The sequence below is a fragment of the Sandaracinobacteroides sp. A072 genome (genome assembly GCF_052616365.1).
In genome coordinates this window covers 781,630-836,946 of record NZ_JBQXGU010000001.1, presented here as the reverse complement: position 1 = coordinate 836,946, position 55,317 = coordinate 781,630, and the positions used below count along the sequence as shown (strand labels likewise).

At 66.7% G+C, this 55,317-nt stretch carries 53 protein-coding genes and 1 tRNA gene (2 of these 54 cut by a window edge); 32 read left to right on the top strand and 22 right to left on the bottom strand.

Going from position 1 to position 55,317, the window contains the following annotated elements; all coding sequences use genetic code 11:
* Positions 1-8, bottom strand: partial view of a class I SAM-dependent methyltransferase gene (locus tag ACUJ46_RS04080; RefSeq protein WP_445389160.1) — the 5' portion only. It extends 712 nt beyond the left edge of the window; only the first 8 of its 720 coding nucleotides appear in the window; the start codon lies at positions 6-8; its stop codon lies off the left edge, out of view.
* 202 nt (positions 9-210) lie between these two features.
* Between ACUJ46_RS04080 and ACUJ46_RS04075 the strand changes: the two genes are divergently transcribed.
* Together ACUJ46_RS04075 and ACUJ46_RS04070 are read left to right on the top strand one after the other, a co-directional pair.
* Positions 211-1,455, top strand: coding sequence for a Y-family DNA polymerase (locus ACUJ46_RS04075; RefSeq protein ID WP_445389159.1), 1,245 nt, complete (start codon positions 211-213; stop codon positions 1,453-1,455).
* Positions 1,455-1,706, top strand: a complete 252-nt coding sequence (locus tag ACUJ46_RS04070; RefSeq protein ID WP_445389158.1) for a hypothetical protein — start codon at positions 1,455-1,457, stop codon at positions 1,704-1,706. Before ACUJ46_RS04075 ends, ACUJ46_RS04070 begins: the two co-directional genes overlap by 1 nt.
* A 72-nt stretch (positions 1,707-1,778) precedes the next feature.
* Here the strand turns inward: ACUJ46_RS04070 and ACUJ46_RS04065 are convergent, their stop codons facing one another.
* The gene (locus ACUJ46_RS04065; RefSeq protein WP_445389157.1) at positions 1,779-2,201 is read right to left on the bottom strand and encodes an Rrf2 family transcriptional regulator; all 423 of its coding nucleotides are present in this window, start codon (positions 2,199-2,201) and stop codon (positions 1,779-1,781) included.
* 76 nt (positions 2,202-2,277) lie between these two features.
* Here ACUJ46_RS04065 and ACUJ46_RS04060 point away from each other — a divergent pair, with 76 nt between their 5' ends.
* The 3 genes from ACUJ46_RS04060 to ACUJ46_RS04050 all read left to right on the top strand — a co-directional run bounded on the left by ACUJ46_RS04060 (position 2,278) and on the right by ACUJ46_RS04050 (position 4,803).
* Positions 2,278-2,706, top strand: coding sequence for a group III truncated hemoglobin (locus tag ACUJ46_RS04060; protein WP_445389156.1), 429 nt, complete (start codon positions 2,278-2,280; stop codon positions 2,704-2,706).
* A 37-nt stretch (positions 2,707-2,743) separates the two neighbouring features.
* Positions 2,744-3,955 carry an NO-inducible flavohemoprotein gene (gene hmpA, locus ACUJ46_RS04055; RefSeq protein ID WP_445389155.1) on the top strand — a complete coding sequence of 404 codons (1,212 nt, stop codon included), beginning with the start codon at positions 2,744-2,746 and terminating at the stop codon, positions 3,953-3,955.
* A 164-nt stretch (positions 3,956-4,119) separates the two neighbouring features.
* Positions 4,120-4,803, top strand: coding sequence for an HPP family protein (locus ACUJ46_RS04050; RefSeq protein ID WP_445389154.1), 684 nt, complete (start codon positions 4,120-4,122; stop codon positions 4,801-4,803).
* Between the two features lie 25 nt (positions 4,804-4,828).
* On the opposite strand, the gene wrbA is transcribed toward ACUJ46_RS04050, so the two are convergent.
* Positions 4,829-5,428 (bottom strand): NAD(P)H:quinone oxidoreductase, encoded by a 600-nt coding sequence (gene wrbA, locus ACUJ46_RS04045; protein WP_445389153.1) that lies wholly within the window; start codon positions 5,426-5,428, stop codon positions 4,829-4,831.
* A 29-nt stretch (positions 5,429-5,457) separates the two neighbouring features.
* The gene (locus ACUJ46_RS04040) at positions 5,458-6,159 is read right to left on the bottom strand and encodes a pirin family protein (RefSeq protein ID WP_445389152.1); all 702 of its coding nucleotides are present in this window, start codon (positions 6,157-6,159) and stop codon (positions 5,458-5,460) included.
* Positions 6,160-6,276: 117 nt separating this feature from the next.
* On the opposite strand from ACUJ46_RS04040, the gene ACUJ46_RS04035 reads away from it, so the two are divergent.
* Together ACUJ46_RS04035 and ACUJ46_RS04030 are read left to right on the top strand one after the other, a co-directional pair.
* Positions 6,277-7,170, top strand: coding sequence for a LysR family transcriptional regulator (locus tag ACUJ46_RS04035; protein ID WP_445389151.1), 894 nt, complete (start codon positions 6,277-6,279; stop codon positions 7,168-7,170).
* A 70-nt stretch (positions 7,171-7,240) separates the two neighbouring features.
* Positions 7,241-8,746: an ATP-binding protein gene (locus ACUJ46_RS04030; protein WP_445389150.1), complete on the top strand. Its 1,506-nt coding sequence runs from the start codon at positions 7,241-7,243 to the stop codon at positions 8,744-8,746.
* 36 nt (positions 8,747-8,782) lie between these two features.
* Here the strand turns inward: ACUJ46_RS04030 and ACUJ46_RS04025 are convergent, their stop codons facing one another.
* The 6 genes from ACUJ46_RS04025 to ACUJ46_RS04000 are packed head-to-tail and all read right to left on the bottom strand — an operon-like array spanning position 8,783 to position 15,468.
* Positions 8,783-9,820, bottom strand: coding sequence for an alcohol dehydrogenase family protein (locus ACUJ46_RS04025; RefSeq protein ID WP_445389149.1), 1,038 nt, complete (start codon positions 9,818-9,820; stop codon positions 8,783-8,785).
* Positions 9,817-10,869 (bottom strand): amidohydrolase family protein, encoded by a 1,053-nt coding sequence (locus ACUJ46_RS04020; RefSeq protein WP_445389148.1) that lies wholly within the window; start codon positions 10,867-10,869, stop codon positions 9,817-9,819. The genes ACUJ46_RS04025 and ACUJ46_RS04020 overlap by 4 nt, the downstream gene beginning before the upstream one ends.
* Positions 10,866-12,413, bottom strand: a complete 1,548-nt coding sequence (locus ACUJ46_RS04015; RefSeq protein ID WP_445389147.1) for an acyl-CoA synthetase — start codon at positions 12,411-12,413, stop codon at positions 10,866-10,868. The genes ACUJ46_RS04020 and ACUJ46_RS04015 overlap by 4 nt, the downstream gene beginning before the upstream one ends.
* Positions 12,414-12,426: 13 nt before the next feature.
* Positions 12,427-13,653, bottom strand: a complete 1,227-nt coding sequence (locus ACUJ46_RS04010) for an acyl-CoA dehydrogenase family protein (RefSeq protein ID WP_445389146.1) — start codon at positions 13,651-13,653, stop codon at positions 12,427-12,429.
* 19 nt (positions 13,654-13,672) lie between these two features.
* Complete coding sequence (locus tag ACUJ46_RS04005; RefSeq protein ID WP_445389145.1) at positions 13,673-14,410, bottom strand: SDR family NAD(P)-dependent oxidoreductase; 738 nt, start codon at positions 14,408-14,410, stop codon at positions 13,673-13,675.
* Positions 14,411-14,424: 14 nt separating this feature from the next.
* Entirely contained in the window at positions 14,425-15,468 is a 1,044-nt protein-coding gene (locus tag ACUJ46_RS04000; protein ID WP_445389144.1) for a phosphotransferase family protein, read from the bottom strand.
* 74 nt (positions 15,469-15,542) lie between these two features.
* Here ACUJ46_RS04000 and ACUJ46_RS03995 point away from each other — a divergent pair, with 74 nt between their 5' ends.
* Positions 15,543-16,211: a TetR/AcrR family transcriptional regulator gene (locus ACUJ46_RS03995; protein ID WP_445389143.1), complete on the top strand. Its 669-nt coding sequence runs from the start codon at positions 15,543-15,545 to the stop codon at positions 16,209-16,211.
* Here the strand turns inward: ACUJ46_RS03995 and ACUJ46_RS03990 are convergent.
* Positions 16,181-16,813: an NAD-dependent epimerase/dehydratase family protein gene (locus ACUJ46_RS03990; RefSeq protein ID WP_445389142.1), complete on the bottom strand. Its 633-nt coding sequence runs from the start codon at positions 16,811-16,813 to the stop codon at positions 16,181-16,183. The two genes, ACUJ46_RS03995 and ACUJ46_RS03990, sit on opposite strands and share 31 nt — an antisense overlap.
* A gap of 167 nt (positions 16,814-16,980) precedes the next feature.
* On the opposite strand from ACUJ46_RS03990, the gene ACUJ46_RS03985 reads away from it, so the two are divergent.
* The 3 genes from ACUJ46_RS03985 to ACUJ46_RS03975 all read left to right on the top strand — a co-directional run bounded on the left by ACUJ46_RS03985 (position 16,981) and on the right by ACUJ46_RS03975 (position 20,400).
* The gene (locus tag ACUJ46_RS03985; RefSeq protein ID WP_445389141.1) at positions 16,981-17,949 is read left to right on the top strand and encodes an NAD(P)H-dependent flavin oxidoreductase; all 969 of its coding nucleotides are present in this window, start codon (positions 16,981-16,983) and stop codon (positions 17,947-17,949) included.
* 118 nt (positions 17,950-18,067) lie between these two features.
* Positions 18,068-18,580, top strand: a complete 513-nt coding sequence (locus ACUJ46_RS03980) for a DUF1269 domain-containing protein (protein ID WP_445389140.1) — start codon at positions 18,068-18,070, stop codon at positions 18,578-18,580.
* Entirely contained in the window at positions 18,577-20,400 is a 1,824-nt protein-coding gene (locus ACUJ46_RS03975) for an SLC13 family permease (protein WP_445389139.1), read from the top strand. The genes ACUJ46_RS03980 and ACUJ46_RS03975 overlap by 4 nt, the downstream gene beginning before the upstream one ends.
* Here ACUJ46_RS03975 and ACUJ46_RS03970 read toward each other — a convergent pair.
* Entirely contained in the window at positions 20,384-22,672 is a 2,289-nt protein-coding gene (locus tag ACUJ46_RS03970) for a S9 family peptidase (protein ID WP_445389138.1), read from the bottom strand. The genes ACUJ46_RS03975 and ACUJ46_RS03970 overlap by 17 nt on opposite strands.
* A gap of 412 nt (positions 22,673-23,084) precedes the next feature.
* Here ACUJ46_RS03970 and ACUJ46_RS03965 point away from each other — a divergent pair, with 412 nt between their 5' ends.
* The 4 genes from ACUJ46_RS03965 (at position 23,085) to ACUJ46_RS03950 (ending at position 25,311) form a co-directional block, all read left to right on the top strand.
* Positions 23,085-23,291, top strand: a complete 207-nt coding sequence (locus ACUJ46_RS03965; RefSeq protein WP_445389137.1) for a hypothetical protein — start codon at positions 23,085-23,087, stop codon at positions 23,289-23,291.
* On the top strand, positions 23,288-23,587 hold the full coding sequence (locus ACUJ46_RS03960) for a type II toxin-antitoxin system RelE/ParE family toxin (RefSeq protein ID WP_445389136.1): 300 nt from the start codon (positions 23,288-23,290) through the stop codon (positions 23,585-23,587). The genes ACUJ46_RS03965 and ACUJ46_RS03960 overlap by 4 nt, the downstream gene beginning before the upstream one ends.
* Before the next feature lie 124 nt (positions 23,588-23,711).
* Positions 23,712-24,752: a hypothetical protein gene (locus ACUJ46_RS03955; protein WP_445389135.1), complete on the top strand. Its 1,041-nt coding sequence runs from the start codon at positions 23,712-23,714 to the stop codon at positions 24,750-24,752.
* 25 nt (positions 24,753-24,777) lie between these two features.
* Complete coding sequence (locus ACUJ46_RS03950) at positions 24,778-25,311, top strand: hypothetical protein (RefSeq protein ID WP_445389134.1); 534 nt, start codon at positions 24,778-24,780, stop codon at positions 25,309-25,311.
* A 115-nt stretch (positions 25,312-25,426) separates the two neighbouring features.
* Here ACUJ46_RS03950 and ACUJ46_RS03945 read toward each other — a convergent pair whose 3' ends face one another.
* On the bottom strand, positions 25,427-26,476 hold the full coding sequence (locus ACUJ46_RS03945; RefSeq protein WP_445389133.1) for a ribonucleotide-diphosphate reductase subunit beta: 1,050 nt from the start codon (positions 26,474-26,476) through the stop codon (positions 25,427-25,429).
* Positions 26,477-26,746: 270 nt separating this feature from the next.
* A complete protein-coding gene (locus ACUJ46_RS03940) occupies positions 26,747-28,597 on the bottom strand; it encodes a ribonucleoside-diphosphate reductase subunit alpha (RefSeq protein WP_445389132.1) in 1,851 nt (616 codons plus the stop codon).
* A 426-nt stretch (positions 28,598-29,023) separates the two neighbouring features.
* Here ACUJ46_RS03940 and ACUJ46_RS03935 point away from each other — a divergent pair, with 426 nt between their 5' ends.
* Complete coding sequence (locus ACUJ46_RS03935) at positions 29,024-30,538, top strand: fumarate hydratase (RefSeq protein ID WP_445389131.1); 1,515 nt, start codon at positions 29,024-29,026, stop codon at positions 30,536-30,538.
* Between the two features lie 70 nt (positions 30,539-30,608).
* Here the strand turns inward: ACUJ46_RS03935 and ACUJ46_RS03930 are convergent, their stop codons facing one another.
* Positions 30,609-31,514 carry a tyrosine-type recombinase/integrase gene (locus ACUJ46_RS03930; protein ID WP_445389130.1) on the bottom strand — a complete coding sequence of 302 codons (906 nt, stop codon included), beginning with the start codon at positions 31,512-31,514 and terminating at the stop codon, positions 30,609-30,611.
* A 5-nt stretch (positions 31,515-31,519) separates the two neighbouring features.
* On the bottom strand, positions 31,520-32,173 hold the full coding sequence (gene fsa, locus ACUJ46_RS03925; protein ID WP_445389129.1) for a fructose-6-phosphate aldolase: 654 nt from the start codon (positions 32,171-32,173) through the stop codon (positions 31,520-31,522).
* Between the two features lie 59 nt (positions 32,174-32,232).
* Between fsa and ACUJ46_RS03920 the strand changes: the two genes are divergently transcribed.
* A complete protein-coding gene (locus ACUJ46_RS03920; protein ID WP_445389128.1) occupies positions 32,233-34,410 on the top strand; it encodes a primosomal protein N' in 2,178 nt (725 codons plus the stop codon).
* Here ACUJ46_RS03920 and thpR read toward each other — a convergent pair.
* Positions 34,376-34,954 carry an RNA 2',3'-cyclic phosphodiesterase gene (thpR, locus tag ACUJ46_RS03915; RefSeq protein ID WP_445389127.1) on the bottom strand — a complete coding sequence of 193 codons (579 nt, stop codon included), beginning with the start codon at positions 34,952-34,954 and terminating at the stop codon, positions 34,376-34,378. The genes ACUJ46_RS03920 and thpR overlap by 35 nt on opposite strands.
* Positions 34,951-35,673, bottom strand: coding sequence for an arylesterase (locus ACUJ46_RS03910; RefSeq protein ID WP_445389126.1), 723 nt, complete (start codon positions 35,671-35,673; stop codon positions 34,951-34,953). The genes thpR and ACUJ46_RS03910 overlap by 4 nt, the downstream gene beginning before the upstream one ends.
* 10 nt (positions 35,674-35,683) lie before the next feature.
* Here ACUJ46_RS03910 and ACUJ46_RS03905 point away from each other — a divergent pair, with 10 nt between their 5' ends.
* The 10 genes from ACUJ46_RS03905 (at position 35,684) to ACUJ46_RS03860 (ending at position 45,416) form a co-directional block, all read left to right on the top strand.
* Positions 35,684-36,433: an ABC transporter ATP-binding protein gene (locus ACUJ46_RS03905; RefSeq protein WP_445389125.1), complete on the top strand. Its 750-nt coding sequence runs from the start codon at positions 35,684-35,686 to the stop codon at positions 36,431-36,433.
* On the top strand, positions 36,430-39,003 hold the full coding sequence (locus ACUJ46_RS03900) for an ABC transporter permease (protein WP_445389124.1): 2,574 nt from the start codon (positions 36,430-36,432) through the stop codon (positions 39,001-39,003). Before ACUJ46_RS03905 ends, ACUJ46_RS03900 begins: the two co-directional genes overlap by 4 nt.
* Positions 39,004-39,140: 137 nt before the next feature.
* Positions 39,141-39,902 (top strand): Bax inhibitor-1/YccA family protein, encoded by a 762-nt coding sequence (locus tag ACUJ46_RS03895; protein WP_445389123.1) that lies wholly within the window; start codon positions 39,141-39,143, stop codon positions 39,900-39,902.
* Positions 39,903-40,006: 104 nt separating this feature from the next.
* The gene (locus ACUJ46_RS03890; RefSeq protein ID WP_445389122.1) at positions 40,007-40,489 is read left to right on the top strand and encodes a glutathione peroxidase; all 483 of its coding nucleotides are present in this window, start codon (positions 40,007-40,009) and stop codon (positions 40,487-40,489) included.
* A 4-nt stretch (positions 40,490-40,493) separates the two neighbouring features.
* Complete coding sequence (cmk, locus tag ACUJ46_RS03885) at positions 40,494-41,129, top strand: (d)CMP kinase (RefSeq protein WP_445389121.1); 636 nt, start codon at positions 40,494-40,496, stop codon at positions 41,127-41,129.
* 173 nt (positions 41,130-41,302) lie between these two features.
* Entirely contained in the window at positions 41,303-43,012 is a 1,710-nt protein-coding gene (gene rpsA, locus ACUJ46_RS03880) for a 30S ribosomal protein S1 (RefSeq protein ID WP_445389120.1), read from the top strand.
* Positions 43,013-43,155: 143 nt separating this feature from the next.
* Positions 43,156-43,437, top strand: a complete 282-nt coding sequence (locus ACUJ46_RS03875) for an integration host factor subunit beta (RefSeq protein ID WP_445389119.1) — start codon at positions 43,156-43,158, stop codon at positions 43,435-43,437.
* 198 nt (positions 43,438-43,635) lie between these two features.
* Positions 43,636-43,722, top strand: a tRNA-Leu gene (locus ACUJ46_RS03870).
* Between the two features lie 132 nt (positions 43,723-43,854).
* Complete coding sequence (locus ACUJ46_RS03865) at positions 43,855-44,733, top strand: universal stress protein (RefSeq protein WP_445389118.1); 879 nt, start codon at positions 43,855-43,857, stop codon at positions 44,731-44,733.
* Positions 44,734-44,774: 41 nt separating this feature from the next.
* Complete coding sequence (locus ACUJ46_RS03860) at positions 44,775-45,416, top strand: YjbE family putative metal transport protein (protein ID WP_445389117.1); 642 nt, start codon at positions 44,775-44,777, stop codon at positions 45,414-45,416.
* Positions 45,417-45,460: 44 nt separating this feature from the next.
* Here the strand turns inward: ACUJ46_RS03860 and ACUJ46_RS03855 are convergent, their stop codons facing one another.
* Positions 45,461-46,429 (bottom strand): quinone oxidoreductase family protein, encoded by a 969-nt coding sequence (locus tag ACUJ46_RS03855; RefSeq protein WP_445389116.1) that lies wholly within the window; start codon positions 46,427-46,429, stop codon positions 45,461-45,463.
* Positions 46,426-47,349: a glycerophosphodiester phosphodiesterase family protein gene (locus ACUJ46_RS03850; protein ID WP_445389115.1), complete on the bottom strand. Its 924-nt coding sequence runs from the start codon at positions 47,347-47,349 to the stop codon at positions 46,426-46,428. The genes ACUJ46_RS03855 and ACUJ46_RS03850 overlap by 4 nt, the downstream gene beginning before the upstream one ends.
* A gap of 130 nt (positions 47,350-47,479) precedes the next feature.
* Between ACUJ46_RS03850 and ACUJ46_RS03845 the strand changes: the two genes are divergently transcribed.
* The 5 genes from ACUJ46_RS03845 (at position 47,480) to ACUJ46_RS03825 (ending at position 53,826) form a co-directional block, all read left to right on the top strand.
* Positions 47,480-49,093: a GMC family oxidoreductase gene (locus tag ACUJ46_RS03845; protein ID WP_445389114.1), complete on the top strand. Its 1,614-nt coding sequence runs from the start codon at positions 47,480-47,482 to the stop codon at positions 49,091-49,093.
* Positions 49,090-50,232 carry an epoxide hydrolase family protein gene (locus ACUJ46_RS03840; protein WP_445389113.1) on the top strand — a complete coding sequence of 381 codons (1,143 nt, stop codon included), beginning with the start codon at positions 49,090-49,092 and terminating at the stop codon, positions 50,230-50,232. The genes ACUJ46_RS03845 and ACUJ46_RS03840 overlap by 4 nt, the downstream gene beginning before the upstream one ends.
* A gap of 92 nt (positions 50,233-50,324) precedes the next feature.
* Complete coding sequence (locus ACUJ46_RS03835) at positions 50,325-51,221, top strand: DMT family transporter (RefSeq protein ID WP_445389112.1); 897 nt, start codon at positions 50,325-50,327, stop codon at positions 51,219-51,221.
* Between the two features lie 134 nt (positions 51,222-51,355).
* Positions 51,356-53,422 carry a S9 family peptidase gene (locus ACUJ46_RS03830; RefSeq protein ID WP_445389111.1) on the top strand — a complete coding sequence of 689 codons (2,067 nt, stop codon included), beginning with the start codon at positions 51,356-51,358 and terminating at the stop codon, positions 53,420-53,422.
* Positions 53,419-53,826, top strand: a complete 408-nt coding sequence (locus tag ACUJ46_RS03825) for an acyl-CoA thioesterase (protein WP_445389110.1) — start codon at positions 53,419-53,421, stop codon at positions 53,824-53,826. The genes ACUJ46_RS03830 and ACUJ46_RS03825 overlap by 4 nt, the downstream gene beginning before the upstream one ends.
* A 49-nt stretch (positions 53,827-53,875) precedes the next feature.
* Here ACUJ46_RS03825 and ACUJ46_RS03820 read toward each other — a convergent pair whose 3' ends face one another.
* Both ACUJ46_RS03820 and ACUJ46_RS03815 read right to left on the bottom strand, forming a co-directional pair.
* Positions 53,876-54,643 (bottom strand): tetratricopeptide repeat protein, encoded by a 768-nt coding sequence (locus ACUJ46_RS03820; RefSeq protein WP_445389109.1) that lies wholly within the window; start codon positions 54,641-54,643, stop codon positions 53,876-53,878.
* Positions 54,640-55,317, bottom strand: partial view of an alpha/beta fold hydrolase gene (locus tag ACUJ46_RS03815; protein WP_445389108.1) — the 3' portion only. It continues 72 nt past the right edge of the window; the window shows 678 of its 750 coding nt (coding positions 73-750); its start codon lies beyond the right edge, outside the window; it ends in the stop codon at positions 54,640-54,642. The genes ACUJ46_RS03820 and ACUJ46_RS03815 overlap by 4 nt, the downstream gene beginning before the upstream one ends.

The following is a 55,317-nucleotide window of genomic DNA, read 5'->3' as shown; positions in this document are numbered from 1 at the left end:
GTCGACATCGGCGTGCCCTCCCCTCCCCGTTGTCGATAGCCTCTCATCCCCGGTTCCGGAACAGAATAGCATGCGGCACCCGCGATGCCCCTGGATGCGCTGCTCCATGCCAGCGCCTGTCACCCTTGCCCCGGCCTGAGTGAACCAGCGGATTGGTGGGCGCATTCGTTCGCTTTATGTTCTTATTTCGTTCCAGCGATTCGATCGGCCATGCACAAACCCGACAGCATCGAACATCTCTATCTCGACTTCGACGGCTTCTTCGCCTCCGTCGAGCAGCAGCTCGACCCGCGACTCCGGGGGCGGCCTGTCGGCGTGGTGCCCTATGAAGGCGGCAAGACATGCATCATCGCCGCCTCGCGCGAAGCCAAGGCCGCGGGCGTGAAGAGCATCATGGACGTGGCCGAAGCGCGGCGCATCTGCCCGGATCTCCTGCTCGTGCCGCAGCAGCCGGCCATGTACCGCCGCGCCCACAATGCGCTGGTCGCCGAAATCGAAAGCGTCGTTCCTGTCGATGCAGTGAAATCGATCGACGAACTCTCCTGCCGGCTCGACGAGGCGCAGCGGGCCGACCCGGAGGGCGTCTCGGTTGCGATCAAGGCCGCCATCGCCCGCAACGTCGGCCCCTTCATCACCTGCTCCATAGGCTTTGCCGCCAACCGCCATCTCGCCAAGATCGCCTGCAAGGTGAACAAGCCCGACGGGCTCACCATCTGGCACCCCGGGACCATGCCCGGGCCGCTGTTCGCCATCCCGCTGGAGGATATTCCCGGCGTCGGAAGGCGCATGGCGGCGCGCCTTGCGCTGGCCGGAATCCACAGCACGCGGCAGCTTTACGAAACCCAGCCCAAGCAGATGCGCGCCCTGTGGCGGAACGTGACCGGGGAACGGCTGTGGTATGCGCTCCATGGCTACAGCATCACGGCGCCCGCCAGCGGGCGCGGCATGTTCGGCCATGCCCGCGTGCTGCCGCCCGACCAGCGCCGCCTTGCCGATGCCGAGCTGATCTCGCGGCTGCTGCTCACCAAGGCCGCGCGGCGGATGCGCCGGGCCGGCTATGCCTGCTCGGGCCTGTGGCTGTGGGTCCGGTCCTTCGACAGCGGCTGGAGCGGCGAACAGCGCCTGCCGACCGTGCATGACGATGCCGCGCTGCTGCAGGGCCTGTCGCGGCTGTGGCATCGACTGCGCGCCGAGCGGCCCGGCTCGCTGCGGGTGATGCGGGTGGGCGTCACCCTTTTCCACCTGTCTGCTGCCAGCGCGCGGCAGCTTGACTGGATCATCGACGATGATGCCGAACGGCAACGCTGGGAACGCATTGGCGCCTCCATGGATGCGCTCAACAGCCGCTTTTCGTCCACGGTGGTCAGCATCGGGCCGTGGCAACCACCAAAGGGCGGCAATGTCGGCGGCAAGATCGCCTTCACCCGCATTCCTTCCGCCGAAGATTTCTGGTGATGAACTGGAAGACCGACCTCAGGGCATCGGATCTCGATGCCGACATGCGACTGGAACTGACCTGCCGGCTGTGCGGCGCGGTGCGCAGCCTGCCGGCCGAAGCCATCCTCGCACGCCGCGGCGGCGCCATGCTCTACCTCGACCAGGTCGAGGCCCGCGCCCGCTGCCGGCAACGCGGCTGCAATGGCCCGATGCGCCTCGCCCTGCTCCGCACCGGTGACGCCAGCGGCTTCGTCGGCGGCATCGCCTGAAGGCCCCGGCACAGTCCGGCCATGCCCGCGAACACCAGCGGGAGCCGCGCATGGCCGGCATGGCGATGAAGATCAGCTGGCGGGATGCAGAAGGCGCGTGAAATCCGGCTTCCGGGCGAGCACATCCGCGAGGCTATACGTGTCGAGAACGGCCAGAAACTGGTCCACCGCCTCCTTCAGCACACAGCTGAGACCGCAGGCGGGCGCGATCAGGCATGCACCGCAGCCGACAAGGTCGAAATCCGCCTCGGTGTGGCGCACCACGGCCCCGATGTTGATCTCGCCGACCGGCCGCGCGAGCCGGATGCCGCCCGCCCTGCCGCGCACGGCATCGACATAACCTGCGCGCGCAAGGTCGCTCACCACCTTCATGAGGTGATTCCGGGAGATCCCGTAGGCAAGGGCCATGTCCTGGATCGAGCTGAGCGCGCCATCCCGCGCACCCAGATAAAGAAGCACGCGCATGGCATAATCGGTGTAGCGGGTCAGGCGCATACGCGGTTCTCCTGAAAAGATGATTTCCATTTGCATGTTTTTGCCCGCCGGCATAGGCATGGCCCTATAGATGCATATGAGACGCATGTTTGGAGATGCGATGAACACCCTGCACCTCTCGGAACCGGGGCTGAACCAGCTTGTGGACGCCTTTTACGCACGCGTTCGCGCCGATGATGTGCTCGGCCCCGTCTTCAATGGCGCCATCGATGACTGGCCAGCGCATCTCGCCAAGCTGAAGGCCTTCTGGTCTTCCGTCATGCTCACCTCCGGCCGCTACAAGGGCCAGCCGGTGCCCGCGCACATGAAGCACCGGCATGCCATCACGCCTGACATGTTCGACCGCTGGCTCGCCCTGTGGCGGCAGGTGACAGACGAACTGATGGAGCCCGCGGCGGCCCGCGCCCTTCAGGACAAGGCCAGGCGGATCGCCGGGAGCCTGCAACTGGCCATGTATTTCCGCCTGCCCTCCGCCGTTCCGCGCGGCGGGATGCATATGAACTGACACCTACTGCCCTCATCTTTCAGACTGGAGACCAGGCATGTCGAAGACCCTCGACGAACGGACGATCGCACTCGTGAAGGCCACTGTGCCGGCGCTGGAGGCCCATGGCCTCGACATCGTGCGGGAAATGTATGACCGCATGTTCCGGAACCATGAGATCCGCGATCTCTTCAACCAGTCCCACCACGGGGATTCCGGATCCCAGCCCAAGGCGCTGACGGGCGCGATCCTGGCCTACGCCAGCAACATCGACAATCTGTCCGCCCTGGCCCCGGCCGTCGAGCGCATCGCCCAGAAGCATGCCGGCCTGCAGATCCTGCCGGACCATTACCCGCATGTGGGCGAGGCCCTGCTCGGCGCCATCGAGGCCATATTGGGCGAGGCCGCGACCCCCGAAATCCTGACTGCCTGGGGCGAGGCCTACTGGTTTCTCGCCAACATCCTGATCGCCCGCGAGAATCGCATCTACGAGGCACAGAAGGACAGCGAAGGCGGCTGGAACGGCTGGAGGGACTTCCATGTCGCGGAGAAGATCCGCGAAAGCAGCGTGATCACATCCTTTCTGCTTCGCCCGGCCGATGGCGGCCCGGTCATGCGCCACAAGCCCGGCCAGTATCTGACCTTCTGGTTCGATATCCCCGGCCATGCGCCCGTGAAGCGCAACTATTCGATTTCGGGCGCAGCCGATGGCAAGGGCTATCGCATATCCGTGAAACGCGAGCCGCAGGGGCTGGCATCCGGCTGGCTGCACGACAGCGCTCAGCCCGGCACGATCCTGAAGGTAGCAGCACCGGCCGGCGAATTCTTCCTTCCGCAGCACCCCGAAAACCCCGTCGTCCTGCTGTCCGGCGGTGTCGGCCTGACGCCCATGGTCGCGATGCTGGAAGACATGGCGGCGCGCGGGCTGGATGTGCCGGTGCACTATATCCACGGCACCCACAACCGCGACACCCATGCCATGCGCGACCATGTGCGCGGGATCGCGGCGGCCAACCCCGGCTTCAGCTGCGTCGATTTCCACCAGACGCCGCTTCCCGGCGAACAGCCCGGCGTGGATTATGACCATGCAGGCATCATCACCGATGCGTGGCTGCTTTCGAACACGCCGGTCGCCAGAGCGGATTATTACATCTGCGGTCCGCGCCCCTTCCTGCGGGCGGCTGTTTCGGCCCTGTCGCTTGCCGGCGTGCCGGCATCGCGCATCCACTATGAGTTCTTCGGACCGGCAGACGAGCTTCTGGCCGCCTGACCGCCGGAAAACCGGGGCACCAGGGTCCGGAAAAGATCTTCTTGTTCGACGCGCCCCCTTCCCTGCTGCAGGGAAGGGGCGTGCCGGCCCTCCTGCCGGCTTTTCCACTCTCCATCGGAAAGCTCGCATCACCCGTGCTGAAAGACCTGGTTACCAGAGCCGCTATGCTTGAACCCCAGAAGGCTCTGGGCAAGCTTGGCTGGATGCGCGGCGCACTGGGCGCCGCCTTTGCAACCCTGGGCGCCGGCGCCATCACGCTGATCGCCCTGGGCGATGTCGCGCCGGGCCTGCCATGGCTCGTGGCCCCACTGGGGGCATCGGCCGTCCTTGTCTTTTCCGTTCCGGCAAGCCCGCTTGCACAGCCATGGCCGCTGGTGGGCGGTACAGTCCTGTCCGGGCTGATCGGCATCGGCATCGGCCAGCTGACGGGGCATCCCCTGCTGGCGGCCGGCATTGCCGTCGGCCTTGCCATCATGCTGATGTCGCTGACCCGGTCCCTGCACCCGCCGGGCGGGGCCTGCGCGCTGCTCTGCGCACTGGGCGCCGCCGGTCCCGAGGCCTGGGGCTATGCGCATCTGGCAGCTGTGGTGCTGAACATGCTTGCCCTTGCTGCTGCGGCCTGGGCCTACAACAGCCTGACCGGCCATGCCTGGCCCCACCGGGCCGAACCGCTGCCACCCCTGCCCGCCGATGCGGTGGTCCATTATGAGCGCGCGGAGCTCGAAGCGCTGCTCGCCGAATGGGACGAGGTCGTCGACATCGATGTCGACGACCTCGACGCCCTGTTTCGCGCCTTCAGCCGCAGGCTGGCCGAAAATGGCAGGCGGCCGAACTTCGGTCAGGGCTGACCGGACAACACTGGACAGGCAGGCTTCAGCCGAACAGTTTCGCGGCCGTGTTCGCCACGCGGCGTCCAAGGTAGCGGGCGCCATCCAGTTCGATCTGGCTGGGCATGCGCTTGCCGTCTCCGCCGGCGATCGTCGTGGCGCCATAGGGCGCGCCACCCTCGACACTGTCGTTCGCCATCTGCGGCGCATAGCCATAATCAAGGCCGACAATCGTCATCCCGAAGTGCAGCAGATTCGTCAGGATCGAGAACAGCGTGGTTTCCTGCCCGCCATGCTGGGTGGCCGTGGAGGTGAAGGCAGCGCCCACCTTGCCGTTGAGCGCGCCGCGCGCCCACAGGCCGCCGGCCTGATCGAGGAAAGCCGCCATCTGCGAGGAAATGCGCCCGAAACGGGTGCCGCAGCCCACCACGATGGCGTCATAGGCCTCGAGTTCGGCGATCGTGGCAACCGGCGCTTCCTGATCGAGCTTGTAGCCGCTGTTGCGCGCAATCTCTTCCGGCACGGTTTCCGGCACGCGCCGGATATCGACCGTCGCGCCGGTTTCACGCGCGCCTTCGGCAACGGCCTTCGCCATCGTCTCGATATGGCCGTAGGTCGAATGGTAGAGAATGAGAATCTTCGTCATCTGTTTTCCTTTTCCGATATGTGTTTGGTTCATCCGGCCGTGATCACGATCACGACTTCGCTGTCTTCGATGGCGATCACGTCAATGGCTGCTTCATCCCTGATGGCGACGCCATCGCGGGCCTCGACGGTCACGCCATTGACCATGAGCCGGCCTGTTGCGGGCACGAGATAGGCACGCTCCCCCGGCGCAAGGCCAAGGCTGTCGCCCTGCCCTGCGCCAAGGCTTGCCGCGAGCACGCGGGCATCGGCGCGGATCGGCAAGGCGTCCTCATCGCCCGGCAGGCCGGATGCCAGCGCCACGAACCGGCCGGCGCGCGCGCCCTTCGGGAAGGGTTGCGTTCCCCAGGACGGGGCTTCCCCCTGCCGGCGCGGCAGGATCCAGATCTGGAAGAGTGTCGTCTCCTCCGCCTCCAGATTATATTCCGCGTGCACGATACCCGTTCCGGCGGACATCACCTGCACGTCGCCGGCCTCGGTCCGCCCGCGGTTGCCGAGGCTGTCCTGATGGGTGATGGCGCCGGTGCGGACATAGGTGATGATTTCCATGTCGCGGTGCGGGTGCGGCGGAAACCCGCTTTTCGGCGCGATGCGGTCATCGTTCCAGACCCTGAGCGCGCCCCAGCCCATGCGGGCGGGGTCATGATAGCCGGCGAAGCTGAAATGATGCCGCGCATCGAGCCAGCCGTGATCGGCGGCGCCCAGGCTTGCGAAGGGGCGGATTTCGATCATCTGTCCAGCTCCTGCGTCCTGATGTTGCAAATCTGTTGCGTCATGCCACTCTTGTAGACGCGCCTGTCTTTTGCAAAAACCTGCATAATATCGTTCAATCTGTTCGAAGGAGTTGTAATGTCAGGCACCGGCGTTCCCACCTTCGACCAGCTGCGCATCTTCGAGGCCGTGGCGGATACGGGCAGCTTCGCCGCCGCCGGGCGCCGGCTGAACCGGGCCACTTCGGTGATCAGCTACGGCATCGCGAATCTGGAGGCGCAGCTTGGGGTCATGCTGTTCAACCGACAGGGCCGTCGCCGGCCGCAGCTGACAACGGCCGGGCGCGCGGTTCTGGCCGAAGCCCGCGCCATCGGCTTCGGCATGGACAGGCTGCGCGCCCGGGTGGCCGGCCTGCAGCAGGGCATCGAGGCGGAAGTGGGCCTTGCCGTCGATGTGTTCCTGCCCACCGCACGGCTGGCAGGCGTGCTGCGCGCCTTTTCACAGGCGTTTCCAACAGTGGCTCTTAGCCTGCATGTCGAAGCGCTGGGCGCCGTGGCCGATCTCGTGCTGACGCGGCGGGCCGTCATCGGGGTGGCTGGCAGCTTCGCCGCGCGCCTTCCGGGGCTGGATTCGGTGGCGCTCTACACGGTGCCGCTGATCCCGGTGGCGGCGCCGGGCCACCCGCTGGCGCAGGGGCCGCCTGCCCCCGGCATGGGGCGCGATCATGTGCAGCTGGTGCTTTCAGACCGGTCGGACCTGACGCGCGGGCAGGATTTCGCCGTGCTCAGCCCGCACACATGGCGCGTGGCCGACCTGGGGGCAAAGCATGCCCTGCTGAAGGAGGGGATCGGCTGGGGCAACATGCCGACCCACATGGTGGAAGCGGATATCGCAGCCGGCCGGCTGGTGCGCCTTGCCATGCCCGACCAGCCCGAAGCCACGCACGGCCTGTCCCTGATCCACCGGACCGATACGCCGCCCGGCCCGGCGGCAGCCTGGCTGATGCAGCGCCTGCTCGATTGGCCGGGCTGAAGGGCGGTTCGGCTTTCGTCTACCCCTGCATCGGTTGCAGAATCATGGCCCAGCGGCCACAGGCAGGCGGGTGACGGCCGAAATCGACATCGGAACCGATGCAGCGGGCAAGCCCGTGGTCATCGACATCGAGGAACTGCTCGCAACCCGCCTGCTGGTGCAGGGCAATTCGGGTTCGGGAAAGTCGCATCTGCTGCGCCGCCTGCTGGAGGAAAGCGCGCGCATGGTGCAGCAGGTGGTTATCGACCCCGAAGGCGATTTCGTGACGCTGGCCGATGCCTTCGGCCATGTGGTGATCGACGGCGGCGCCCTGAACGAGCGCGAGATCGCGCTGATGGGTGCGCGCGTGCGCGAACATCGCGCATCGGTCGTCCTCAACCTCGAATCGCTGGAAGTGGATGCGCAGATGACCTGCGCGGCCACGCTTCTGAACGCCCTGTTCGATGCCCCGCGCGATCACTGGTACCCGGCCCTCGTGGTGGTGGACGAAGCGCAGATGTTCGCCCCCTCGGCCTCGGGCGACGTGACGGACGCCGCACGCCGCATCAGCCTGTCGGCGATGACAAACCTGATGTGCCGCGGGCGCAAGCGCGGCCTTGCCGGGGTGATCGCGACGCAGCGGCTGGCGAAGCTGGCCAAGAATGTCGCGGCCGAGGCCAGCAATTTCCTGATGGGCCGAACCTTCCTCGATATCGACATGGCCCGCGCCGCCGACCTTCTGGGCATGGAGCGGCGGCAGGCCGAACAGATCCGCGACCTCGAGCGCGGCAGCTTCATTGGCCTCGGCCCTGCCATCGCGCGCCGGCCGGTGCGCGTACGGATCGGCCCGGTGCGGACCGGCGTGCGTTCGGGCACGCACAATCTGCTGCCAATCCCCGAAGCCGCGCCCGAGGCTGTGCGCACCATGCTTTTCGCCGAGCTGGAACAGGCAGCGGAAGAACCGAGGTTGATGATGGCCCACACGCCACCGGCGCAGGCGGAAACGGCCGACGAACTGCTGCAGCGGCTGGCCATGCCCGGCCCATCGCTTTCGGCCCAGCCTGAACCCGAGGCGACGGCGCCGACCACATTGTTCGACACGGCCGCCCCGGCGCGGCCAGACGCTGCGGAAACCGAAGAGATTGTCCGCTCCGTCCTCGAGGACATGCTGGCCGACCCGGATTGCGCCTTCCGCACGACGGCCCAGCTCTACCAGGATTTTTCGGTGCGCTGCCGCATGCGCAGGCTGCTCCGCGCCCCGCTCGATCTCGCCGCGTTCCGCACCCGCCACACGCTGGCACAGGGCGGAATCCTCGATCCGGCCGAACCACGCTGGGAGGCGCTGCTTGCGGTAGCGGCCCGTGTGCCGGAAGGAATGCTCGCGCCCTTCCTGCTGATCGCGCGCGCGGCCATGGATGGCGCGCCCTGCCCCGATGATGAAAGCCTGGCCCGCGCTTATGGCACTGCCTCTCCGGGCCGCATCCGCCGCCTGATCGACCATATGGAAAAGCTGGGCATCATCGTCGCCCGCACCGATTACGCCGGCCGGCGGACCATCGGCATCCCGGAGCTCGGCCTGTCCACGGCAGCCGAATAGGCATCAGGGTCAGGGCGTCAGGTCAGGGCGTTAGGGTCAGGGCGTCAGCACCATCTTCAGCGCGCCCTCCGTCCGGCTGTCGAACATGGCATAGGCTTCCGCGCCTTCGGACAGCGGCATGTGATGGCTGATGTAGCGCTCCGGCTTCAGCCGGCCCGACTGCACCAGCGGAGTCAGCGCCGGCCACTCCTCGGGCACCGAGCAGGTGCCGATGCGGAAGGTGAGCCCGGCCGCGAAGGCCCGCTCCAGCGGGAAGGCATAGCGCCGCGCCTGCTGCACCCCGATCACCGACACGGTGCCCCGCCGCGTGACAAGCCTGAGCGCCAGATCGACGGTCGCTTCATGGCCCACGGCCTCGACCACGCAGTCGAGCTTGCGGCCGCCTGTCTGCTCACGGATTGTCTCCAGCGCCGCATCGGGATGGAGGGCGATGGCGCCGGATTCGGCGGCCAGCGCCCGGCGTTCGGCCACCGGGTCGATCGCATAGACCACATGCGCGCCCATGACGAAGGCACTGTCCACCGCCATCAGGCCGATGGGGCCAAGCCCGATCACGGCGACGCTGCTTCCCGGCCGGATGTCGGCGTTGCGCGCGCCGAACCATGCGGTGGCCAGCGCATCGGTCATCATCAGCGCCTGATCCCGCGTGATGCCCTCGGGGATGCGCACCGCGTTGCTATCGGCCGCCGGCACGCGAAAGGCCTCGGACTGCACGCCCTGAAGCCGCGCGGAAAGGCCGTAGCAGGCTCCCGAATTCGTCTCGCAGGCACTGACATTGCCGGAAAGGCACGGCCGGCAGGCCCCGCAGCCGACGGCGGCGGGCATCATCACCTTGTCGCCGGGCTTCAGCCGGGTAACAGCGCGCCCGACCTCCACCACCTCGCCCACGGCCTCATGGCCAACGCAGAAGCCGACATCCTCGGAAAAGCCATGGCCATGATAGATGTGCAGGTCGCTGCCGCAGATGGAGCAGGCTTCCATCTGCACGATGGCATCCCGGTCGGAGAGAAGTTCGGGATCCGCCATGCTGTCGAAGCGGATGTCCCGCGCGCCGAAATAGCGAAGCGCCTTCATGCAGCCTTCTCCATCATGCCGTCCAGCCGGTAGAAACGGGCCGCCGTGCCCGCGAAGAGATCGGCCTTTTCCGAAGCTGACGCCCCCGCCGTGATCCGCTTGAAGGCATTCCACAGCACGGGATAATCCGCGCCCCAGCGGTCCACCGGGAAATTGCTTTCGAACATCGCCCGGTCCGGGCCGAACGCCTCGATGCAGGTTTCGATCCAGGGCTTCCAGAGGTCTGCCAGAACTGCGGAACCCGGCCGGGCATCCGGGCCGAGCCCGGCAAAGCCCGGAAAGGGCATGGCAAGCCCGCCCAGCTTCACGAACAGATTGGGGCAGCCCGCCAGCGCGCGCATGCTTGCGGCCCAGTCCGCGAAGCCTTCATCGCGCTTCCCGGCATGGCGGCCGATGCCAAGCGGCGTTCCGACATGGTCGATCACCATCGGCACGTCCGGAAAGGCGCGGGCAAGGTCGAGAAGCTCGCCCAGCTGCGGCCCCAGCACCCAGAGGTCGAGCGTCAGCCTGCGCGCCGCGAAATGGCCGAGCGCCTGACGCACGGCCGGGTGCGCGGCAAGGCCGGCGGGCGTTCCGGCCATTGGGCCGAGCACATCCGGGTCGGCATCATGGGCCATCATGTGGCGGATGCCGCGAAAGCGCCCGCCAGCCGCTTCGACATGGGCATCGAGCACGGCAGCAACCCCGTCTCCGAGCATGAGATCGGCATGGCCGACGATCCCGGCGCAGGCCCGCATGGGGCCATAGATGCCGCTTTCCGCCATGGCCGCGACACCCGCCACGAATTCCGTTTCGCCAACGGGCTTCATGGCGTCAGGGCCATGGGCGCGGTAGAAGGCATGGCACTGGACGAACACGGTCCCCACCACATTGTGGCCGCTTCCCGTGTCGGCCAGAATCTCATCCAGCAGATAACGCGGCGATTGCGGCAGGATCTGCTGGAAGGGATGGGCCGGCGGCGGCAGATGCGCCAGCATGGGCCGCAGATCCCACAGATGATGGTGCGGGTCGATGATCGGCAGATCGGGGTCGAGGATGGTTTCGGTCATATGCGTTTCTCCCGGCCTTCCCAGAAGGGTGCGCGCAGCTTGCGCTTGAAGATCTTGCCCGAATCCTCACGCGGCAGGCTGTCGGCGAAATCGATCCGGCGCGGCACCTTGTAGCCCGCCAGCGTGCGGCGAAGCTCCGCCTTCAGCGCATCGGCTTCCAGCGTCACGCCCGGCATCGGCTGCACGACGGCCATGATGCTTTCACCGAATTCCTCGTCCGGAATACCGAACACGGCGCAGTCGGCGACACCGGGCAGCTTGTGCAGTTCCGCCTCGATCTCGGCCGGATAGATGTTGGCCCCGCCCGAAATGATCATGTCGTTGCGACGGTCGCAGAGGTAGAGAAAACCGTCGGCGTCGAAATAGCCCATGTCGCCCGGCGCCAGCAGGCCCTCACGCTCCATGGCGGTGCGCTTTTCCGGGGCGTTCTGATAGGTGAAATCCGACGCGCCGCGGGCGCGGGCAATCACGTCGCCCACGGTGCCGGGCGGCACGTCGCGACCTTCCTCGTCGACCACCCTGAGGTCGATGCCGGGCATCACCCGGCCGACCGATCCCGGATGGGCGAGCCACTCCTGCGCCGTGATGTTGGTGACATTGCCCATCTCGGTGGAGCCGTAATATTCGTTGATGACCGGCCCCCACCATTCGATCATCGCCCGCTTCACCGGCGGCGGGCATGGCGCGGCCGCATGCGTCACATATTCCAGCGAAGAGAGGTCGTAACGGCGCTTCACGGCATCCGGCAGGCGCAGCAGCCGGTTGAACATGATGGGCACCATGTTGAGGTGGGTAATCTTCTCCGCCTCGACCAGCTGCAGCAGCCGTTCGGCATCGAAGCGCGGCTCGATCAGCACATTGGCGCCCAGCCGGATCGAGAAATGCGAATGGGCGTTGGGGGCCGCATGATAGAGCGGGCCGATCACCGCCGTCACGATCTCCGCCGGGTCGCGCAGGCCGGCCACATGATCGGTATAGCCATAGGTCCAGGCGAGCATCGCCGTCGTCGCCTCGGCCTGTTCCGGCGTGAAGGTCGGCCGCTTCACGCCCTTGGGCCGCCCGGTGGTGCCCGATGTATAGATGATAGTGCTGGGCGGCTGCTCCGGCTCCCGCGCAAGCGGGGCGGCCGCATCGAGCAGCGCGCTCCACAGCGGCAGACCAGGCGGGTGCAGCACATCACCGAGACCATAGGCCGCGCGCACCTCGGGCGGGGTTTCCACCACGACGACGGGCAACCCCTCGGGGATCGCATCCCGGATGGGGTCAAGAAGATCGGCATGGATCAGCAGCAGCTTCACGCCGCTGTCGCGCAGCAGATAGCCGGCTTCGTCGGCGGTATAGTGCCAGTTCACCGGCACCGGATAGACGCCGAGCATTCCGGCCCCGAAGCTCGCCTCGAAGAAGGCCGGTTCGTTCCTGAGGTAGAGGGCGACGCCGTCGCCCTTCCCCAGCCCGAACCCCTCGAGGACCGTTGCGGCGCGGGCAGCCCGCTCCGCAAAGGCTTCCGGCGCGTGGCGGCGACCGCCGCTGCTGATCCAGCCCATGGCTCTTCCTCCCCTAGCGGGCGTTCATCGCCACATATTCGGCAATCTTCATCTTGCCGAGCTGCGACATATGGACTTCGTCCGGGCCGTCGGCGATCCGCAGATAGCGGTTCAGGGTGAAGAAATAGGCGATGGGCGTATCGTCGCTCACGCCCATGCCGCCATGCACCTGGATGGCGCGGTCGGCGATCGTCTGGGCCATCTGCGGCGCAATCACCTTGATGGCGGCGATCAGGTCCTTGGCCACCTTGTTGCCATGGCGGTCCATCTGGTCGGCGGCCTTCAGGGTCAGCAGGCGCGCCATCTCGATCTCGCAGAAGCTGCGCGCGATGTCCTGGCGGATGGAGGACTGGTCAGCCAGCCGCTTGCCGAAGGCGACGCGGCTGTCGGCGCGGCGCGCCATGATTTCCAGCGAGCGCTGCGCCTGCCCGATGGAGCGCATGCAGTGATGGATACGGCCCGGCCCGAGCCGGCCCTGCGCGATCTCGAAGCCGCGGCCTTCGCCGAGGATCAGGTTTTCCTTCGGCACGCGCACATTGTCGAACCGCAGTTCGCACTCACCGCCCGGCGAATTCATCGATCCGAAGACCGTGAGGTTGCGCACCATGGTGATGCCCGGCGTGTCGCGCGGGACGATGATCTGCGAATGCTGGGAATGGCGCGGGTTGTCGAACAGCGTCTTGCCCATGACGATGTAGAGGTCGCAGCGCGGGTGCATCGGGCCGGAAATCCACCATTTGCGGCCGTTGATCACATAATCGTCGCCGTCCGGCAGGATCGAAAGCTCGAGGTTGGTGGCATCCGAGGACGCGACCTGCGGCTCCGTCATCACATAGGCGGAGCGGATCTCGCCGTTCAGCAGGGGCTTCAGCCAGCGTTCCTGTTGCGCGGGCGAGCCGAACTTCGCCAGCACTTCCATGTTGCCGGTGTCGGGCGCGGAGCAGTTGAAGACCTGCGAGGAAAAGGGCGCGCGGCCCATGATCTCGGCAAGCGGGGCATATTCGAGGTTGGTGAGCCCAGGGCTGAATTCGCCATATTCATGCGGCAGGAACAGGTTCCACAGGCCTTCGGCGCGCGCCTTGTCCTTCAACGCCTCCATGCCGGGCCATTCCTTCCACAGGTTGGCCGGGTCGTGCACCCAGTCAAGATAGGCCTGCTCGTTCGGGTAGACATGCTCGTCCATGAAGGCTTCGAGCCGGGCGATCAGCCCCTTTACCTTGTCGCTGTGTTCAAATTGCATGATGGATCCTTCCGGGAGCTTAGAGCGAGAGACCGCCATCCACGACGAGCGTGTGGCCGGTGACGTAGGCGGCAAGCGGCGAGGCCAGGAAGATGGCGGCGCCGGCCATGTCCGCCGGAGTTCCCATCCGCGCCTGCGGAATCGTCGCCAGCGCGCCTTCGCGGCGTTTCGGGTTTTCCGTCGTCACCTTGGTGAGCTTGGTATCGACAAGGCCGGGCGCCAGGCCGTTCACCCGGATGCCGTCGCGCGCCCAGGCCTGGCCCAGGGTCTTCGTCAGGCTGATCGCGCCGGCCTTGGAGGCCGCATAGGCGGGGTTGCCGACATTGGCCTTCAGCCCTGAAATCGAGCTGACGATGATGATCGAGCCTTTCGAGGCGGCAAGCTGGCCGTGGAACTTGCGGCCGCAGTGCATCAGGCTGTCGAGGTTGACCGACATCACCCTGTCCCAGCCGGGGCGCTCGAACTCGCCGCGCCGGTAGACGACCGTGCCCTGGCACAGGACCAGCACGTCCAGCTGGTCGAAGGGCATGGGCGCCGCCTCGATGGCATCCGGGTCGCCGACATCGACACAGGTGTAGCCAAGGCCGGAAAGGTCCGAGCCATCGGCGGGGTCATAGTCGGCGGCGCTGGCGCGCGTGCCCCAGACATGCACCGTGGCGCCGCGCGCGCGGAAGCCATGGGCGATGCCGTTGCCGATGCCGCTGGAGCCGCCCACCACCAGCACCTTGCGGCCGGTGAAATCCGTATCGTCTTGCATTCCTGTCTCCCTCCTCAGCCGATGCGGCGAAGCGCCCGTTCGAACAGGCCGATTGTCTTTGCGTGCAGAAGATCGCCCGTGGCGCGCGGCGCCTTGCCGGCACAGGCACGGGCGTGCGTTCCTTCGAGGATGATGCCCAGCTTGTAGCAGGCCAGCACCGCGTACCAATCGATGTGGGAAAGGTCGCGGTCGCTCAGCGTGCCATAGTGGCCGACGAGTTCGGCGGCAGTGGGAAAGCCTTCCCAGGGCTTCACCGCCACGTCGGCATCGGCCGGCGCGTCGCCTTCGGGCCAGGTGGCGAGCAGCCAGCCGAGATCGAGCAGCGGGTCGCCGATGGTGGAAAGCTCCCAGTCCACGATGGCAGCAAGGTCGCCGCTGTCGTGCCGGAACATCACATTGGCGAGGTGATAATCGCCATGGATGATGCCGGCGCGGAAATCGGCCGGGCGGTTGGCGTCCAGCCAGCGCGCAACCTTGTCCACCCCCGGAATCTCGCCCGGCCCGGTCCAGCCGGGAAACTCGGCATAGCTGTCGAGCTGGGCCTTCCAGCGCGCCACCTGCCGCTCGAGATAGTTGTCGGGCTTGCCGAAGCCTTCGAGCCCGGCCGCGCGATAGTCCAGCGCGCCGAGCGCGGCGATCCCCTCCACCATCGACAGCCCCATGCGGTGGCGGATGACGGCGGAGCCGGCATGAAGCGGCGGCAGGCCTGTCGTCGCGTTGAAGCCCTCGACAGGCTCCATCAGGTAGAAGGCAGCGCCCAGCACATCCTCTTCCGGGCAGGCAGCGATCAGCGCCGGATGCGGCACGGCCGTGCCGGCCAGCGCCGCCAGCACCCGCGCTTCCCGACGCATCGTCTCGTTGGAATTGGCGCGCAGGTGCAGCGGCGGGCGGCGCAGCACATAGCGGCGCCCCGCGCGCTCGAAGCGCAGCAGGATGTTCTGGGTTCCGCCTGCCAGCAGTTCGGCCGCCCCGATCGGCCCCTCCCCGAGGCCGCGTCCATCCATCCATGCCGCGAGCGCGCCGAGATCGACGCCCGCAGGCGCGGCATCCTTGTTCATGCCACCTCCCTCTCTCTTATCCGGTTGGATAATGCATTTGACTGAAACGCCTGTCAAAACCTAAAAGTGCGAGCATGGCAGCCGAACACCAGCGCACGCGCGGCGACGCCGCAGCGCATCTCAAGGCCGTCGCCCTCGGGCTGTTCGCCGAGCGTGGCGTTGATGGCGTGACGGTCCGGCAGATCGCCGAAGCCGCCGGGCAGAAGAACCATGCCGCCGTCGGCTATCATTTCGGATCAAAGGAAGCGCTGATCCGCGAACTGGTGGTGGATGGCGCCCGCGCGATCGACGAACGGCGCAACGCATGGCTCGACCGGCTGGAAGCCGAAGGCGGCCCGCACAGGGTGATCGACGTGGCGGACTGCCTCATCCGCACCTCGATCGACCCGGACATGGAGCCGGGCACGGAAAGCTTCAACCGCTTCGTCGTCCTGCTCGGCATGTCGCACCGGGGGATGTTCATGGAAGCATTGGGCGGGCGCTGGAACTCGGGCTACCAGCGATGCCTGATGCATCTGCGCCGGCTGATGCCTGACATGCCCGCGGCCATCCAGAACCAGCGATTCGTGTTCATGGGCGCAACGCTCGGCGCCATCCTCGCGGCACGCGAAAGCGAGCTTGCGGACCGTTCGCGCCCGCACCCCATGTGGCAGTCCGACAATACGCTCGCCGATGCCGCAGCCGTGATGGCGGCGATGCTGGAAGCGCCCCCTCAGGCGAAAGCGCCCGCTTCCACCACATGAACGCCGGGCGCGGCCGTGACCGCTGCATCCAGAAGCCGGGCCGCCACTTTTTCGGCAGGGCTGATCCTCAAGGAGCGTGGCAGGGCCGGGCCAAGAAGGCCGAGAATCACCGCCGCTGCCCGTTCGGCTGGGCGGAATTCCGCCCGCGCGCCGCCAAGCAGGCCCGGCCTGAGAATTGTGAGCGAGGGATAGCCAGGCGCTCTGAGCGCCTCTTCCAGTTCCCCCTTGGTGCGCGGATAGAGAAAGCGGGAGCGCGGGTTCGCACCCGTGGAGGATACGAGCGCGAAGCTGCGCGCGCCCCTGTCCCGCGCGGCCCTGGCGATGGCGAGGGGAAGGTCGAGATCCACTGCGCGGAAGGCCTCGGCGCTTCCGGCCCGCTTTGCCGTGGTGCCCAGCGCGCAGGCGACCCCGTCGACCGCCAGCCATCCGGATTCGGCGGGAAAGGGCATGAAATCGGTAACGGGGTTCAGCAGTTTCGGGTGCGGCGGCAGCGGCCGGCGCGTGGGCGCCACCACGCCCGAGACACGCGAATCGGCCAGCGCCAGCGCCAGTGCATGGCTGCCAACAAGGCCGGTTGCGCCGGCTATCAGGACCCGCGCCATCTGTGAAAGCTCTCCTTCATTGCTTCGCCCGGGGGAATGATCGCCCAATAATGAGAGTGTGTAGCCGGCAGTGAAAGAGGCCAGAACAGGCACAAGCCCCGGAAGCGGGCGAACGGCAAACCGCAGCGGCCCCGGGCCGCTGCCAGATGGAAGGGTAGGAAGCCGCCATGTTCAAGACGCGCCTTACGGAAATGTTCAACATCGAGACGCCCATCTGCATGGGCGGCATGACCGGTGTCGGCTATGGTGAGCTGGTCGCCGCCGTCGCCAACGCCGGTGCTCTGGGCTTTATCACCGCCCACATGTTCCCCAGCGGCGAGGCTCTGCTGGCCGAGATCGAAAAGACCAAGGCGCTGACGGACAAGCCCTTTGGCGTGAACCTGACGCTGCTGCCCTCGATCAACCCCATTCCCTATGACGATTACCGGGAAGCGATCATCGCCTCGGGCGTGAAGATCGTGGAAACCGCCGGCCGCGCGCCGACCGACCACCTGCCCCGCTTCAAGGAAAATGGCGTCAAGGTGATCCACAAGTGCACCTCAGTCCGCCATGCCGTCTCGGCGGTGAAGAAGGGCGTGGACGTCATTTCGATCGATGGCTTCGAATGCGCCGGCCACCCGGGCGAGGATGACGTGGGCCTCATCGTGCTGCTGCCCGCCACCGTCGATGCCCTGCCTGACGTTCCGATCATCGCCTCGGGCGGCATGGCCGATGGCCGCAGCCTCGTGGCGGCGCTGGCGCTGGGCGCCGACGGCGTCAACATGGGCACGCGCTTCTGCGCCACCGTGGAAGCAAACATCCACCCGAACGTGAAGCAGAAGATCGTCGAGAACAATGAACTCGACACCGTTCTGGTGGGCCGCACCCTGCGCAACACGGCGCGAGTCGCCCGCAATGCCATTTCCGAGAAGGTGGCCGAGATCCAGCGCGACCCGACCAAGACCTTCGAGGACGTGAAGGAACTGATGGCCGGCCAGCGCGGCCGCGAAAATGTGCTGCGCGACGGCGATACCGACGGCGGCATCTGGACCAGCGGCCAGAGCCAGGCCCTGATCCACGACATCCCGACCTGCGACGTTCTGGTGAAGAACATCATGAAGCAGGCCGAACAGGTCGTCGCCACCCGTTTCAGCTGATCTCCCGCACATTCGGAAGGGGCCGTGCGCAAGAAGGTGCGCGCGGCCCCTTTTCCTTGCCCGGCATACGGGGCATTGACGGTGCTGAATACCGCAAGGCGTTTCAGGGGGCAGACCGATGAGCCAACTTCTTGTGCTGGGCTTTGACGGCATGGCAGCCGCCGACGAAGTGCTGAACAGGGTGCGCGCCCTGAAGGCGCGGCACCTCGTCGACCTGGAGGATGCGGTCGTCGTCGAGCGTGACGCAGACGGGCAGGTCCACATCAAGCAGGCCGTCAACCTGACCCGCATGGGCGCCGCCTCGGGCGGGCTTTCCGGCGCGCTCTGGGGCTTTCTTGTCGGACTGCTGTTCATGAACCCGCTGGCGGGCATGGCGGTCGGGGCGGGCGCCGGGGCCGGGGCCGGCGCGCTTTCCGGCTCGCTGATGGATTATGGCGTCAGGGACGATTTCGTCCGGCAGCTTTCCGCGACGATCCCCAGGGAAAGCTCCGCCCTGTTCGTGCTGGTTCGCGAAGCCACCTATGACAAGCTCTTCGAAGCCATAAGCGACTGGAAACCCCGCATTCTCGAAACATCCCTCTCGAACGAGCAGGAAGCGCGGCTGGCCGAGGCGCTGAAGGCCAGCGCATGACGGCCGGCTTTACCGCCTTTGCCGAAGGATGGGTGTCGTTTCTGGCTGCCCATGCCGATGTTGCCGGGCTGGTCATGATGCTTCTGCTGCTCATCGCCTTCGCAAGCGAGCGCCTGCCGCCATCCGTTGTTGCCGTGGCCGCCGTCGCGCTCTTCAACCTGCTTGGATTCCTTGACCTTTCGACGACCCTTGGCGCCTTTTCCAACCCCGCCCCGATCACCATTGCCGCCATGTTCATCCTCTCGGCGGCGCTGGTGCGCACCGGCGCGGTCGAGGCCGTGGCGACACGCCTCCTGCTGGTCGCGCGCCGGAAGCCGCGCATGGCGCTCGCCGAAGTCTATGGCGGGACGGCGCTTTCAAGCGCCTTCCTCAACAATACGCCCATCGTCATCCTGATGGTGCCGGTGCTGCGGAAACTGGCGGGTGCGCTCGACATATCGGTCACCCGGCTGCTGATCCCGCTTTCCTATTTCGCGATCCTGGGAGGCACGCTCACGCTCATCGGCACGTCTACCAACCTGCTGGTCGATGGCGTGGCGCAGGAAAAGGGCCTTGCGCCATTCGGCATCTTCGAAATCACCGGCGTGGGCCTTGTCGCACTGGTGACGGGTGTCGTGGCACTCGGCATCCTCGGCCGCTGGCTGCTGCCCGACAGGCCGCAGCTCAGGCTGCTGGACGAGGAGCATATGTTCCTCTCGGAACTCGGCCTGCCCGAAGACTCGGAATGGGCCGGGCGGGAAGCCGGCGGCATTGCAGCGCTCAAGCGATCGGGCATGAAGCTGGTGGGCATCAACCGCAGGGGCCGCATCCTGCGCGGTGACCTCGCCAAGGAACTGCTGGAAGCGGGCGACCGCCTCATCATCCGCTCCACCGCGCAGGAACTGGCGAGCCTGCTGAAGGGACGGGGCAGCGCCGTTGGCCTCAAGGGCGTCGGCGATGCGGGTGCGGCGCTCATCGAGGAGGGAGAGGCGGACAAGAATCTTCTCGAGGTGACGATCGCGCAGACCCATCCGCGCATCGGCCGCCCCCTCGCCGAGATCAATTTCCTCAACCGGCTCAATGTGCGGCTGCTGGGCGTCGCCCGGGACAGGAACGAGCCCGGTCCCAGCCTCGGCTCCGTCCGCATGCGCGCAGGCGACAAGCTGCTCCTTCTCGCCGGGCCGGAAGCCCAGAACGACCTGCGCTCCAACCCGAACCTGCTCGGCCTGTCGGCGTCCGGCGTCACGCCCTTCCGCCGCGACAAGGCCCCGATTGCGCTCGCCGCCTTTGCCGGCGCCATCCTGCTCGCCAGCTTCGGCATCACGGACATCACGACGGCGGCCATCATCGCCGTCGCCATCGTGCTCGCCACCCGCTGCCTCGCGCCGGAGGAAGCCTGGGGCTCGCTGGATGGCAATGTGCTCATCCTCATCTTCGCCATGCTGGCCATCGGAACGGGGCTGTCAGCGGCCGGTTCCGTCGATCTCATCGTCTCGGCAACCCTGCCCTTCCTGCAGGACGTGCCGCCGCTTGCCCTCATTCTCGGCGTCTATCTTCTCAGCTCTGTCCTGACGGAGCTGGTGACCAACAATGCCGTCGCCGTGCTCTTGCCGCCGCTTGTCATCGGGCTTGCGGCCCAGCTCGGGGTCGATCCGCGCGCTCTTCTTGTCGCCGTGATGTTCGGAGCCTCGGCCAGCTTCGCCACGCCCATCGGCTACCAGACGAACACCATCGTCTATGCCGCCGCCGATTACCGCTTCAGCGATTTCCTGAAAGTCGGCGTGCCCATGAACCTCATCGTCGGCCTTGCGACCTGTCTTGCCATCAACGCGATGTACTGACGCCGTCTTCCGCTGCCGGATCCGGCTTGCGGACATGCCGGTCGAGGAAATCGAGAATGGTGCGCCACATGTGCAGTTGCAGGCCCGGCTCGGCGATGCGGTGGGTCTGGCCGGGGTAGAGCATCGTCTCGAACGGCCGGCCGGCCCTTTGCAGCGCCGCCATCATCCGCGCGCTGTGATCGAAGACGACATTGTCATCGGCAAGCCCGTGAATGAGGAGCAGCGGCCGCGCAAGACGGTCCGCCCGCAGCGTCACGTCCGAGCGGTCATAGGGGCCGCGATCCTTCGCCGGGTTGCCCAGGTAGCGCTCGGTGTAATGTGTGTCATAGAGGGTCCAGTCGGTCACCGGGGCGCCAGACACACCGGCTGCAAAGGCCTCCGGGTGCTCCGTCATCAGGCGCAGGGCCATGTAGCCGCCATAGGACCAGCCATAGACGGCGATGCGCCCGGGATCGACGAAGGGCCGGGCCTTCAGCCAGGCCAGCGCCGCCATCTGATCCTCCACTTCGGTCACGCCCACCCGCAGGTGGATCGGGTCGGCAAAAGCGCGGCCACGATTGGGCGTGCCGCGGTTGTCCACCATGAAGACCGCCCAGCCCTGCCGCAGAAGATACTGGTGGATGAGGGAGCCGAAGGCCTTGCGCACCCGCTGGGTGGTCGGCCCGGCATAGACTTCGAAGAAAACCGGAACCCGCGCGCCTTCCGGCACACCGGGCGGCAGCATCAGCGCATAGTGCAGGTCCGTCCGGCCATCGGCCGCCTTCAGCGTGCCATAGTGCGGCGTGACATGCCGGGGCAGAAAGACATCATAGGCCGCCGCGCCCGCCGAAACCGGCCTGATGGGGGCAAGACCGCCCGGGGTGACGGCGGCCAGGGTGATGGCTGGCGGGGATGCGGGGGTCGAGACGGTCAGGAGGACATGGCGCCCCCCCGTATCGGCGACGGCTTCGGCCCAGGCGCCATCCGCTGACAGGCGCTGCACAGGCCCGCCCTTCAACGGGGCCTGATAGAGGGCCTTTTCGGTGGGGCTTTCCCGGAAGCCGGTGAACAGAATGCGCCCGCGCGCCTCGTCGACCGCAAGCAGTTCATCGACGGACCAGTTGCCGCGCGTGAGCTGGCGCAAACGGTCGCCATCGAACAGATAGAGGTGCCGGTGACCAGACCGCTCCGAAGCCCACAGGAAGCGCCGGCCGTCTTCCAGCACCTTCAGGCTGTCATGGAGGTTCACCCAGCTTGGCCAGCTTTCCGTAAGGATGACGCGCGAAGCCCCCGTACCGGCATCGACAAGCAACAGGTCGAGCCGGGTCTGGTCCCGACTCTGGCGCTGGACAAGCAGCTGGCCCGCGTTCAGCCAGTTGACGCGCGCGAGATAGATGTCGGCATCCGGCCCCAGATCCACCCTGACGGGATCGCCACCCGAAAGATCATGGACCCACAGCTCGACCAGGGCATTGGGCGTTCCGGCAAAGGGGTAGCGCTGCTCGGTCACGCGCGTGCTGTCGGCGCCGATGGCTGCGCGCACGGCGATCTTCACCGCGCTCTCATCCACCCGCGCCACGGCGATGCGGCGGTCATCGGGCGCCCACCACTGGCCGGTCGTCCTGCCCATTTCCTCCTGCGCCACGAACTCGGCCATGCCATGGCTGACCGGCCCGCCCCCGCCAGTGGTGATGGCGGTTTCGGCGCCGGTGGAAAGATCTATGGCCCACAGGTTGCTGCCCCGCACGAAGCTCACCCGGCTGCCGCCGGGCGAAAGCCGGGCGTCGATTTCGCTTTCGGGAGTCCGGGTCAGCCGGCGCGGCGCGGAATCGAGCGGCGCGAGCCAGATATCGCCATCGAGGGGAACGAGAAGCGCGCCGCCATCGGGCGACCATTGATATTCGACAATGCCCCTGCTGGAAGAAAGACGCGCGCGCTCCCGGCGCATCAGCTCCGCTTCCGACAGGCTGGCCATGCCGGATGAAAGGGCAAGGCTGTCCACCGCCATGCGTTCGGCGCCTGTCATGACATCCTGCACCCACAGGTCGAAGCGAAGCTGGTCATCGGCGCGGGGGCGCAGGAAGGCGATGTGCCGGCCATCGGGCGCCATGTGCAGCGCACGCGGCGGCGTGCCGATGAGCGGCGGATTGGCGAACAGGCGCTCGAGCGGAAGATCGGGCGGAAGATCGGGCGGAAGATCGGGCGCAGCGGCAGGCGCCGTAACGGCTGATGGCGTTGCCCTGGCAGGTGACAGAAGAGCCAGTAGGGCGGCGGCAAGAAACAGACTGCGCATGGCCTGAAACTGCCCCCGCGCCCCGCCCTTGGCAAGCCGGGAATACTGCCGGCTGTTAACCATTAATGCATTGGAAATCCGTCTTAATCCGTTGTAGTGAACATATGTCTGGCAAAGTGCCATCAGCATTTTGCCGGCATGTGCCATCGGGTATTCGCACCGGGGTCCACGCAAACGGGGGTCCACGCAAACGGGCATCAATGATCGTTCAGCAACTTGCCGGGCGATAGACGCTTTCTGCGTGCCCTGGCCGCCGGATAGCGGGAATCGTCGCACCCCGGGGCAGGGGGCGAAGGGCATGGATCGCAGTGGTCGCAAGGGGGGCAGGCATGAACGCCAGAACAGACATCCGGGCACAACGTCCGAAAACCCCTCCGAAAGTCCCCTTGATGATTCGCAGGGGCATGGACCGATGAAACTGATCGATCAGCTTCGGGCGGCCGTGGCCGCAGGGCGCGCCAGCGGTGTGAGCGAGAAGGACGTCGACACCATCTTCGAGGATGTCGTTGCCATGCCGTCGGGTCCGGGCTTTGCCGGGCACAACATGCCTGCCGACGAAGCGGGCGCCGCAGCCAAAGCCGCTGAAAAACCGGCCGCCAGTGGCAGGAGGAAGGCATGAGCGGCGTTCGCCTCACGCGGATGGCGGAAGAGGATCTCGCCCGCATATTCGAGAGCGCCTTCCGCACCTTCGGCTTTCTGGGCATGGAAGTCGCCATCTCCAACCGGGATGGCTTCAAGGCCGCCTTCATGCACCTTCTGCACTTCCCCACCGGCGGCCAGATCCAGAGCCAGATCGAGGAAGGCGTGCGGGCCCAGCCCTTCCGCAACCATGTCATCTATTATTCGCTGGACAGCGATGGCCTCCTCGTCCTCCGCATCCTGCCGAGCGAACTGGACATGGCGCGCGCCGCCTGAGCCGCAGCGTTTACTGAGGCAACAGCGCAAAGCCCGGTCCTGCAAGCTGACCAGCGGATACCCCCACTGGCCTGCCGGCAGGCGATATGCCACTTTGTGCCCACATGGCATCGAGGGGGCAATCATGACCAAATTCGCCATTATCCTGCCGGTGGCGCTGGCGATGGCGCAGGCTGCCGGCGCTGTAGCCATTGCAGATCTGAAGGACATACATGGCAGCTATGCACCGGGCGGCGATTGCAGCCGCCAGCCGCAGGTGCGGGTCGATCGCAGCGGCGTGCATGCCGAGACGCCGGCTGGAAAGGCCGGGCCACTGCCGGTGCAGGTCTCGCTCACCTACATCGGTGGCGCCAGCTATGATGGCATCCAGAACTGGGTTCTGGTGAAGATGGGCCGGGACCGCTGGGGCGATGTCGGCACGCCAGTGCTGATGACCTTCAACCACGCGGAAAAGCCGGGCCATCTTCTTGTCGAACGGCTCGACGACGTAGCCGGTGGCATCCCGGCCCCGCTTGCGGCCGTGGCCAGGGCCGGCACTTTCCGGCGCTGCGGCACGGCCATGACGGGGCTTTCTCCTGCAAGCGCGGCGCCTTCCGCCGCACAGACTGCATCTGGCAGGGCTGTTCTGGCGGCCACGCCAGCCGCAGGCTTCGGGCAATTGATCCATGCCCTCACGCCACCCTCCACGCTGCCGGCAAACAGCTTCCAGAACTGGCGTGACATCGAGCGCGCACCACGCGTGACCTGGGCCGCCCTTCCGCCGGAAAGTCTCGACAAGCCCTTGCCCGGAAATCATTATTTCCGTCGAAACGGGGTGATGCAGGGGGATGGCGGGCCGGTCAAGCTGATGGCGGCCGGCGCACGCACCATGGTGATGACCCACTATCTCAAGAATGAGGGCCGCCCGCTGGGCGAAGCCGCGCTGATCGAGGGCCTCGCCGCAGCCGGCATCCGCGCCACGCTCGTGCGCTGCCCCATCCGGCCGTCACAGGCCGTGCCGCGCTGGTACCGGCTCGATACGCCCGGCAAGCGGACAAGCTTTCTCTGGTATGCGCCGGCGCGTGGCGCGGCCCAGCCCTGGGAAGGCTATCAGCTGATTCTGGAGCAGGCGCTTCCCCCGCCCAGCGCGCGGGACCGGCTGGGCTACACTGACAAGTGCAGCTAAGGGGAGCGGCAGGAGGCGTTCCCCCATGACAGACACGACCAGCAGAACGGACGAGATCGCGGCGCTGACAGCGGATTTCGAAGCTTTCTCAAAGGTGATGGACAGCGCCCTCGCGGGCGAGATCGAAAGCTTCCAGGGCCTTTCACGCCAGTTCGGCCTGCGTGATGAAACCGACGGCCTTCTGGACCGCATCCGCCGTGTCAGGGATGTCATACGGGCCGGGATCGGGCAGCTTGGCGATGGCAATCAGGCAGCCGGGGCATTTTCGAAACAGGCACTCACGCTCGTCTCGAGGGTGGCCCTGCTCGACTCGCTGTTCGACCAGCTGGCGCGCTATGCCGTGGTGGCGGAACTGCGCGGTACGGCGGACACGGCCGGCAACCTGCTGACGATGGTGCAGAACTGGGCGAAGATGCTGCGTGAATGGCTCGCCGGTCTGTCGCGCCAGATGGTGCTGCTTGCGGCGCTCGGCACGGACGCATCCGGCTGGCAGCTGCGTGGTGAACCTGGCCGCGGGCTTGCAGGCGCCGCCCTCATCCGGAACTTCGGCGCAGACTGACCTGCCCGTCTGGCAAGGATGAAGGCAGCCAGAAAGAAAACGGCCCCGGCCGGAACCGGGGCCGTGCAGATGCGGCCTTCTGCCCATGACAGGCGAAATGTGCCGGAAGGCAGGCCTATTCGGCCGCGCCCACGCTTCCCAGCAGGTCGGCCTCGGCCACGCCGTCATTGGCCGGAGGCGTCGCCCGGGCAGACATGCGCAGGTCGAAAGCGTCCCACACCTCGTTCCAGTTGCCCTTGGTCGCGGCCTTGGAATATTCGGTGGCGCGGGTTTCGAAGAAGTTGGCGTGCTCCACCCCGTTCAGCAGCGGCTGAAGCCAGGGCAGCGGATGCTCCTCGATCAGGTAGATGGGCTGCATGCCCAGCTGCTTCAGGCGCCAGTCGGCGATGAAGCGAATGTATTTCTTGATTTCCTTCGCATGCATGCCGGGCACTGGGCCCATTTCGAAGGCAAGGTCGATGAAGGCATCTTCCAGCCGCACCGTCTTCTGGCACATGTCGGCGATATCGTCCTTCACGGCCTTGGTCAGGCACTGGCGCTCGGCGCAGAAGGCATGGAAGAGCTTGACGATGCCCTCGCAATGCAGGGATTCATCGCGCACCGACCAGCTCACGATCTGCCCCATGCCCTTCATCTTGTTGAAGCGCGGGAAGTTCATCAGCATCGCAAAGCTGGCGAAGAGCTGCAGCCCCTCGGTGAAACCGCCGAACATGGCGAGCGTGCGGGCGATGTCGGCATCCGTGTCCACGCCGAAGGTGGACAGATAATCATGCTTGTCGCGCATTTCCTTGTAGTTGAGGAAGGCGCTATATTCCGATTCCGGCATGCCGATGGTGTCGAGCAGGTGGGAATAGGCCGCGATATGGACCGTTTCCATGTTGCTGAACGCCGTCAGCATCATCTTGATTTCGGTGGGCTTGAACACGCGGCCATATTTGTCGTGGTAGCAATCCTGCACCTCGACATCGGCCTGGGTGAAGAAGCGGAAGATCTGCGTCAGCAGGTTGCGCTCATGCTCGGCGAGTTTCTGCGCCCAGTCGCGGCAATCCTCGCCCAGCGGCACTTCCTCGGGCATCCAGTGGATCTGCTGCTGGCGCTTCCAGAACTCATAGGCCCAGGGGTATTCGAAGGGCTTGTAGACCCGGCTTGCTTCGAGAAGAGACATGGCGATTCCTTCGAATTCAACGGAACGTATGTAGAACGGAAAGCCGCCTGCGTGAAGGGGCGTGATGTCCCTTTGCTCGCCTGAAGCGCCGCATGCGGGCAAGACGCAACAGTGTCGCGGACGAAAGCACGTGGTGCCTGCGGCGCGGGGGAACCGGCGCTTCGGAGGGAAGCGCCACCCCGGCCGGATTCACGCCGCCGCAGGCCACGAGGGCAAGTTGCGCGCCCTGCGCCTCGGCTGCGTCGGCGTCACGCGGGCGACCGCCCTCGCTCACTGGCATGCCAGACATTCGTCATAATCCCGCATCTCCACCTGGATCTGCTTCAGGTCCGGCGTGTTGTCGCTGTCGACAGCACCGGCGAAACCGGCACGCTGGATGGACTTGGAGCGCAGGTAATAGAGCGACTTGATGCCCAGTTCCCAGGCGCGGAAGTGGAGCATGAGCAGATCCCATTTTTCCACATCGGCCGGGATGAACAGGTTCAGCGACTGGGCCTGATCGATATAGGGGGTGCGGTCACCCGCCAGTTCCAGAAGCCAGCGCTGGTCGATCTCGAAGGCGGTCTTGAAGCAGTCCTTCTCTTCCTGGGTCAGGAAGTCGAGATGCAGCACCGACCCGCCATGCTCGAGAATGGAATTCCAGACGGCATCCGAATTCTTGGCTTTCCCGATCAGCAGCTTTTCGAGATAGGGGTTCTTCACCACGAAGCTGCCCGACAGGGTCTTGTGGGTGTAGATGTTGGCCGGGATCGGCTCGATGCAGGCCGAGGTGCCGCCGCAGATGATCGAGATGGACGCCGTCGGCGCGATCGCCATCTTGCAGCTGAACCGCTCCATCACGCCGCGATCGGCGGCATCCGGGCACGGCCCGCGCTCGGCCGCCAGCAGCATGGAAGCCTCGTCCACCTTCTGGCGGATGTGGCGGAACATGCGCAGGTTCCAGCTTTTGGCCATGGCGCTTTCGAAGGGCAGGCCCCGCGCCTGATAGAAGCTGTGCAGGCCCATCACGCCAAGACCGACCGAGCGCTCGCGGCCAGCCGAATATCTGGCGCGCGCCATTTCGGGCGGGGCGCGCTCGATATAATCGGTCAGCACATTGTCGAGGAAGCGCATCACGTCCTCGATGAAGCGTGGATCGCTGTTCCACTGGTCCCATGTCTCGAAGTTGAGGCTGGACAGGCAGCAGACGGCAGTGCGGTCGTTGCCGAGATGGTCGACCCCGGTGGGCAGGGTGATTTCGGAACACAGGTTGGACGTGGAAACCTTCAGCCCCAGCTCCTTCTGGTGGCGGGGCATGTGGTCGTTCACATGGTCGGCGAAGATGATATAGGGCTCGCCGGTCGCCAGCCGGGTCTCGACCAGCTTCTGGAAGAGCGCGCGCGCATCCACTTCGCCGCGCTTTTCCCCGGTCTTGGGGGAAACGAGATCGAAGCTGCTGCCGGCACGCACGGCTTCCATGAAGGCATTGGTGACAAGCACGCCATGGTGCAGGTTCAGCGCCTTGCGGTTGAAATCGCCCGAGGGTTTGCGGATTTCGAGGAATTCCTCGATCTCGGGGTGGGAAATGTCGAGATAGACGGCGGCCGAACCGCGCCTGAGCGACCCTTGCGAGATCGCCAGAGTCAGCGAATCCATCACCCGCACGAAGGGGATGATGCCGCTTGTCTTGCCGTTGAGGCCGACAGGCTCGCCGATGCCGCGGACCCGGCCCCAGTAGGTGCCGATGCCGCCACCGCGCGCTGCAAGCCAGACATTCTCGTTCCAGGTGGCGACGATACCCTCGAGGCTGTCGGACACGCTGTTCAGATAGCAGCTGATGGGCAGGCCCCGGCCAGTTCCGCCATTGGACAGAACCGGCGTGGCCGGCATGAACCAGAGGTTCGAGATATAGTCATAGAGCCGCTGGGCGTGGCCTTCGTCGTCGGCATAGGCGGCCGCAACGCGGGCGAAGAGATCCTGGCTGGTTTCACCGGGCAGCAGATAGCGGTCCTTCAGCGTTTCCCTGCCGAACTCGGTGAGCAGGCTGTCGCGCGACGGGTCGGTCTTCACCGGGAAGCGCGGCTGATAGATGGCATGGCTTGCCGGGGCGCCGCCGGACACGCCGCTATCATCCCCTGTCATCTGACTGCGCTCGAAATCCATCATGACCCCTCGTTTTCTTCTGTCCCTGCGAGGCAGGCGCCGACTCCGGCACAGCCCCTTTCACGCAACAATCGATATCTTGTGCCCGGCCTTCCGGGCCCTGGCCGAAGCCCTTGGGCCGTTCTGGCATGTAAAGGTTACAGACACGATATCTAGGGGTGCGTTCGCCGCACCACCACGAGGGATAGTGCCATTTTGGGCAGGAAGGGCAAGATCAAATTTGCGTTCGGAGGTGAATATGGCGGCCCTGCCTGTGGACAGATGCGGGGATTGCCGCGGCATGGAATGCCGCATGCAATGCAGCATGGATTGCAGGGCTTCACCCTGCCCCCGCGCGGCTGCTAGGGGCACCGCTGAAACACGGGTTGCCTGAAACACGGGCAGATTACGGGAGTATGACGAACCATGGGCCTGATGCGCAGCGAGGATGTGATCGAATCGGTGGCGGATGCGCTGCAGCACATCAGCTATTATCACCCGCTCGACTATATCGAGGCGCTGGGCCGCGCCTACGAGCTTGAGGAAAGCCCGGCGGCGAAGGACGCCATTGCCCAGATCCTCACCAACAGCCGCATGTGCGCCGAAGGCCACCGCCCCATCTGCCAGGATACCGGAATCGTCGCTGCCTTCGTGAAGGTGGGCATGGGGGTCAGCTGGGACGGCAGGATGACCCTCCAGCAGATGATCGACGAAGGCGTGCGCCGCGCCTATGGCCACCCCGACAACAAGCTGCGCGCCTCGATCGTGGCGGACCCGGCCTTTTCCCGCGTCAACACGCGCGACAACACACCGGCTGTCGTCCACGTCGAGATGGTGCCGGGCGACCATCTGGAAATCGCGCTGGCGGCCAAGGGCGGCGGTTCCGAGAACAAGTCGAAGTTCGTCATGCTGAACCCGTCGGACTCGATCACCGACTGGGTGGTGAAGACCGTGCCGCTGATGGGCGCCGGCTGGTGCCCGCCCGGCATGCTGGGCATCGGTATCGGCGGCACCGCCGAAAAGGCCATGGTGATGGCCAAGGAATCGCTGATGGGCCCGATCGACATGGCCGAGCTGAAGGCCCGCGGCCCGAAGACCCGGATCGAGGAACTGCGCATCGAGATCTTCGATGCCGTCAATGCGCTGGGAATCGGCGCACAGGGGCTGGGCGGGCTGTCCACCATTCTCGACGTGAAGATCCTTGACTGCCCGACCCATGCGGCATCGAAGCCTGTCGCCATGATCCCCAACTGCGCGGCCACCCGCCATGCCCATGTCCATCTCGATGGTTCCGGCCCTGCCTACCTGCCCCAGCCCGACCTTTCGCGCTGGCCGAAGGTGGACTGGAAGCCGAGCCAGGAAGCCATCCGCGTCGATCTCGACACCCTGACCCCCGAACAGGTGGCAAGCTGGAAGCCGGGCGACCGGCTGCTGCTGAACGGAAAGATGCTGACCGGTCGCGATGCCGCGCACAAGCGCATCCAGGACATGCTGGCCCGCGGCGAGGAACTGCCCATCAGCTTCCGCGGCCGGGTGATCTATTATGTCGGCCCGGTGGACCCCGTGCGCGACGAAGTCGTCGGCCCCGCCGGCCCGACGACCGCGACCCGCATGGACAAGTTCACGAAGATGATGCTCGATCAGGGCCTTCTCGCCATGGTCGGCAAGGCCGAACGCGGGCCGGTGGCGATCGAGGCGATCCGCGAGGCGAAATCCGCCTATCTGATGGCGGTGGGCGGCGCCGCCTATCTCGTCGCGCGCGCCATCAAGGCAGCGAAGGTTCTGGCCTTCGAGGATCTCGGCATGGAGGCCATTTACGAGTTCGACGTGCGCGACATGCCGGTGACGGTCGCCGTCGATTCCGAAGGCACCAGCGTCCACAGGACAGGGCCGGAGATCTGGGCGGCGCGGATTGCGGCAAGGCAGGCTGAACCGGCCTGAAAATCCTGCCGGGGACATCCGACCCGGCAAGCTGGGCCAAGGGCTGCCGGCCTTCGGGCTGGCGGCTGGCTCAGCCGCGCGGATGCGTGCTGGAATAGATGTCGAGCAGGCGCGCGGTATCGACCGAGGTGTAGATCTGCGTGCTCGACAGGCTGGCGTGGCCCAGAAGTTCCTGAATGGTGCGCAGATCGGCCCCGCGCGCCAGCAGGTGGCTGGCGAAGCTGTGGCGCAGGGCATGGGGGGTGGCGCTGTCGGGCAGGCCGAGCGCGGCACGCGCCTTCCGAAGCGTCACGCGCAGCACGCCATCCTTGAGCGGCCCGCCCTTCGCGCCCCGGAACAGCGGCGTCTCGGCCGTGATCGTCCAGGGGCACAGCTTCACGTAGAGCGCAATCGCCTCGCGCACGACGGGCAGAAGCACGATGGTGCGCTGCTTGCGCCCCTTGCCGGTGATGGCAAGCGTTTCGCCAAGTGGCAGAACCGCCCCTGTCAGCCCCAGCGCCTCCCCGATCCGGAGGCCGGCGCCATAGAGCAGCAACAGCGCGGCCGTGTCCCGCGCCTGCAGCCACGGCTCATCGTGAAATTCGCCGCTGGTGTCGGCAAGCGCCCTGGCATCGGCAGGCGCCAGCGGGCGGGGCACGCCCTTGCGCACGCGCGGCATCGCCACCTGCTCCAGCCCGCCCAGCGGCCTGCCGTGCCGCTCGCGCAGCCATGTGGAAAAGCCGCGCAGGGCCGAAAGCTCGCGCGCCGCCGATGCATTGGTCAGCCCTTCGGCGCGGCGGGCCGACAGAAAGGCGCGGATGTCGGCTGCCACAAGGCCCGACAGCAGGTCGAGATCGGCCGGGCGGCCATGGGTGTGGGCCAGAAAGTCCAGAAAGCGCCAGAGGCTGGCGCCATAGGCCTTCAGGGTATGCGCGGAAAGGCGGCGCTGGTGAGCCAGCGTATCGAGCCAGCCGGTTGCCAGCGCCGCCGCGTCCATGGCGGTCAGCCGATGGTCTCGCCGGTCTTGGCCCAGTCAGCCAGAAACTGTTCGAGCCCGCGATCGGTCAGCGGGTGCTTCGCCAGCGCGCGCATGACGGCGGGCGGCGCGGTCATCACATCAGCGCCGATCTTCGCGGCTTCCAGCACATGCACAGGGTGCCGGACGGAGGCGACGAGGATTTCGGTGGTGAAATCATAATTGTCGTAGATCAGGCGGATGTCCTCGATGAGGTCCATGCCGTTGAACCCGACATCGTCGTGGCGGCCGACGAAGGGCGAAATGAAGGTGGCGCCTGCCTTGGCGGCAAGCAGCGCCTGCGTCGCCGAGAAGCAGAGGGTGACATTCACCATCGTGCCCTCGGAGGTCAGCTTGCGGCAGGCCTTCAGCCCATCCATCGTCAGCGGCAGCTTCACGCAGACATTGTCGGCCAGCTTGCGGACGATGTCAGCCTCGCGCAGCATGTTCTCATAGTCGGTCGCAACGACTTCGGCCGAAACGGGGCCATCGACGATGCCGCAGATTTCCTTCACCACCGCGAGGAACGGGCGGCCCGACTTGTGGATGAGGCTGGGGTTGGTGGTGACGCCATCGAGCAGACCGGTCGCGGCCAGTTCGGCAATGTCGGCGACGTCGGCGGTGTCGACGAAGAATTTCATGGGGGTTGCTCCGGCTGGGGTGGTTGAGGCTCCTGTCCCCAAAGGCTAGTCCGCTGTCAATGCGTGGCACCGTCCTTCTGTTGCAGCACGGCCTGAAGCCGCTGGACTACCGGCTGCCCGACGGCACGCCGCCCGGCGCCGTGGTGTCGGCGCCCCTCGGTCCGCGCCGGGTGCCCGGCGTGCTGTGGGACGAAGGCGTGTTCGAATCGGCCCCGATCGAAACGGCCCGGCTGCGCGAAGCCCAGCCGCTGGACCAGCCGCCGCTACCCCCTGCCCTCAGGAAGCTGATCGGCTGGGTGGCGGATTATTATCTCGCCCCGCCCGCCGCCGTTCTGCGCATGGCGCTGCCACAGGCGGCCTTCCTGCCGACGCCCAGGGGCGCTGCCCGCTATGCGCTTGGCGCCCTTCCCGATGATGTGAAGCATCCGGGCCGCCGCGCGCTCCTCGAACGGCTGGACAGCCTGCGGAGCCTTGGCCCGGCGCCATTGTCCATCTGGGCGGCGGCGGCCGATGTGCGGGTGGAAAGGCTGCGCCCGCTGGTGAAGGCGGGCGTGCTGCTGCCGGCGGACCCGTCCGTCGACCAGCAAGCCGATGCAGGGCGGCCCGCCCCCCCCGCCCTGCCCCCCGGCCCGAGCCTGAACCCGGGGCAGCAGACCGCTGCCGATGCCCTGCGCGAAGCCGTGCGGGACAGGCGCTTCCAGCCCTTCCTGCTCGATGGCGTGACGGGGGCCGGCAAGACCGAGGTCTATCTCGAAGCAGTCGCCGAAGCCCTGGGGGCCGGCAGGCAGGCGCTGGTGCTGCTGCCGGAAATCGGGCTGACACAGGCCTGGCTTGCCCGGTTCGAGCGGCGCTTCGGCTTTCCCCCCGTCGTCTGGCACTCGGGCCTGACACCGGCACAGCGGCGGCAGGCCTTCGATGCCATTGTCCGCAGCACGGCCCATGTGGTGGTGGGCGCGCGCTCGGCCCTTTTCCTGCCGATTGCCGACCTTGGCGTGATCGTGGTGGATGAAGCGCATGACGCCGCCTTCAAGCAGGAGGAAAGCGTGCCCTATCACGGGCGCGACGTGGCTGTGATGCGCGGCCGGTTCGAGGAAATCCCGGTCGTTCTCGCCACCGCGACCCCGGCGCTGGAGACACTGGAACAGGTGGCCAGGGGCACCTACCGGCTGCTCAGCCTGCCGGACCGGCATGGCGGGGCGCTGATGCCGGTGATCCACCTGATCGACCTGAGGCGCACGCCGCCGCCACGCGGGCGCTGGATCGCCCCGCCGCTGGCCGATGCGATCACCAAGCGGCTAGCCGCCAAGGAGCAGGTGCTGCTGTTCCTCAACCGCCGGGGCTATGCGCCGCTCACCCTGTGCCGGGCCTGCGGCGAGCGGATTCAGTGCCCCAATTGCACGGCATGGCTGGTGGAACACCGGCTGGCGCAGCGGCTGATGTGCCATCATTGCGGCCACACAGTGCCCATACCCAAAGCCTGCCCCGCCTGCGGCGCGGAGGACAGCCTCGCCCCCTGCGGGCCGGGGGTGGAGCGGGTGGCCGAGGAAGCGGCGGCCACCTGGCCGGAGGCAAAGATCATCGTTGCCACGTCGGACACGATCCGCACCCAGGCGGACATGGCCGAACTTGTCACCGCCGTGGCCGAAGGCAGGGTGGACATGCTGATCGGCACCCAGATGCTGGCCAAGGGGCATGATTTCCCCAACCTGACCCTCGTGGGCGTCATCGATGCCGATCTGGGGCTGGAAGGCGGTGACCCGCGCGCGGCCGAACGCTGCTTCCAGCAGATCCGGCAGGTGGCCGGGCGTGCCGGGCGCGGCGCCAGACCGGGGGAAGTCTGGTTGCAGACCCACCAGCCGGGCGCGCGGGTGATGCAGGCGCTGGCGAAGGGGGATGCGGAGGGCTTTCACGCCGCCGAACGGGAGATGCGGCAGGCGGCCGGCATGCCACCCTTCGGCAGGCTCGCCGCCATCATCCTGTCATCGACCGATGCGGCGGCGGCGGCCGATGCGGCGAAGCGGCTGGCGATGGCGGCGCCCGAAGCCAGCGGTATCGAGATATGGGGGCCGGCGCCGGCGCCGATCGCCATGCTGCGCGGGCGGCATCGGCAGCGGCTGCTGGTCCATGCCACGCGAACCGCCCGGCTGCAGGCCTATGTGCGCCAGTGGCTCGATGCCGTGGCGATCCCGTCTTCGGTCAGGATCACGATCGATGTGGATCCGCAGAGCTTCCTGTGAGCGGCCAGCTGGCGACCGGCGCATAATGCGAGCCGCCACGGCCCATGCGGCTTTCGACCAGATGAACATCCCGCGCTTCCCAGCCGAGCCGGGGCAACACGGCATGGGACAGGAAAGGGGCAAGCGCCATGCGCGGCGCGCCAGCAGCCCCGAAGCGGGCCAGCGTGATGTGCGGCACGAAACGACGGCCCTCGACATCAAGCCCGGCGCGGCGGCAGGCCTGCCTTATGCCGGCCGCCAGCGCCGACAGCGGCCGCGCCGGTTCCACCCCTGCCCACAATATGGCTGTGTGGCCCGGCCGCCCGCCTTCGAAGGTGCCGAATTCGCCAAGCCGCAGATCAAGCGGCGGGGACACGACCGTCTCCAGCGCCTCGGCGGCGGCTTCCGCGCCGTGGCGGTCAAGCTCTCCCAGAAAGGCGAGCGTGATGTGGAGCTGGTTGTCATTCTGCCAGCGGGCGCCCTCGATGCCGCCCATCAGCCCCAGAAGCGCCGCCCGCACTTCGGGCGGCGGCCGCAACGCCACGAACAGGCGGTGATGGCTCACCGGCGGGCCGTCGCCTGCCTGTCCGGCGCGCGGTGCGCGCCGGATGTCGCCCGCCTGTCCAGCGCGCGGCGCACGGTGGGCAGCATGTTCGCCACCATCACGCCGACCCCCTGCCGGTTGGGGTGCATGCCGTCGGCCAGCAGAAGCCCGGGCTGCGCCGCGACGCCAGCCAAGAAGAAGGGGTAAAGGGCCGCCCCGTGCTTTTTCGCCAGTGCGGGATACATGGCATTGAATTCCCTGCCATAATCAGGCCCCATATTGGGGGAGGCATACATGCCCGCCAGGATCACGGGAATGCCGCGCCTGCCGAATTCGGCGAGCATGGAATCGAGGTTGGCGCGGGCCGTCGCCACTGGCTGGCCGCGCAGCATGTCGTTGGCGCCCAGCGCCACAATGGCGAGATCGGGCTTTTCCTTCATGCTGTTCAGAAGCCAGGGCAGCCGCGCCTTGCCCTGTGTCGTGGTGTCACCGGAAACGCCGGCGTTGCGCACCCGCACGGCGCGGCCATCCTTCCTGAGCGCCGCCTCGAGCTGGGCCGGGAAGCTTTCGCCCGGTTTCAGCTGATAGCCGGCGGTCAGGCTGTCCCCGAAGGCGAGGATCAGCCTCTCCTTCGTTTCGGCCGTTTTCGCATGCGCCGGTGCGGCAAGCAGAAGCGGCACGACGAGGAAGAGGTGGAAAAGCCGGAAAAGCAGGCCATATGGTCGGCTTCGCGCGTTCAAGGGAGTCTCCATGCCGTCTGACAGAAGCGCCGATATGGTGATCGATGCCCGCAATGTAACCCTTTCGCTTGGGCGCGGTGATGCCAGGGTGGAGATACTGAGGGGCATCGACCTCAGGGTTGGCCCGGGCGAACGGCTGGCGATCCTCGGGCCTTCGGGCAGCGGCAAGTCGTCGCTGATGGCGGTCCTTTCCGGCCTCGACAGCGCCACGGGCGGAAGCATCCGTGTCGCCGGGCAGGACATCACCGGCCTGTCCGAGGACGGGCTCGCCGAAGCGCGGCGCGGTCGCATCGGCATCGTGCTCCAGGCCTTCCACCTGATCCCGACCATGACCGCACTTGAAAATGTGGCCGTGCCGCTGGAGCTTGCCGGCCATTCCGATGCCTTTGCGCAGGCCCGCGCCGAACTGGAGTCGGTGGGTCTGGGCGCCCGGCTTGGCCATTACCCAACCCAGCTTTCGGGTGGCGAACAGCAGCGCGTGGCCCTTGCCCGCGCCCTTGTCGTCCGCCCTGCCCTGCTGTTCGCCGACGAGCCGACCGGCAACCTCGACGCCACGACGGGTGCCGCCATCATCGACCTTCTCTTCCGCCGCCTCGACGAAACCGGCGCGACCCTCATCCTCATCACCCACGATCAGGATCTTGCCGCCCGCTGCTCGCGCGTCATCCGCATGCGGGACGGACGGATCCAGTCCGACACGCACAATGGCAGGCCGGGGCACAGCGCCACTGGCGAAGCCCACGCCGGGGCCCTGGCGTGACGGCGCCCGGCTGGGGGCTGGCCGCGCGGCTGGCCCTGCGCGAGGCGCGCGGCGGCGTCGGGGCGCTGAAACTGCTGTTCGCCTGCCTGCTTCTGGGCGTTCTGGCGCTTGCCGGCGTCGGCTCGCTTGCCAGCGCCATCGAAAAGGGGCTGGCAGCCGAAGGCCAGGTGGTTCTGGGCGGCGATGTCGAGGCCCGGCTGACCCAGCGCTTCCCCACAGAGGCCGAACGACAGGCGCTGGAAGCCCTTGGGGACACGTCGGACAGCGTGCGCATGCGCGCCATGGTGCGCGGCGAAAGCGGGGAGGCCCGCGGCCGGGAGCTTCTGGCCGAAATGAAGGCCGTGGATGGCGCGTGGCCACTCTATGGCACGGCTGTCCTTGCTGGCGATGGCGGCAATGCCGCCGTTGCCGAAGATGGCGGCAATGCCGCCGTTGCCGAAGATGGCGGCAATGCCGCCGTGCAGGCGGCCCTGGCGCGGGGCGCGCTGGTGGCAGCACCGCTGGCGGACCAGCTGGGCCTGAAGCCCGGAGACCGGATCGCCCTTGGCATGGCTGAATTCCCCGTTGCCGGCATTCTCGCGGTCGAGCCGGACCGCGCCGGCGAGGGCTTCACCCTCGGGCCATCGGTGCTGATCGCGATGGACAGGCTTGCCGATACGGCGCTTGTCCAGCCCGGCAGCCTCTATCGCCATCATCTGCGGGTGCGCATGCCCGAAGGCGCGGACCCGGCGCTGGCGCGGCAAAGCCTCGAGGCGCAGTTTCCCGACGCCGGCTGGCGGCTTGCCGACCACCGCGACGGCGCGCCCGGCGTTCGCCGCTTCGTCGAGCGGCTGGCGCAATTCCTGACCCTTGTCAGCCTCACGGCCCTTGCTGTCGCGGGCGTCGGAGTGGGCAATGGCGTGCAAAGCTTTCTCGACCGCAAGTCGAACAGCATCGCGACACTGAAGGTGCTGGGCGCGTCCTCGGGGCTGGTCACGCGCGCCTATCTCCTTCTCATTGGTGCGGTTTCCATTCTGGCTGCCCTTGCCGGGGCAGCCCTCGGGGCGCTGGTTCCCGCCATCGTCGTGCGCATCGCCGGCGATCTCATTCCCGTGCCGCCAGCGCTTGGCATCCACCCGGCGCCGCTTCTGGGGGCCATGGCCTTCGGGCTGCTGGTGGCCATGGCCTTCGCCGTTCCGCCGCTGGCCCGCGCCGGCGCCATGCCGGCCCAGCGCATCTTTCGCGGCAGCGCCGAAAGCTGGCAATGGCCCTCGGCGCGGGCGCTGCTGATCGCCATCGCGCTCGGCCTGCTGGTGGCCGGGCTGGCGGTCTGGCAGGCGCGCGAGACACGCTTTGCGCTTGGCTTCCTGGGTGGCGCGGCGCTTGTCTTCCTGCTGCTGTTCGCACTGGGCAGCCTTGTCCGCCTTGCGGCCGCGCGGGCACCCCGCCCGCGCAACGCATTGCGCCGCCTGGCCCTCGCCAACCTGCACCGTCCGGGCGCGCTCACGCGGCAGCTTGTGGTGGCGCTCGGCCTCGGCCTTTCGCTCTTCGCGACGCTTGCCTTCATCGAAACCAGCTTCAATGGCGAACTGCGGCGCACCGTGCCCGACAAGGCGCCCGCCTTCCTCGTGCTCGACCTGCCCAAGGAAGACCGGGACGCTTTCCTCGCCAGCCTTCCGCCCGGAACCGAAACCAGCATGGTGCCAAGCCTGCGCGGCCCGGTGACAAACGTGAACGGCGTGCCGGCATCCGAAATCACCTCCGTTCCCGAAGGCAGCTATGTGCTGCGCGGCGACCGGGGCATCACCTTCGCTGAAACCCTGCCTGCCGGAAACCGGCTGGTGGCAGGCGAATGGTGGCCCGAGGATTATGCCGGCCCGCCCCTCGTCTCGATGGATGCGGAACAGGCAGGGCTGCTGGGGCTGAAGGTCGGCGACAGCATCGCCGTTTCCGTGCTCGGCGTGGACATCACCGCCACCATCGCCTCCCTTCGCGAGATCGACTGGGATTCGCTCGGCTTCAACTTCGTCCTCGTCTTCGATCCGGCCAGCCTTGCGCCTGCGCCCTACACATGGATGGCCACGGTATCGCCGCCGGAAACGGCCGAGTCAGGGTTCGTCGGCGCCATCAGCCGCGCCTTCCCGACGGCCTCGGTCGTGCGGGTCAAGGATGTGCTGGGCGAAGTGGGTAAGCTCGTGCAGCAGATGGGGACCGCCGTGCGGGCCGCGGCCAGTGTCGCCATTCTGGCGGGCATCGCCGTACTCGTCGGCGCACTGGCGGCGCAGGCCCGCGCCCGCACGCGGGACAATGTGATCCTGAAGACGCTGGGCGCCACAAGACGGCAGCTGATGCTTTCCGCGGCGATGGAATATGCCGGCCTCGGGCTATTGGTGGCGCTCATGGCGCTGGCGCTTGGCGGGGCTGCCGCCTGGACGATCGTGACGCTGCTGTTCGATTTCACCTGGCAGCCGGACTGGGCCGTGGCGCTGGCAACCGTTCTGGCCGGCGCAGCGCTCACCCTCGTGCTCGGGCTGATCGGCGCCTGGCGCACTCTTGGCGCGAAGGTGGCGCCGGCCCTGCGGGAACAGTAGCAGGTGACAGCAGTGACAATCTGTTGCACGAGGTTTCTCAAGCGCAAAAATTCATGGCTGAAAATCTTGAACTGGGCCATGATGCAGACAATATGAAACCTCAAAGCCGGAATGGCCCGGCGGGATGGAGATCTGCAATGTCCAACAAGGTCGATCCAAGGTTCGGCCGGGGCATCCCCGGCAACGGGTATGCCGGAACCACTGCGGCTGAATATGATGCCGGCCTCAGGGCGCACATGCTTTCAGTCTACAATTACATGATGTCGGCTGTCATGCTGACCGGCATGGTGGCGCTCGGCACCTTCTACACGGGGCTTTACCAGCTCTTCTACAACAGCAATCCGGCAACCGGCGCACTGTCGCCGAACATCCTCGGCTGGATCGTGATGCTGGCGCCCCTGGGCTTCGTGTTCGTGCTCGGCTTCCGCTTCCAGCGCATGTCGGAAGGCGGCATGCAGGGCCTTTTCTGGGCCTTCGCCGTGCTGATGGGCCTGTCCATGTCCAGCATCTTCCTGCGCTATACGGGGCCGTCCATCGCCTTCACCTTCTTTGCCACGGCAGCCGCCTTCGCCGGTCTCAGCCTCTATGGCTACACCACAAAGCGCGATCTCTCCCGCCTCGGCACCTTCCTCGTGATGGGCCTCGTCGGGATCCTGGTGGCGATGCTGCTCAACATCTTCTTCCAGTCGAGCGCGCTTGCCCTGGCCATCTCGATCCTCGGGGTGCTCATCTTCGCGGGCCTTACCGCCCACGACACGCAGAAGATCAAGGAAACCTATGATTATGTCGCCGGCACCGACATGGCCGGCAAGGCGGCGATCATGGGCGCCCTGACCCTCTACCTCGACTTCATCAACCTCTTCACCTTCCTGCTGAATTTCCTCGGCCAGCGGGAATAGGGGCGGCCCCCTCTGAAAAGCATGGGCCCGGTGCAGCCGCACCGGGCCTTTTCTTTTACACGCCCAGCCTTCATGACAATCCGGCAACAGGCGGAGACAGACCCATGAGCGACATCTTCCAGCAGAATGCCCGCACGCTCGACGGCCGCGAAGTGACCCTTGGCGACTATCGCGGCAAGGTGCTGCTGATCGTCAACGTCGCTTCGAAATGCGGCTTCACGCCCCAGTATTCCGGCCTCGAAGCGCTCTATCAGCGCTACAAGGACCGTGGCTTCGAGATACTGGGCTTTCCCTGCAACCAGTTCGGCAACCAGGAACCGGGCGACGAGGCGGAGATCGCGCAGTTCTGCTCGCTCACCTATCCTGTCAGCTTCCCGATGTTCGCCAAGGTGGACGTGAACGGGGATGACGCCCACCCCCTCTACCGGGAACTGCGCAAGGCGGCCCCGGGCGTCCTCGGCTCCACCTCGGTGAAGTGGAACTTCACCAAGTTCCTCGTGAACCGCGAAGGATCGAAGGTGCAGCGCTTCGCCCCGACGACCAAGCCCGAAGACCTCGCCGCAGAAATCGAGACGCTGCTGGGCTGATCCGGTGCCGCTGATTGCAGTCGATGGCCCGGCGGCCTCGGGCAAGGGCACGATCGCCCGCGCCCTCGGCCGGCATTTCGGTGTTCCCCATCTCGACACGGGCGCACTCTATCGTGTCGTCGCCCTGTCGGCGCTTCGCTCCGACATCCCGCTCGAGGATGGCGCGCGGCTGGGCGATGCGGCCGCCGCGCTCGATCTTTCCCTGCTCGAAGACCCGGAGCTTCGCGCGGCCGGCACCGGCGAGGCCGCCTCGCGCGTTTCGGCCCACCCGCAGGTGCGCCATGCGCTTCTCGCCTTCCAGCAGGGCTTTGCCGGCCAGCCCGGTGGCGCCGTGCTCGACGGGCGGGACATCGGCACCGTGATCGCGCCGCAGGCTGGCGCCAAACTGTTCGTGACGGCAAGGCCCGAGATCCGCGCCCGCCGGCGATTTCTCGAACTGGTAGCCGCCGGCCGGGACGTGACAGAGGATCGCGTGCTGGCCGACATCATCGCAAGGGACGCCCGCGACACTGGCCGCGCCGATGCCCCGCTCCGGCAGGCGGACGACGCCGACTTGCTAGATACGAGCGATTTGGATATAGCCGCAGCCGTTCGGCGTGCGATCGAGCTTGTCTCGGCGCGGCTGGACCGGAAACCCTGATCCGTGCGGGTGCCCGCAGCCATTGGCTGCCGCGCGCCCCATTCGGCTTTTCAGGCCTTCGGGGCAATGATGCTTCCGGAAATGGCCTGAACCGCTTTCCGGGTTTCTGCCCGACAACTTCGCAAGACCGCCGGATACAACCGGCTGGCCTGCACATTGACGATAGGATCTACATGGCTTCGACTGCAATGCCCACCCGCGACGATTTCGCCGCCCTTCTCGACAAGTCGCTCGGTGAAAACCAGAGCTTTGAAGGCCGGGTGGTGAAGGGGCGGGTCACCGCCATCGAGAATGATCTGGTGGTGATCGACGTGGGCCTGAAGTCCGAAGGCCGTGTTTCGATTCGCGAATTCACCCCGCCGGGCCAGTCCCCGCAAGTGTCTGTCGGCGATGAAGTCGATGTCTATGTCGACCGGGTCGAGAACGCCCATGGCGAAGCCATGCTCAGCCGGGACCGCGCCCGCCGCGAAGCCGCCTGGGACAAGCTCGAAGAGCAGTTCAACGCCGGCGAGCGTGTCGATGGCACCATCTTCGGCCGCGTGAAGGGTGGCTTCACCGTCGATCTCGGCGGCGCCGTCGCCTTCCTTCCGGGCAGCCAGGTCGATATCCGCCCCGTGCGCGACGTCACCCCGCTGATGGGCATTGCGCAGCCGTTCCAGCTGCTGAAGATGGACCGCAAGCGCGGTAACATCGTGGTCTCGCGCCGCTCCATCCTCGAGGAAACCCGCGCCGAAGCGCGCAGCGGCCTCATCCAGTCGCTGGCGGAAGGCCAGATCATCGAAGGCGTGGTGAAGAACATCACCGACTATGGCGCCTTCGTCGACCTCGGCGGCATCGACGGCCTCCTCCACGTGACCGACATGAGCTACAAGCGCGTCGGCCACCCGAACGAAATCATCAACATCGGCGACACCGTCCGCGTCCAGATCATCCGCATCAACCGGGATACGCAACGCATCTCGCTGGGCATGAAGCAGCTGGAAAGCGATCCGTGGGAAGGCGCCGAAGCCAAATATCCGGTTGGCGCCAAGCTCAAGGGCCGCGTCACCAACATCACCGAATATGGCGCCTTCATCGAGCTTGAACCGGGCATCGAAGGCCTCGTCCACGTTTCCGAAATGAGCTGGGTGAAGAAGAACGTCCACCCCGGCAAGATCGTGTCCACCAGCCAGGAGGTCGATGTCATCGTCCTCGAGGTGGATTCCGAGAAGCGCCGCATCAGCCTTGGCCTGAAGCAGGCCCAGCGCAACCCGTGGGAAGTCTTCGCCGAACAGCACCCCGTCGGCTCGATCGTCGAGGGCGAAGTGAAGAACTCGACCGAATTCGGCCTCTTCATCGGCCTGCCGGGCGACGTGGACGGCATGGTCCACATGTCCGACATCGCCTGGGGCGTCTCGGGTGAAGCCGCACTTGCGCTTCACCACAAGGGTGAAGTCGTGAAGGCCCAGGTGCTTGAAGTCGACATCGAGCGCGAACGCATCTCGCTCGGCATCAAGCAGGTTTCCGGCGAAGGCGCGGGCGCCACGGTTTCGTCCGGCGGCTTCGACATGAAGAAGAACGAAATCCTGACCTGCATCGTCCGCGAAGTCCGCGAAGGCGGCATCGAGGTGCAGGTTGGCGAAGACGGCCCGACCGCCTTCATCAAGCGTTCGGATCTCTCGCGTGACCGTGACGAGCAGCGCCCGGAGCGTTTCCAGGTCGGCCAGAAGGTCGATGCCATGGTCATCGGCTTCGAGCGTGGCAAGAAGCCCATGCTGTCGATCAAGGCGATGCAGATTGCCGAGGAAAAGCAGCAAGTGGCCCAATATGGTTCGTCCGACTCGGGTGCGTCGCTTGGCGACATCCTCGGCGCGGCCCTCAACAAGGCCAAGGACAGCGACTGACGCTATCCGCGCCGGCCGGGCAGACAGCCTGGCCCGTGAACAGCAAAGGGGGCGGCACTTCATGTGCCGCCCCTTTTTCCTTGGCGCAGAAGGCCTTGACCGCAAGAGCATCGCATGGCCATATGCAATTCAGGGGACTTGCCATGATCCGATCAGAACTGGTTCAGAAGATTGCCGACGCCAACCCGCACCTCGGGCTGCGGGATGCCGAGCGTGTCGTTGCCACCATTCTCGATTCCATCACGGAACGCCTGGCGGAAGGCGGCCGCGTGGAGCTTCGCGGCTTCGGCGCCTTTTCCACCCGCAGCCGCGCGGCGCGAACGGGGCGCAACCCCCGCACCGGCGAAGCGGTCGAGGTGGAAGCCAAGCGCGTTCCCCACTTCAAGCCAGGCAAGGAACTGCGCGAGCGGCTCAACATGGACTGAGGGCGAAAGCCCTCCTCCGGCCTTCACTCTCTCCGCATGGCCGTGAGGGCATATGGATTGCATGGCGTTCTGACTGATCCGATCGCCAGCCTCGATGGCGCAGCCCCTTTCCATGGGCGACAACGCCGGCTGATCAGGCCCCCTCACCTTGCGCGGTTCAGCCTTGCCGCCTAGGGAAATCGCAGCCGGGCACATGATGCGGACGTGGCGAAACTGGCAGACGCAGCGGACTTAAAATCCGCTTCCCCACGGGGAGTGCGGGTTCAAGCCCCGCCGTCCGCACCATATCGGCCTGCCCTGCCTGTCCTTCCCGTTTTCTCCCTCGGCGCGCCGCTTGCGAAGGCAGATGTCTTCGCCAAGACTCTGGGCAATCCCGCCCGATGCTGGCAGAGGGCATCGCAGGAAACGGAGAGCGCCATGCACATTCTCGTCACCAGCAACCTGTCCGCCGGATCGAGCCGGGCCGTCGAGCGCGCCTTTCAGCTGGCCGCGGATTCGGACGCGGCCCTGCGCATCCTCCATGTGGTGGACGAGGACGGGCCACCCGCCCTGCGCGAACAGGCCATCGGGGAAGCACAGCGTCACCTGAGGGCCGAAGCGGAGCGCGCCAGCGCATGGTCGGGCATTGAGGCTTCCATCGAAGTGGTGGCCGGTTCCGTGCGGCGCGAAACGGCAATCCAGGCCCGCCAATTCGACGCGGATCTCATCGTCATGGGAGAGCATCACCCCGACAGGCGCCGCCCGGGCGCTTTCTCGCACACGCTGGCTGGCGCCATGCTTGCGGAGCTCGGCCGGCCGCTGCTGCTTGCGAAAGAGCCGGTGAATGGCGCTTATCCCGCAGCCGTCGTGGGTATCGACCTTTCGGTGTTTTCAAAGACCGCCCTGCGCGCCGCGCGCCGCTTTGCCCCGCAGGCGGTGCTGCACCTTGTCCATGCCTATGAAGTGCCCTTCAAGTCCTGGCTGACCGATGCAGCCTACGCCGAAGACTATGCCTATGCCGAACGGCTGGAGTTCGACGAATATCTGGCCGAGGAAATGCAATGGCTGGAAAAGCGCGCCGTTGCTGCCGGCATTCCTGTCGAATTCATCCGCAGCCACCTCCACGAAGGAAAGCCGACGGATGCGCTGCGCGCCCTGCTGAAGAAAACCGGCGCACCTCTCGCCGTCATCGGCACGCATGGCCGCTCCGGCATCGCGCGGCTGCTTCTGGGCAGCGTGGCTGCCAATCTGGTGGACGATCCGCCGGCGGACCTTCTCGTCGTTCCCATGGCCATTCCGGCAAAGGCGCGCGCATGACCCGCCCTCTTTCCGACATGCCGCAAGGATAAGATAGCACCATGGACCTGAGCTTTCTGACCGAAGCAGGCGCGCTGCAGGCGCTCGGCACGGTCATCATGATCGACCTGGTGCTGGCGGCGGACAATGCCATCATCATCGGCGCGCTGGCGGCCGGGCTTCCCCCGGCTGACCGGCGCAAGGTCATCGTGCTGGGCATGGTTGCGGCGCTTGTCATGCGCATCGCCTTCGCCCTCATCGTCGTCCAGTTGCTGGCCGTCGTCGGCGTCAGGCTGGCAGGCGGCTTGCTGCTGCTCTGGGTCTGCTGGAAGATGTATCGCGAACTGCGGCCCGAAAAGCATCTGGTGCTGGAGGACGGAACCGAAATTCCCGATGCGCCGCCGCGGGTGAAATCCTTCTGGGCGGCGGCCTGGGCCGTCGCCATCGCCGACCTGTCGATGAGCCTCGACAATGTCCTGGCGGTGGCCGGGGCATCGCAGGACCATACCGAGATCATGGTCTTCGGCCTTGTCTTCTCGGTGGCGCTGATGGGCGTTGCAGCCAATTATATCGCCCGGCTGATCGAGCGCTATTCCTGGATCGGATGGATCGGCCTGCTGCTCATCCTCTATGTCGCCATCGACATGATCATATCGGGCGGGCGAGAGGTGGCGCCGGTCGTCGGGCCGATGCTGGGCGGCTGATCCGCCGCCCGCACCTTCGGGCCGGCTTTTTCAGTCGTGCCCGTTCAGGGCAGCAGCAACGTCGAGCCGACAGTCGCGCGCGCTTCCAGCGCGCGATGCGCCTCGACAGCCTCTTCCAGGGCGAAGCGCTGGCCGACATGGGGCTTCAGCACGCCAGCCGAAAGCATTTCGAGCACGCGCGCACTGCCCTGCGCCATGTCTTCCCGGCTGGCGTAGTAATCGAACACACCGGGCCGCGTGGCAAACAAAGAGCCGCCACGCGCCAGCGCCATGAAATCGATCTGCCCGACAGGGCCCGAGGCGTTGCCGAAGCTCACCATCATGCCGCGCCGCGCCAGGGCCGCGAGCGAGGCATCGAAGGTCGCCTGGCCGACGCCATCGAGCGCGGCCGCCACACCCTTTCCGCCGGTCAGCTCACGCACACGTCCCGGCACCTCGTCATAGGAAAGCACATGGTCCGCCCCGGCGGCTCGGGCGACATCGGCTTTTTCCGGCGCGCCCACGGTCGCGATTACTGTTGCGCCCACGGCCTTCAGCCACTGGCACAAAAGCACGCCGACCCCACCGGCCGCAGCCTGCACCAGGATCGTATCGCCAGCCTTCACGCGCGCGCAGCGCTCGACAACCGCCTCCACCGTGCAGGCCTTCATCCAGACGGCGGCAGCCGTTTCGTCCGCAACTGTATCGGGAAGCTTCACCAGCTGGCGCGCCGGGACGATGCGATGGGTGGCATAGGCGCCAGGCCGGGCGGTGAAATAGGTGATGCGGTCGCCGGCCTGAACATGGGCAACATCAGGCCCCACGGCTTCGACAACGCCAGCCGCCTCGACACCGATGCCGCCGGGCATGGTCATCGGGTAGAGGCCGCTGCGGTGATAGGTGTCGATGAAGTTCACGCCGATCACGCTGTGGCGCACGCGCGCCTCGCCGGGGCCGGGCTCGCCCACCGCCACGGCCACAAGGCGCATGGCCTCTGGCCCGCCGGGGGTCTCTATACGGATCGCCTTCATCATTTCTTTCCTTCCAGGCACATGCGGCCGTCCCGGCGGGCATCGCGCAGCGCCTCCAAGGCGTCGACCGGGCGGTCGCTTGCAATCAGGCTGACCCCGCGCGCGGCGAGACCGGCATATTCGCGCCCGTCGCCATCGGCCATGTAGCGATCATCGAGACGGGCGCCGGCGCGGCCAAGCGTTCCCGTCACGGCCTCGATGCCACGGGCGGCAAGGCTCGCGAGAAGCGCATCGGACGGCTCCGCCGTGCCGGTGAAGGCGACGAGGCGCGGCCCGGCGAGCGCCAGCACCGCCTGCCAGCCGCGTGCATCGCTGGCGCTGGCCGAAACCATGATGTCGGGATCGGCGGCAAGCGCGGCGCGCGCGGCGGCCGGCGTGTAGGTGATCAGGATCACCTGCCGCTCCATCCGCGCGCGGCGGACGGCAGCCAGAACCTCCGCCTGCGGCACGCCGCGCTTCAGGTCAAGCTGAAGGATGGCGCCGTTGCGCTTCGCCCAGGTCAGGGCTTCGTCCAGGCTCGGCACGCGCTCATCCAGCCGCTCGCCCGCAGGGGTTTCGAGATGCAGCCAGCGCAACTGGCGATAATCTATCGCCGACAGCTGCCCCTTGCCGGTCGTCGTCCGCTCCAGCCGGTCGTCGTGTAGCAGCACCAGCGCGCCATCTGCCGTGCGGCCGATGTCCATCTCGATCAGGATCGGGCCTTCGCCAAGGGTCTCGGCAAAGCTCGAAAGCGCGTTCTCGGCCGCTTCGGGGTGGGGCTGGCCACGATGGGCTGACACCAGCGCCAGCCTGTTTTCGCGCAGGCAGTCGAAGACGGCGGGAAGATCCGGCGGTTCGGGCGCGGCGGTGCGCTTGTGGTGGATGGCGCCGACCGAGCATCCGGACAGCAGCAGCAGGGCGAGAAAGGGGGCAAGCCTCTTCATGCCGCCTTCCTAGCCCCGGCCATGCCCGCAAGTCATGTGAAAATACGGCGCTTTGCACAGGCTGGAACGAAAGGGATGACTGTTCTAGCATCAACCCAAACAGGCCATTCCAGGCCCGGGAGAGAAACGGGTGAGTGACATTTTCGATTTCGTGATCGTGGGCGCGGGTTCCGCGGGCTGCGCGCTGGCAGGCAGGCTTTCCGAAGACCCGGCAACGCGCGTGGCGCTGCTGGAAGCCGGCGGCAACGACAGCAGCATGATGATCAACATGCCGGCGGGCATCGCCCAGATCCTGCCGCCGGAAAAGAACAGCCCGGTGAACTGGGGCTATTTCACCGAGCCGCAGAAGCATCTGAACGGGCGCAGCCTCTACTGGCCGCGCGGCAAGGCGCTGGGCGGCTCCTCCTCGATCAACGGCATGGTCTATATCCGCGGCCATTCTTCCGACTATGACCGCTGGGCGCAGATCGGCTGCACCGGCTGGGGCTGGGCCGACGTGCTGCCGTGGTTCCGCCATTGCGAAGACAGCGATCGCGGCGCCAATGACTTCCATGGCGCCGGCGGCCCGCTGAAGACCACGCGCCGCATGCTGCCGCATGTGCTGAACAACGCCTTCATCGATGCCTCGGTCGAAGCCGGCTATCCGCGCACCGATGATTTCAACGGCGCACAGTTCGAGGGTGCGGGCAGCTATGACAGCACCATCCATGATGGCCAGCGCTGGTCGGCCGCGCGCGCCTACCTCACGCCGGAAGTGCGGCGGCGGCCAAATCTGAAGATCATCACGGGCGCCCTTGCCGAACGCGTCCTCTTCGAAGGGCGTCGCGCCGTGGGCGTTCGCTATTCCCGCGGGCAGGAGGTGCGCGGCCGCACCATCATCCTGTCCGGCGGGGCGATCAACTCGCCACAGCTTCTGATGCTGTCCGGTATCGGTCCCGCCGCCCACCTGAAGGACATGGGGATCGACGTGGTGGCCGACCGGCGCGACGTCGGGCAGAATCTGCAGGATCACCTCGATGTCATCGTGCAGTGGAAGGCCTCGGCGCCGATCACGCTCAATGGCAACAGCAGCCCCCTGGTGAAGGTCGGGGCGGCGCTCAACTGGATCTTCCGCAAGCAGGGCAACGCCAGCTACATGCCGACTGCAGCCGGCGCCTTCGTCTCCACCCGCGAGGGGCTTGCCGCGCCCGACATCCAGATGCACTTCATGCCGGTGAAGGGCAATGCCCATGGGATGGGCGGGCTGCAGACCGAACATGGCTATCAGGTGCATGTGTGCCAGGTGCGCCCCGAAAGCCGGGGCGAGATCCGCCTGAAATCACCCGACCCCTCGGCCCATCCGGTGATCGACCCCAATTACCTGTCCGCGCCCGAGGATGCCGACGTTCTCTTGAAGGGCGTGGAAATCGCCCGCCGGATCGGCCGCCAGTCGGCGCTTTCCAGCTATAATGCCGGCGAAGCCTGGCCGGGCGATGGCGTGGAAGGCGATGCCGTCCTCGCACGGCTGAAGGACTGGGCCGAAACCATCTATCACCCCGTCGGCACCTGCCGGATGGGGCCGGATGCCGAAGCCGTCACCGACATCGCGCTGAACGTGAACGGCGTGGAGGGGCTGATGGTTGTCGATGCCTCGATCATGCCTTTCCTTGTTTCGGGCAACACCAATGCGCCCACCATCATGATCGCCGAAAAGACGGCGGCCGCCCTCAAGGCGAGCCGCAAGGCCGGCAAGGCAGCCGCATGAAGGTCGAGCCGTTCACGGTTCCGGTCGAGCCGGAAGAGGTCCTTTGGGTTCGCCGCCGGGTCGAGGAATTCCGCTTCTTCCGGGAGCCGGAGGGCCATGGCTGGGAGCATGGAGTCAACCGCGCCTTCATGGAGCGCCTGCGCGCCCACTGGCTGAGCGCCCATGACTGGGAGGGGACGGTGGCCCGGCTCAACCGATTCCCGCATGTGCGGGCCGAAGTGGAGCCAGGGCTCCGCCTCCACGCCATCCACCGCCCATCCAGCCGCGCGGATGCAAGGCCGCTGCTCATTGCCCATGGCTGGCCGGGTTCGGTGCTCGAATTCGAGACGATCATCGACCGGCTGGCCGAGCCGGAAGACCCGGCGGCGCCTGCCTTCCATGTCGTCGCGCCGTCGATACCGGGCTATGCCTGGTCCGACAGCCCGAAGGCGCCCATCGGGCCGCGCGCCGTCGCCGGCCTTTACGACCGGCTGATGCGTGGCCTTGGCTACGACCGGTTCATCTATCAGGGCGGGGACTGGGGCAGCGTGATCGGCGGCTGGCTCGGGCTGGATAGCAAGGGCGTGGAGGCGATCCACCTGAATGGCTATGGCCTGCGCTCGGCGAACATGGCCCCTGAAACGCCGGAGGAAATGCGGTGGCTGGAATGGGCCATGGCCATCCGCGATACCGAAACGGCCTATCTGCAGCTGCAGGGAACGAAGCCGCAGTCGCTGGGCTATGCCATGATGGATTCACCCATGGGCGTCGCTGCCTGGCTGGCCGAGAAATATCATGGCTGGTCCGATCTCACGGCATCGAAGGACGCGCCACCCTACAGCCTCGACCAGCTGCTCGACACGATCATGATCTACCTGACGACGCGGAGCTTCCTGACCGCGACCTGGCTTTATCGCGGCATGTTCCTCGAGGGTGGCTTCAGCATCCCGGAAGGCCGGCGGATCGAGGTGCCTACGGGCGTTGCGGCTTTCCCGCACGATCTTCTGGCCTTCCCGCCGCGCTCGATGGTGGAGAGGGGCTATAATGTCACCCACTGGACCGACATGCCGCGCGGCGGGCATTTCGCCGGCATGGAAGAGCCCGAGCTGCTTCTGACGGATCTGAGGGCCTTCGTCTCGGATCTTGCCAGCAGGGCCTGACTTAAAGACCCGTCCCGGAACCTTGGGGCATGCCCCCGCCGGCGCTTCGGCGGGGGCTTCCCAACACCCCGATGAAGGTCTAGCGGCGCCCCATGGCAACGCCCGCCCCCGAGACGACACCGCCCGCGGCAAGTGCTGCGCCACAGGCGGGTGCACTTGCCGCCCTTGTGCTCGGCTCGGCCCTGCTGGCCTTCGGGCCGATGCTGGTCCGCCTGTCAGACAGCGGGCCGGTGGCCTCGGCCTTCTGGCGCATGGCGCTTGCGGCCCCGGTCCTCGTGCTTGCCGCCGTCATCCTCAACCGGCGGGAATCCGCCCCCTTGCGCGCCGGCCAGCTGCCGCTTGGCCTCGCCTTCATCGCGGGCGCCTTCTTTGCAGCCGATCTCACGGCATGGCATTCCGGAATCATGCGCACCACCAGCGCCAATGCGACGCTCTTTGCCAACACCACGGCCTTCATGCTGGCGGGCTGGGCGATCCTGTCCGGGCATGAACGGCCCGGCGGCGCGCGACTGGCGGCACTGGCGCTGGCGGCGGCAGGGGCGCTTCTGCTGTTCGGAACCTCGGCCAGCGTCAGCCCCCAGAACCTGGCCGGCGACCTTCTCAGCCTTCTCGCCGCAGCCTTCTACACCGGGTACCTGATGGCGGTCATGCGGCTCCGGGGGCGCTTTTCAACGCTCACCGTGCTTGCCATGTCCACCTTGTCGAGCGCACTGCTGCTGCTGCCGGCAGCCCTCATCGAGCCAGCCCCCTTCTTTCCGCGGGACTGGCGGCCCGTCATCGGCCTTGCGCTCTCCAGCCAGCTCGTCGGCCAGGGGCTGATGGTCTTCGCCAGCGGCCGGCTTCCGGCCTTCATCGTCGGGCTTGGGCTGCTGGTGCAGCCGCTGGTGTCGGCCGCTGCCGGCTGGATCGTCTTCAACGAGCGGCTCGGCCCGCTGGAGATGCTGGGCGCGGCCCTGGTCGCCATCGCCCTCGTGCTGGTCCGGCGCTGAGCCTGTTGCGGATGATGCTCCACCGGGCGTAGTGATTGCCCATGGACCGCAGAACCTTTGTCGCGGCAGGCCTTGCCTCCGCCCTCCCCCTCATCCCGGCGTCCCATGCCCTTGCAGCTTCCGGAAAGGCTTCCATGATCCCTCCTGTCGCCCGTGTCGGCACCGATGTGGTCGAGCGCCACGGCATGACCCTTGCCGATCCCTATGCCTGGCTGCGCGACAGGGGCTATCCGAAGGTCGAGGACAAGGAGATCCTTGCCCATCTGAACGCCGAAAACGCCTATTTCGAAGAGCGGATGAAACCGCATTCGACAATGGTGGAGGCGATCTTCGAAGAGCTGAAGGGCCGGGTGAAGGAGGATGATTCAAGCGTTCCCTACCCCGATGGCGATTTTCTCTACTGGTGGGCCTTCGAAACCGGCGGCCAGTATCGCAACTGGTACAGGAAGCCGCGCACCGGCCAGGGTGAAGGCGAAAACGGGGGCGAGGCCAGGCTGATCCTGTCGGAGCCCGCGCTGGCCGAAGGCAAGGACTATTTCCGCCTCGGTGCCTTTGCCGTTTCCCCGGATGGCAGGCTGCTCGCCTATTCGACCGACACTTCGGGCGCCGAGCGGTTCACCATCGTCATCCGTGACCTCGCCACAGGGGAGGACATCGAGACGGTCACCACCGAATCCATTGGCCAGATCGCCTGGACGGCGGATTCGAAGGGCCTTGCCTGGGCGCAGGCATCGGCCGAGTGGCGGCCCACCAGGGCCTGGCTGCACCGCCTCGGAGAGAAGGAAGACCGACTCCTCCACGACGAGAAGGAAGCGGGCTATTGGGTATCCGTCTCGAAAACGCAGGATCGCAGCCAGATCCTCGTCACCGCCTCCATGGCAACCACGACGGAAATCCGCCTGCTTGACGCCGCCAGTCCGGCAGCGCCCCTGCGGCTGGTGAAACCGCGACAGAAGGATGTGCGCTATTCGGTGGATGCGCGCGGCGACACGCTGTTCGTGCTGGCAAACGACGAGCATGTGAACTTCCGGCTGGCGACCGCCCCGCTTGCCGATCCCGGCCGCTGGACAACGCTGATCCCCGGCTCGGACCGTGTGTATCTTACGGGAGCCACGGCGTTTTCCAGCTATCTGGCCATCGAGGAACGGCTGGACGGCCTCGATCAGATCCGGCTGATCTTCCCCGACGGCAAGGAGCGGCGCATCCGCTTTCCCGAGGCAAGCTACACAGCCTCGCTCGGCACCAATGCCGAGCCCGACGCGCCGGCGCTCAGGCTTTCCTATGCCTCGATGGTCACGCCGGCGACGGTTCATGACTATGTCGTGGCCGAAGACCGGCTTGTCACCCGCAAGGTGCAGGAAATCCCCTCGGGCTATGACCCTTCCCGCTATGCGACGGAACGGCTGATGGCCCCGGCGCGCGACGGAACGCTGGTGCCGGTCTCGGTTGTCTACCGCAAGGGCTATCCGAAGGATGGTTCCCGCCCGCTCCATGTCTATGGCTATGGCGCCTATGGCTATGCAGTGCCGCCGGGCTTCTCGGCATCGCGGCTCAGCCTGCTGGATCGCGGCTTCGCCTTCGCCATCGCCCATATCCGCGGCGGCGACGACATGGGCTATCAATGGTATCTGGACGGCAAGCTGGACAAGCGCGCCAACAGCTTCAACGATTTCATCGATGTCACGAAGTTCCTGCACTCGCAGGGCTTCGGCAGGCCCGGCTTCACCTCGGCGAGCGGCGGCTCGGCCGGCGGCTGGCTGATGGGCGTGGTGGCCACGCAGGAACCGGCGCTGTGGCGCGCCATCGTCGCCCATGTGCCCTTCGTGGACATCGTGAACACCATGCTCGATGAAAGCCTGCCGCTCACGCCCGGCGAATGGCCGGAATGGGGCGACCCGCGCACCGATGCGGAGGCCTTCAGGCGGCTCGCGGCGCTCAGCCCCTATGATCAGGTGAAGGCGCAGGATTATCCCGCCATGCTGGTGACGGCCGGGCTGAACGACCCGCGCGTCACCTATTGGGAGCCGGCGAAATGGGTTGCCCGCCTGCGCGCCACCAAGACCGACGACAATCTGCTGCTGCTGAAGATGAACATGGGCGCGGGCCATGGCGGCAAGTCCGGCCGGTTCGAATCCCTGCGCGAAGTGGCGGAGGAATATGCCTTCCTGCTCGCCGCCTATGACGGGCAGGCGAAGCAATGACGGACCTGCCCTTCCGGCTGGCGATCACGCCGGAAGCGGCGGACATTGACGAGCTCGGCCATGTGAACAACGCCGTCATCGTGCGCTGGCTGCAGGAGGTGGCGACCCGCCACTGGGCTGCAGCCGCCACGCCCGAAGATCAGGCACGCTTCTTCTGGGTCGTCTCCCGCCACGAGATCGACTATCTGAAGCCCTGCCTTCCGGCTGAGGTGCTGGTGGCCGATACATGGGGCGAAAACCCGCGCGGCGCCCGCTTCGACCGCTGCACGCGCATGATCGGGCCGGATGGCAGGACACGGGTGAACGCCCGCACCACATGGGTGCTGATGGATCAGGAACTCGAACGCCCGGCACGGGTGCCGAAAAGCATCGCCGACGTTTTCCTGATGCCGGCGTTTTCCTGATGCCGGCGCCTTCCTGAAAAGCTGAGCCGCCCTTCCGGCAAAGGCCGGATCAGTCGGCGGCGAGGGCCTTTTCCGCCATGCTGGCGGCCACGCTGCCGGGTGCGGCCTTCACCACCATCGCCCAGACCTTGCGCGCCGTTTCCGGGTCACCATTCGCCATGGCGATATTGCCCTGCTCGAACATGATGTCGGGATCTGTGGGGGCAAGGGTCGATGCGCGGCTGATCTCGCGGCTGGCGCGGCCCATGTCGCCTTCGCGACGGGCAAGGGCTGCCGAAAGCATCCAGGCAAGCGGGTCTTCGTCATTCAGGGAAAGCGCACGATCGAGATCGGTGCGCGCCTTTGCCAGATCACCGGCATCGGCATGGGCACGCGCGCGATCGACATACAGGGCGGCCGAACGCATCGGTGCGAATTCGCCTGCGCTCACGATTGCGGTGGAGAAATGGCGGATGGCGGCTTCGCCGTCACCGGCAAGGAAGGCGGCGTTTCCGGCCTGCCCCCAGAAGTCGGCGGCCTGTGGGGCCTTTTGCGCCTCGGCGGCCTGCGCGGCCTTCACCAGCGTTGCGGCAGCCTCGGCGTAGCGCTGCTGGTGCAGCTGGGCCAGCGCCTGACAGTGACGCGCCGGCAGCCCGCCGCCAAGGCCCTGCCATTCCCGTGCGAACTGCTCGGCTTTAGCGGCATCGGCCTCGATCGCGCGCACGCAGCCATCATAGCGCTTGCGATCGAGGGCTGGATCGAGCGGGCCGGTCTGCCCGGCAAGGGCAGGCGCCGCCAGAATGAGTGCAAGCACGGGAATGGCAAGACGAAGCATCATGGCAGCAGGCTTTCAAGCGTGCGGAACAATAGCGCCAGATCGGACGGAGCCGAAAGGCGGTGATCGCCACCCTTTACAAGGGTGAGCTGAACATCGGCTGATCGAAGCCGGGCCATCAGGCTGCGCGAAACCTCCCATGGCACGTCGGCGTCGTCTTCTCCGTGCAGCAGGCGCACGGGGCAATCCAGGCCGATCGCGCCATCGAGAAGAAGCGCACCCTCGGCATCTTCCAGCAGCGCGCGGCTGTAGCGATAGGGGCTGTCGGCATAGGCGCTGGGCCGCTCGATGAAACCCTGGTGGGCCAGGCGCTCGACATCCTCGGCCGTGCGCTCCAGCCCCCAGCGGGTGAAATCGGGCGCGGCGGCAATGCCCACCAGCGCCCGGATGCGCGACGGCTCGGCAAGGGCCAGATGCAACATGACCCAGCCGCCCATCGACGAGCCAACGGGAAGCAGCGGGCCGGGCGCCAGCGCATCGGCCACGGCCTTCGCATCGGCAGCCCAGCGGCGGATGCTGCCCTTGTAGAAATCCCCGCCGGACTGGCCGCAGCCGGAATAATCCAGCAGCAGGCAGGCGCGGCCGGTGCGTGCCGCCCAGCCCAGCAGCGCCTCGGCCTTCGTTCCGCTCATGTCGGACATGTAGCCGGGCAGGAACAGGATGGTCGGGCCATCGCC

What these genes read in the sequence shown, in the direction of transcription:
- ACUJ46_RS03975 (WP_445389139.1), top strand. Translation starts at nt 18,577, where the DNA reads ATGACGGCCGGCTTTACCGCCTTTGCCGAAGGATGGGTGTCGTTTCTG.
- fsa (WP_445389129.1), bottom strand. Translation starts at nt 32,173, where the DNA reads ATGAAATTCTTCGTCGACACCGCCGACGTCGCCGACATTGCCGAACTG.
- ACUJ46_RS04020 (WP_445389148.1), bottom strand. Translation starts at nt 10,869, where the DNA reads ATGACCGAAACCATCCTCGACCCCGATCTGCCGATCATCGACCCGCAC.
- rpsA (WP_445389120.1), top strand. Translation starts at nt 41,303, where the DNA reads ATGGCTTCGACTGCAATGCCCACCCGCGACGATTTCGCCGCCCTTCTC.
- ACUJ46_RS03855 (WP_445389116.1), bottom strand. Translation starts at nt 46,429, where the DNA reads ATGATGAAGGCGATCCGTATAGAGACCCCCGGCGGGCCAGAGGCCATG.
- ACUJ46_RS04070 (WP_445389158.1), top strand. Translation starts at nt 1,455, where the DNA reads ATGAACTGGAAGACCGACCTCAGGGCATCGGATCTCGATGCCGACATG.
- ACUJ46_RS04065 (WP_445389157.1), bottom strand. Translation starts at nt 2,201, where the DNA reads ATGCGCCTGACCCGCTACACCGATTATGCCATGCGCGTGCTTCTTTAT.
- ACUJ46_RS03985 (WP_445389141.1), top strand. Translation starts at nt 16,981, where the DNA reads ATGTTCAAGACGCGCCTTACGGAAATGTTCAACATCGAGACGCCCATC.
- ACUJ46_RS03830 (WP_445389111.1), top strand. Translation starts at nt 51,356, where the DNA reads ATGATCCCTCCTGTCGCCCGTGTCGGCACCGATGTGGTCGAGCGCCAC.
- ACUJ46_RS03905 (WP_445389125.1), top strand. Translation starts at nt 35,684, where the DNA reads ATGCCGTCTGACAGAAGCGCCGATATGGTGATCGATGCCCGCAATGTA.
- wrbA (WP_445389153.1), bottom strand. Translation starts at nt 5,428, where the DNA reads ATGACGAAGATTCTCATTCTCTACCATTCGACCTACGGCCATATCGAG.
- ACUJ46_RS03840 (WP_445389113.1), top strand. Translation starts at nt 49,090, where the DNA reads ATGAAGGTCGAGCCGTTCACGGTTCCGGTCGAGCCGGAAGAGGTCCTT.
- ACUJ46_RS04015 (WP_445389147.1), bottom strand. Translation starts at nt 12,413, where the DNA reads ATGGGCTGGATCAGCAGCGGCGGTCGCCGCCACGCGCCGGAAGCCTTT.
- ACUJ46_RS03865 (WP_445389118.1), top strand. Translation starts at nt 43,855, where the DNA reads ATGCACATTCTCGTCACCAGCAACCTGTCCGCCGGATCGAGCCGGGCC.
- ACUJ46_RS03945 (WP_445389133.1), bottom strand. Translation starts at nt 26,476, where the DNA reads ATGTCTCTTCTCGAAGCAAGCCGGGTCTACAAGCCCTTCGAATACCCC.
- ACUJ46_RS04005 (WP_445389145.1), bottom strand. Translation starts at nt 14,410, where the DNA reads ATGCAAGACGATACGGATTTCACCGGCCGCAAGGTGCTGGTGGTGGGC.
- ACUJ46_RS03860 (WP_445389117.1), top strand. Translation starts at nt 44,775, where the DNA reads ATGGACCTGAGCTTTCTGACCGAAGCAGGCGCGCTGCAGGCGCTCGGC.
- ACUJ46_RS04075 (WP_445389159.1), top strand. Translation starts at nt 211, where the DNA reads ATGCACAAACCCGACAGCATCGAACATCTCTATCTCGACTTCGACGGC.
- ACUJ46_RS03950 (WP_445389134.1), top strand. Translation starts at nt 24,778, where the DNA reads ATGACAGACACGACCAGCAGAACGGACGAGATCGCGGCGCTGACAGCG.
- ACUJ46_RS03960 (WP_445389136.1), top strand. Translation starts at nt 23,288, where the DNA reads ATGAGCGGCGTTCGCCTCACGCGGATGGCGGAAGAGGATCTCGCCCGC.
- ACUJ46_RS03835 (WP_445389112.1), top strand. Translation starts at nt 50,325, where the DNA reads ATGGCAACGCCCGCCCCCGAGACGACACCGCCCGCGGCAAGTGCTGCG.
- ACUJ46_RS04040 (WP_445389152.1), bottom strand. Translation starts at nt 6,159, where the DNA reads ATGATCGAAATCCGCCCCTTCGCAAGCCTGGGCGCCGCCGATCACGGC.
- ACUJ46_RS04010 (WP_445389146.1), bottom strand. Translation starts at nt 13,653, where the DNA reads ATGCAATTTGAACACAGCGACAAGGTAAAGGGGCTGATCGCCCGGCTC.
- ACUJ46_RS03980 (WP_445389140.1), top strand. Translation starts at nt 18,068, where the DNA reads ATGAGCCAACTTCTTGTGCTGGGCTTTGACGGCATGGCAGCCGCCGAC.
- ACUJ46_RS04050 (WP_445389154.1), top strand. Translation starts at nt 4,120, where the DNA reads ATGCTTGAACCCCAGAAGGCTCTGGGCAAGCTTGGCTGGATGCGCGGC.
- ACUJ46_RS03875 (WP_445389119.1), top strand. Translation starts at nt 43,156, where the DNA reads ATGATCCGATCAGAACTGGTTCAGAAGATTGCCGACGCCAACCCGCAC.
- ACUJ46_RS03970 (WP_445389138.1), bottom strand. Translation starts at nt 22,672, where the DNA reads ATGCGCAGTCTGTTTCTTGCCGCCGCCCTACTGGCTCTTCTGTCACCT.
- ACUJ46_RS04000 (WP_445389144.1), bottom strand. Translation starts at nt 15,468, where the DNA reads ATGAACAAGGATGCCGCGCCTGCGGGCGTCGATCTCGGCGCGCTCGCG.
- ACUJ46_RS03920 (WP_445389128.1), top strand. Translation starts at nt 32,233, where the DNA reads ATGCGTGGCACCGTCCTTCTGTTGCAGCACGGCCTGAAGCCGCTGGAC.
- ACUJ46_RS03935 (WP_445389131.1), top strand. Translation starts at nt 29,024, where the DNA reads ATGGGCCTGATGCGCAGCGAGGATGTGATCGAATCGGTGGCGGATGCG.
- ACUJ46_RS03930 (WP_445389130.1), bottom strand. Translation starts at nt 31,514, where the DNA reads ATGGACGCGGCGGCGCTGGCAACCGGCTGGCTCGATACGCTGGCTCAC.
- ACUJ46_RS03940 (WP_445389132.1), bottom strand. Translation starts at nt 28,597, where the DNA reads ATGACAGGGGATGATAGCGGCGTGTCCGGCGGCGCCCCGGCAAGCCAT.
- ACUJ46_RS04025 (WP_445389149.1), bottom strand. Translation starts at nt 9,820, where the DNA reads ATGAAGGCGCTTCGCTATTTCGGCGCGCGGGACATCCGCTTCGACAGC.
- ACUJ46_RS03850 (WP_445389115.1), bottom strand. Translation starts at nt 47,349, where the DNA reads ATGAAGAGGCTTGCCCCCTTTCTCGCCCTGCTGCTGCTGTCCGGATGC.
- ACUJ46_RS03895 (WP_445389123.1), top strand. Translation starts at nt 39,141, where the DNA reads ATGTCCAACAAGGTCGATCCAAGGTTCGGCCGGGGCATCCCCGGCAAC.
- ACUJ46_RS03995 (WP_445389143.1), top strand. Translation starts at nt 15,543, where the DNA reads ATGGCAGCCGAACACCAGCGCACGCGCGGCGACGCCGCAGCGCATCTC.
- ACUJ46_RS03990 (WP_445389142.1), bottom strand. Translation starts at nt 16,813, where the DNA reads ATGGCGCGGGTCCTGATAGCCGGCGCAACCGGCCTTGTTGGCAGCCAT.
- hmpA (WP_445389155.1), top strand. Translation starts at nt 2,744, where the DNA reads ATGTCGAAGACCCTCGACGAACGGACGATCGCACTCGTGAAGGCCACT.
- ACUJ46_RS04035 (WP_445389151.1), top strand. Translation starts at nt 6,277, where the DNA reads ATGTCAGGCACCGGCGTTCCCACCTTCGACCAGCTGCGCATCTTCGAG.
- ACUJ46_RS04060 (WP_445389156.1), top strand. Translation starts at nt 2,278, where the DNA reads ATGAGACGCATGTTTGGAGATGCGATGAACACCCTGCACCTCTCGGAA.
- ACUJ46_RS03965 (WP_445389137.1), top strand. Translation starts at nt 23,085, where the DNA reads ATGAAACTGATCGATCAGCTTCGGGCGGCCGTGGCCGCAGGGCGCGCC.
- ACUJ46_RS03890 (WP_445389122.1), top strand. Translation starts at nt 40,007, where the DNA reads ATGAGCGACATCTTCCAGCAGAATGCCCGCACGCTCGACGGCCGCGAA.
- ACUJ46_RS03820 (WP_445389109.1), bottom strand. Translation starts at nt 54,643, where the DNA reads ATGATGCTTCGTCTTGCCATTCCCGTGCTTGCACTCATTCTGGCGGCG.
- ACUJ46_RS03825 (WP_445389110.1), top strand. Translation starts at nt 53,419, where the DNA reads ATGACGGACCTGCCCTTCCGGCTGGCGATCACGCCGGAAGCGGCGGAC.
- ACUJ46_RS03955 (WP_445389135.1), top strand. Translation starts at nt 23,712, where the DNA reads ATGACCAAATTCGCCATTATCCTGCCGGTGGCGCTGGCGATGGCGCAG.